A 57,671-nucleotide genomic window follows, 5' to 3' on the forward strand; every position below is an offset into this window, starting at 1 on the left:
TATAAATATCACAAAGTTATAAAAGAACTATTTCCCAATTTTGAAATAAGCAAAAAACCAATCACGAGAGAGCTTTTTATATATTAAAAGCTACCTTAATATACTAATTTATATATAGTATAGGGCATAGTTTTTATTGTCTATTGTTAAAAAAGCAATGACATAAAAACACTCTATACCTTAAACAGATAAGTAAAGTTTTAAAACAATAATAAGGGTTTTAATTTTATTAACTTTAATAATAGTAGCATTGATATTTTTATTACATTACTCTTGTCTAAGATTCAGACATTTCTAGATTATATGATGTACAAAATATATTTGATATAAAAGTTTGACCACCGTAGTAAAAAATAAAACTTCAAATACTGACGTTTTATGTGTTAATTTATATAATATGTTTTGTGCAATCAGATTTTTAGCGTAATTTTATTTTGTTATTTTATAATTTATTCTCAACTAAATGGCTTCTTTATTCGTTCTATTAAAAAATTAAAAACCGTTCAGGTTACATTCAGCTTAACGCATGTAAAGTAATGAATAATATAAATTCATAAAGGGAGTATGTTATGAACAAATTGACTAAATTAATAGTATTATCAGCAATATCAACTGCAACCATCTCCACACCATTAACCACAGCATCTGCCCGTAATGATTATGTGTACATTCAGCACAATGTAAACAGCATCCCTCAACACCACACTCAATATCATCGCGAGCAACGGCATATTCATTATAAAAACCCAACACGTTACTCTTATCATTACGAACACACTACACAAAACCATGTTCATCAATATCATGTGAATCGTCCTAATAACACAAATGATGCTTTAGCAGCAGGTGTTTTAGGCCTTGCTACAGGTGCAATTCTTGGCAATGTTTTAACGAAACCTGCGCAGCCACAAATTATCTATCAAGCCCCATACCCTCAAAATCAGGTGATCTATCAAGAAATACCCCAACCTCAAGTAGTTTACCAAGTGCATCCACCAGTAACCTATCACCCCGCCTACCAACAACCATGGACATCACAATGGCTTCAATATTGCACAAAAAAATACCGCTCGTTTAATCCTAGAACAGGTACTTTTCGTGGTTACGACGGTTTAGATCATTTCTGTCATGCTCCATTACAATAACCTTAAGTAATACTGAAAAAACCCCGTTTAAAAGCGGGGTTTTTCATATATTTACCATTAAATTCCTTGAAGAAAAGAATTGAAACGGCGTTCATAACCTATTGTGCTTCCTGGTCCATGACCAGAAATAAAGCTGACATCATCACCTAAGGGTAAAACTTTTTCTTTAATGGATGTCATCAATGCCTCGTGAGAAGATAATGGGAAATCAGTACGTCCAATAGAACCACGAAAGAGAACATCACCCACTAAAGCCACGCGCTCTTTTTTATTGAAATAAATAACATGTCCAGGGGTGTGACCAGGGATATGCAAAACATCAAATACATGTCCAGCACAATCAAGGCTATCACCATCTTCCAACCATTGATCAGGCACACAAATACGCACATCAGCCATGCGATAGACTTTTGCCCTTTCAATTACGTCTTCCATAATTGGTTTATCACCACGATGTGAACCAATGATTTTAACATTAAGTTCCTCTTTAGCTTGCATCGCTGCTCCTACATGATCAACATGACCATGTGTTATCCAAATAGCTTCAACGCTAACACCTATCTCTTGAATTTCTGCTTGGATTTTAGGCCAGTCACCACCTGGATCAACTAAAACCCCTTTTTTACTTTTACTATCAAAAAGTAAAGTACAATTTTGTTGGAAAGATGTAACTGGAATAATATGTGCGCTCAGATTACTCATAGTACCCCTTTTAAAGAAATATTTATCAATTAAATAACAGTTTCATACATTTATAAAATCAAAAATTGCGAGCTCGACAGCTTGATGCAACTTATGTAGACTGGATCTTATTGGAAACTGGATTTTCGTCAAGGTTTTAAATAATGACCGACCATGTTCACGTTTTATGTGATGATGCACCTCATCTCCTGGTTATTGATGATGACACGCGTATTCGTAGCCTTTTATCTCAATTTCTTATTAAAAACGGATTTCGTGTTTCAGTTTCCGCTAATGCTGATGAAGCCCGTCGTCAACTCGCAAGTCTAGATTTTGATCTTCTCATTGTTGATGTCATGATGCCTGGTGAAAATGGCATTGATCTTACCCTTTCATTACGCCAAACAAAAAATGTCCCCATCTTAATGTTAACGGCTTTATCAGAAACAGATAATCGTATCCATGGGTTAGAAGCAGGAGCAGATGATTATCTATCCAAGCCATTTAATCCTCGTGAACTTTTACTTCGCATTAACGCCATTTTACGGCGCGGTTTCTCACCTAACCAGTCCAAAATCGAACAAATTGTTTTTGGGCCCTATATGTTTTCAATTTCACGACGTGAACTGAAAAAAGGGGGAGAAGTCATCAAACTAACAGATAAAGAACAAGAAATGATGGTTATTTTTGCAGAACATGCAGGTAATACAATTCCACGTCATAAATTCGCAACAGGTGATAGCGAGATAAGTGAACGTGCCATTGACGTACAAATTAATCGTTTACGTCGCAAAATCGAAAAAGACCCGGCAACCCCTATATGGCTTCAAACTGTGCGAGGGGTCGGTTATAAACTCTCAATTGAATAGACGTAAGTAATGATTAAACTCGCAAGACAATTTGCTCAGTGGTTAACGAGGCAAATGCCTAAACGTCTTTATGCCCGTTCTTTGATTATTATTATCGCTCCCATGGTGCTCTTGCAAACAGTAATTGCCTATGTCTTTATGGAACGCCACTGGCAAATGGTAACTGAGCGCCTTTCAACTGCTATTGTCCACGATATCTCTGCCATTATTGATATAATTGAAACATATCCGCAACAACATAACTATGAAGATATCAAACGCATTGCACAGCAGCGTATGGGATTAAATATTTCTATCTTACCCCCTGACCCCCTGCCCCCTCCTGGCCCTAAACCATTTTTTGCAATTCTTGACTATTTTCTTAGTGAAGAAATTACCCATCAAATTAACCGCCCCTTCTGGATTGATACAGTAGGCGATTCTAATCTTGTCGAAATCCGTATCCGTCTTGATAACAGTATTTTGCGCGTTTTTGCTGTGCGTAGTCAAGCTTATGCTTCCAATACCGGTATCTTCTTAAGCTGGATGGTAGGAACGGCTCTTGTTTTATTACTGATAGCCATTTACTTCTTACGCAATCAAATCAAACCGATCCAACAACTTGCTGAAGCAGCTGAAAGTTTTGGACGGGGACGTCCCCTACCAAAAGATTTTCAACCACAAGGAGCTGATGAAGTGCGCCGTGCTGGTATCGCCTTTCTACGCATGCGTGAACGTATTGAGCGCCAAATTGAACAACGCACCATGATGCTTTCAGGTGTAAGCCATGATTTAAGAACCATTCTTACACGTTTTAAGCTCCAACTAGCTTTAGCAAGTACAGACTTTGATATTAGCCCGCTCGAGCAAGACGTTAGCGACATGCAAAATATGTTAGAAGATTATCTTGCTTTTGCACGTGGAGAAAGCGGTGAAAATGTTAGTTCTCTTGATTTAAACGCCCTGATGCAAAAATTCTCTACCGAAGCTCATCTTCATAAATGTCAATTCTCTTACACAATTGAAGGCCCTAAACAGATACAAGTACGCCCTCATGCCTTTACGCGTTTGATTAGCAACCTTGTGTCAAATGCATTTCATTATGCAAACACCATCAAATTAACAGCTACATCCCAACAAGAATCGCTTATTATTATTATTGATGATAATGGACCGGGCATTCATAAAAACATGCGTACAGAAGTATTTAAACCATTTTTTAGACTTGATAAAGCGCGTAATCAAGATGCAAGTGGAACAGGTCTTGGTCTTGCCATTGCCCAAGATATTGCGCGTAGCCACGGGGGGAATATTCAATTAGACGACAGCCCATTAGGAGGCTTGCGCGCTATTATTGACATTCCCCTATAAAATATACCAAAAAAACTTTGATCAAGAATTAATCAGAAAATAAATTTATTGAATGATTTTAAGCGTTTCCTACAGTTTCAAATAAAGCATATTGTAATGCTTTATAAGCACTTTCACCCATCCAAGCTACCATTTGAAAAGCAGTATAATGACTTTCACAAACTTTAAGCGCATGGACCAACAATGTTTCAACTTGTACATGGGATGGATGCACCCCACCAGCTAAAAGAAGACCTTGCCGATAAATAACTGAATTGTCTCCTTGCCAATAATCAAAATGCCCTAGTAACAACTTTTCATTAATTGCTAATAATAAGCGGTGCATTTCCTCCGTTCGAGTATTTTCAATAGAAAGATCAAATGCACAAGCTAAATGAAGAGCTTCTTGTTCTTCCATCCATGAAAAAGCAAGACGATAATTAGCCCGTTTTCCTTCTACGCAAACATTAATTTCATCTTCTGCATTCCGCTCAAAAGACCAGTCGTACCTATAGGCAATCTGTTCAATAAAATCGACTGGATGCTCTTCTCTTTGTGCGGCGCTAAAGGCAAGCCTCATCATTAACCCTCAAAACAATCAAGAATGTTATCAATACAGCGCAAAATGCTTACAATTGTAATAACATTTGTTACAATTAAGCCCTTACACCAAACAAAATACACAGTAAAACGTAGACAATATACGATACCTAGAAATACAACAGGTGATATTTCCCATGGTATATAATAGCCTGATAAAGATAAAACGAATCATCAAGCTATTTCAGTGTATTGATACAATCTCATAGTGCTAGCCCCCTGATTCAAAAAAATGCTTTTTTATAAAAAACGAATCCAACAATAAATTAACGATTTTCCTTAACAGATTCAGAATTAAGCATTTTTTAGCTTCGTGCATAATGTTGAAAAATTGGGGATTATTTTTTTGAGAATACAATTTTTATACTAAAACTAATTTTAGTTTCCGTCACGGACTCTATTTTTCTAAATCATCAAGACGTTTTGCTAAATCAGCGTTTTCTGCACGCGCTTTAAGCACCATTTCCTTAACCACTTCAAATTCCTCACGTGAAACAAGATTAAGCTTATTGACTATCTTCTCAGCTTGCGAACGAAAAATTGTTTCAGCTTCATGCCGTACACCTTGCGCAGCACCAGCTGCATCTGTCATTAATTTTGCTAATTCATCAAGAATACGGTTGGATCCATCATGCATGAAATTTTTCCTTAATTTTAGTCAATTATGTGTGCATTATAGTGCATTTTATAACATATAGATATTGTATTTGTTTCTTTTATAAAATCCATCGTAATTTTTCTATCCTCCTCTTACATCTATAAACAATAGCAATCTATTCTCTTCTTGCCTTGACCATCGTGTGTTCATCTGTCATGTTTTAACAACCTATAATTTCATAAATGTAAAAAACGCTTCCTGATGAACGACTTTCCTTTTTGTCCTGCTATTAATTTCCCTACCTTTCTTGATCCTGTTATTATCCATTTAGGTCCCATAGCGCTACACTGGTATGGGCTTGGTTATGTTGTAGGCATTCTTTTTTCTTGGTGGTATGCGCAAAAATTATTGGCAAAAAAATTCTTGTGGCACGCAAACCAACCTCCCATGGATCAGCATAAAATAGGTGATTTTGTTATTTGGGCTACCATAGGTATTGTTGTTGGTGGTCGTTTAGGACAAGTACTTGTGTGGGATCCTGCTTATTATTTTAACCATCCAAGCACCATTATTGCAGTGTGGACTGGAGGAATGTCTTTTCATGGCGGCCTTATTGGTACCACCATTGCAATGATGTGGTTTGCTCGTAAAAATGGCATTAACATTTGGGCAATGTTTGATACAATTGCCGCAGGTGCCCCCGTTGGTATCGGCATTGTGCGGGTGTGCAACTTCATTAACCAAGAATTATGGGGTAATGTTACTACCGTTCCTTGGGCTATTTGCTTTAACTATGATCCCCAATATCTACCACGCCACCCAAGCCAACTTTATGAAGCGTTGATGGAAGGACTTCTTCTTTTCATCATATTGGCTATTGCTGTTTTTGCTTTTAAAGCATTAAAACGCCCTGGAACAGCAACTGGAATATTTATTTTAGGTTATGGAATAGCACGTAGCATTTCAGAAATTTTTCGTGTTCCTCAAGAAGACCCAGAATGGTTTTCTGCCCTCTTTTATTCCACTGGATTTACCTATGGAATGGCACTATCTCTTCCTATGATTCTCTTTGGCTTTTATGCACTTCTTCAAGCTTTCAGGAATCATTCTACAAAATAATGACCACTCTAAAAGAAAAAATTAAAGAAATCATTGCTGTCAATGGGCCAATAACTGTTAGCCAATATATGACATTAGCCCTCACAGACCCAAAATTTGGCTATTACCAAACACAAGAACCTTTTGGATCTACGGGTGATTTCATTACCGCACCTGAAATAAGTCAATTATTTGGAGAGATGATTGGTATTTGGGTTTTTGCAAGCTGGAAAGCTCAAGGCAGCCCCAATCCTTTCATTCTAGCTGAAATAGGTCCAGGACGTGGAACACTTATGGATGATGTTTTACGTACTATTCAAAAATTATGTAAAACAGCCTTCAATGCTACTGAAATTTTTCTTGTTGAAATAAGCCAACGTCTTGCAACAGAACAAAAAAAGCGTCTTTCCTCTTATCAAAAACATATTCATACTATTGAACATTTTAATCAAATACCTTCAGGACCTCTCTTTCTCATTGCTAATGAGCTCTTTGATGCGCTTCCTATCCACCAATATATCAAATTCAACGGAGAATGGAGAGAGCGTTGCATTACACTTGATCAAGATGGTCATTTTACCTTTACAGCTGGAGCGCATAAAATTTCTTCTGATGACTTACCAGCCTATTGTGCTCAAATGCCTAACGGAACAATTTGGGAACACGCTCCCTTACGTAACCAACTGATGCAACAAATTAGTAATCGCTTAATACAAGATAAAGGATCTGCTTTGCTCATTGATTATGGTGCTTCTGATTGTGCATTTGGGGATACATTGCAAGCTATTTCAAAACATAAATTCCGTGATGTTTTTGCCAACCCAGGTGAACATGATTTAACATCACATGTTGATTTTTTCACTTTAAAAACAATAGCCCTTCAAGAAGGTTGTTTTGCTGAAATTCTAGAACAAGGAGATTTTCTTGTAAAAATGGGAATTCTTGAACGTGCAAAACAGCTTAGCATTAACAAAGATACCTTGATCCAAAACAAAATCCGTCAAGATATCGAACGGCTTGTCGGCTCTGATCAAATGGGTAAACTTTTCAAAGTTCTCCATGTTAGTGATCAATCTACTACTATCTCTAACTTTTTTGACTTCCAATAATGACAAAGAATTGACAAGTACTGCTGTCTTGAACACCATTGCCTGTTCAAACAATTATGTGGAGCTTTCATGAAGCCTGTCCTTAAGCCTATCCTTGCAAAAGATCTTCTTGCTTTACATAAACACGGGATAAAACATGGTTTTTTTACGCGTCAAGGTGGAGTTTCACAAAACCTTTATCATAGCCTTAATGTCGGCCAAGGTTCAAATGATTACCCTAAACATATTATGCAAAATCGCACATTAATCGCGAATTATTTTGATGTTGAGATAAAAAATTTGATCACTGTCAATCAAGTACATTCTTGTGACGTAGCCGTAATTGATCAAGCTTTTATCGGTGAATGTCCTAAAGCTGACGCTCTTGTTACAACTACAAAAGGTTTAGCAATCGGCATCCTTACAGCCGATTGTGGACCAGTTCTTTTTGCTGATCCGCACGCAGGTGTTATCGGTGCTGCGCACGCTGGTTGGCGAGGAAGCTTGAATGGAATTTTGGAAAAAACAATTTTAGCTATGGAAGAACAAGGTGCCAAACGAAAATCAATAACAGCAGTGTTAGGACCTTGTATTGGTCCCAGTCATTATGAGGTAACAAATGAATTTTATAACCAATTTATGAATCGTAGTAATCAATTTCAAAAATATTTTTTAAAAACAGATAAAAAAAACCATTTTCATTTTAATCTATGGACATTCATTATCGACCAATTAGAACAAGCAGGCCTCAATGCTTCTTGTCTAAAACTTTGCACTTATCAAGATGAGCAACGCTTTTTTTCCTACCGTCGTGCAACACATCGTAATGAATCTGATTACGGGCGACAGATTTCTGCTATCATGCTAGAAAATGAAAAATAAGTTTTTTACCTTAAAAACATATCATAACTACAAAATAAAATTTCTTATCCAAATGAAAAAAGGTACGCTCGATCATGTTTTGTTTGTTTAATGAAATAACTTATAAATTCATAAATTATGATAATTTAAAATCTTGTTTATGAATACTTGATTTGTCATAACTAATAGCAAAATAATTCTTTTAACCCATGCTAGATAAAATTATAATGTTTTTGTAATTGTTCCTTTGCAATCTGATAATAAAAAGTTAAAAGTTGTATCAGATTCTATCATGATTATTCAGGGGTTCTATCATGAAACTTTTCTGTGGCAATTCTAACCCACATCTTGCGAAAAATATTGCAAATTATTTAAACATCTCCCTAGGTGAAGCAACCGTCAAGCGTTTTGCTGATCAAGAGATTTTTGTAGAATTGCATGAAAATGTGCGCGGAGAAGATGTATTTGTTCTGCAATCAACCTCTTATCCGGCCAATGATCATTTGATGGAATTACTCATCATGATTGATGCCCTGCATCGTTCTTCAGCACGTCGTATTACAGCTGTTATACCCTATTTTGGATATGCTCGCCAAGACCGTAAACCTGGACCACGCACCCCTATTTCTGCAAAACTTGTTGCCAACCTGATTACTCAAGCAGGTGCTCATCGCGTTTTAACATTAGATCTTCATGCAGGACAGATCCAAGGTTTTTTTGATATTCCTACTGACAATCTCTATGCCGTTCCCGTTATTTCTCGTGATGTCAAAACGCGTTATTCTCTTGAAAATGTTATTGTTGTTTCACCCGATGTCGGTGGTGTGGTACGTGCACGCTCTTTAGCCAAGCGCTTAAACAGTTTACTTGCTATTGTTGACAAACGCCGTGAACGGCCAGGTGAATCAGAAGTAATGAACATTATCGGAAATGTAGCAGGAAAAGATTGCCTTCTACTAGATGATATTGTTGATTCAGGTGGCACTTTATGCAATGCAGCAAGCGCTCTTCTTAAGCATGGAGCAAATAGTGTTACTGCTTATATTACACATGGTGTTCTTTCTGGAAACGCTATTGAACGCATTACCAACTCAGAAATGAAAGAATTGGTCATTACTGATTCGATTATGCCAACAACAAAAATTGAACAAGCACATAATATACGCGTTTTGGCTATTGCCGACTTAATAGGAGAAGCGATTGCAAGAACAGCAGCAGAACAGTCTGTTTCAAGCTTATTTGATTAAAATAGTGCTTAGTTTTAAATTTTCTGACAGTTTTTTAAAATTGAAACCGGGAAATATCTGAAGTGTTTGCTATTAAATAAATACGGATAATGCAAAATTCACGCTTTTCCAAATAAAGCCAAAATTAGATAAATGGGTTTTCCTACAACTCTTGCATCTCTAAAGGGTTTGAATTATAGAATAAGCTTCTGCGTAGACACCCTTGGAGGCAACGCAGAATGGAGCTAATTGCTGCTTTGCAGTACATATCTTCATATTCATGCAAAAACTGCTAGTTGTTTTTGATGAATCTCCAATCATGTAAGAAGGATTTAACTATGAGCAAGAGTTATACTCTTAAGGCTGAAATACGCGAGCGGGTTGGTAAGGGGTCCTCCCGTGAACTTCGCCGCAACGGTCTTATTCCAGCAGTCATCTACGGTGACAAACAGCCCCCTTTGGCAATTGCAGTTTCTTATAAGGAAATTTTCTACAAAATTCATGCAGGTGGTTTTCGTACTACTGTTGCTACCATTGAAGTTGATAAAAAAAGAATTCAAGTTCTACCAAAGGATTATCAACTTGATCCTGTCCGTGATTTTCCTCTGCACGTAGATTTTTTACGTGTTTCAGAGAAATCAGTTGTGCATGTGAACATTCCTGTACATTTCCTCAATGAAGATACAGCACCAGGTATTAAACGAGGTGGTGTTTTAAATATTGTTCGCCATGAAATTGAATGTACTGCACCAGCAAATGCTATTCCTGAAGCAATTAACATTGATCTTTCTAGTTATTCTATTGGTGACTCTATCCATATCTCAGCCGTGCAATTACCAAAAGGTGTAACTCCGGTTATTCAGGATCGAGACTTTACCATTGCAACCATCGCAGCTCCTGCTGGTACAAATGTGAACGATAACTCAGAACAAGAGAGTGATGAAAACAATTAAAACCTTATAAATTTCAGTAGGTGGGGAGTTTTCCCACCTATACCTATTTTGAAATGTTTTGCTAATCATTTATACTTTATTGAAAGCGTATATGTTGCTCATTGCTGGTCTTGGCAACCCTGGTTTGTCCTACCAAAATAATCGCCATAATATTGGTTTTATGGCTGTTGATGCCATTCATAAGTCCTTTTCTTTTTCTCCATGGTCAAAAAAATTTCAAGCTGAAATTTCTAATGGTCTTATAAATGGTGAAAAAATTCTTCTTATTAAACCTCAAACTTTTATGAATTTATCTGGTCAAGCCATCAGCCAAACCTTGCGATTTTATAAACTAGAATTAAATAATTTTATTGTTTTTTATGATGAACTAGATTTACCTCCTGGGAAAGTACGCGTAAAAATTGGAGGAGGAAGTGGAGGACACAACGGCATAAAATCTATCGATAGCCATTGCGGTAATAACTACTGCCGTGTACGTTTGGGGATTGGACATCCCGGTTCCAAAGAATTGGTTCATCAGCATGTTTTAGGCAACTTTACAAAATCTGATCAAGAATGGTTACCTACTTTATTAGACACAATCGCGGATAATATTGCTATTTTAATAAAGGGAGATGCTAATCAATTCATGAACAAAATTTCATTGGTAATGGAGGAAAAAACTCGCGATAAAACATAATCTCTTTTAAGTAGATGCAATAACGAATAATTTTTTAAAACCTTTACATATGATACACTCTCTCTAAGGAGAGTGTTAATATCAAATATTTATCAGATAAAACTGCCCAAACCTATATGGCCATTTGAATTTGCAAGAAGCCATGTGACGAAAATTTATACTATATTTTATTATGGTTACAAAACCACCACACGTGAACCATTAGGAACACGGTCATAAAGATCAATAATATCTTGATTGAGCAAACGGATACACCCACTTGAAATAGCCTGGCCAATTGACCATTCTTCATATGAACCATGAATCCGGAAAAGCGTATCCTGACCATTTTTAAAAAGATATAATGCCCGTGCGCCTAATGGATTATCAGGCCCTGGCGGCATCCCTTTTCCCAAATGACCGTATCGTTCTGGTTCACGAGCCATCATTGCCGCAGTTGGAGCCCAAGACGGCCAGCGACGTTTATATTGTACAACTGCTTCACCTTTAAATTCTAAACCTTCTTTACCAACGCCAATGCCATAGCGCATAGCTTTTCCATTTTCACCAACAAGATAAAGAAAGCACTCTTGAATATCTACAACCAACGTACCAGCCGGATAAGAAGTATCGTAATCTACTTGTTTACGCAAAAATTTTGGATCAATTTCCGCAAGATCAATTGCAGGTAATGAATAAGGCTCATTCGTTATAGGCCCATATAAAGCCCGTAATTCTTCTGGAATGAAGCGAACTTGTTGAGAAGAAACAAAAGACTCACTTGGTTGATGTGTAGCACAGCCAACCAATACCAGAGCAACAGCCATTAAAAAAGCACGACGAGACAACAATTCCATATTTCCGCAATCATTTGATTTAATATAATTATTTGATTCTATAGTTTTCTATACTATAAAAAACTTAGCACACTGTTAACGTTAATCTATAATTTTATGATTATTAAAATAGGGAATGTTTAGGATTTGTCGATTAAAAAATGACAATTACTTGCTAAAATCATCATAATTATTTCAGTTTATCTTTTTTATCACCACAAAAAGCTGAAGACTAGAACTCTTCTTCAAACATGCTATAAAAACGCCAATAAAGTATATCTTAGTCATTATAAATAAATCAAAAGTCTAATTAAGAGAGAGAACCTATGGGTTTTAAATGTGGTATCGTCGGGCTGCCTAATGTCGGTAAATCAACCCTTTTTAACGCGTTAACAAAAACAGCTACAGCGCAAGCAGCTAACTATCCCTTTTGTACAATCGAGCCTAATACCGGTGAAGTTGCTGTGCCGGATCCACGAATGGAAAAAATCGCCTCTATTGCTGGTTCAAAAGAAATCATTCCTACACGTATTAATTTTGTCGATATTGCAGGACTCGTCCGTGGAGCTTCAAAAGGTGAAGGTTTAGGCAATAAATTTTTAGCCAATATTCGTGAAGTCGATGCCATTATCCATGTGTTACGGTGTTTTAAAAATGAAGACATTACCCATGTAGAAGGAAGGATTGATCCCGTTTCTGATGCTATAACTGTTGATACAGAGCTCATGCTTTCAGACCTTGAAAGTCTTGAACGGCGAATTATACAAGTCCGTAAACGTGCAATCGGAAAAGACAAAGAAGCTTTGGCAATCCTCCCTACAATGGAAGCAGCGTTAGAATTATTACAAAAAGGAGATCCTGTACGGTTATTACTTAAAAATATTTCCTCTGATGAACGACGTATTCTCCATGGTTTGAATCTTTTAACCTCAAAGCCTGTCCTTTATGTTTGCAATGTCAGCGAAAATGAAATTGCTCATGGCAATGATTTTACTAAAGCGGTAGAGAAAATAGCTGCAGAGCAAAACGCGCAAAGTATTATTATTTCTGTTTCCATTGAAGCTGAGATCGCTCAACTTTCTGATGAAGAAGCTATAGAATATCTCCAAGTCTTAGGATTATCTGAGCCTAGTTTGAATCGACTCATTCACGCTGGTTATCACCTGCTTGATTTAATTACTTATTTTACTTGTGGACCTAAGGAAACACGAGCCTGGACAATCACCCGGGGTACCAAAGCACCTCAAGCAGCGGGTGTCATTCATTCAGACTTTGAACGCGGCTTTATTCGTGCACAAACTATTAGCTATGAAGATTATATTACCTTAGGTGGAGAAAACGCAGCAAAAGAAGCAGGAAAAGCCCGTGATGAAGGTAAAGAATATATCGTACAAGATGGTGATGTTATGTTGTTTAAACACAATACTTAAATATCATTACCTCTTTAATAACTTAAAACACTTTTTACATAAAACTGTTTCCATATTCTCAACGAGTACTATTTGACAAAAACAGCCGCACTATAAGAGCGACTGTTTTATTCATCAAAGACAGAAATACAAAAACTAGCGTATCAAATAGTCTTTATATTTAAATTCAGGCATTTCTTTCAAAGCATTCTTTGTTACATTGACCATAAGCTTCCACTTACCATCATCACCTTTCATCCGGACTTTTTCTGGAGAAACAATAACATAATGCTCACCCATACCTAAAAAACCGCCAACGCTAATAACAATCCCATCGATATTATTCTGACGTAAAATAATATCTTTTACCTCACCAATTTCTTCATCTTCTATATCGTGTACATCCACACCAATAAAGTTTGAAGCAACAAAATTAGCTGTTGAAGGCGTAACATAACCTGTAACCATATCCGCCTTAACTCGTACAATACCTTCTGCCAAAATCTTTCCATTTTCAGAAGACGATGAAAATTGGGCATAAGCACTAGAAACCATTAAAATTGACGCAAGAGCAGTGATAGCAATTTTTTTCATTTTACATTCTCCATTTTTATTTTACATGCTCTCAATGCACGATAATTTGATTTGTTCCCTATGGGCTTTAAGATTGGCTTGTTCTATTTTTATGTGTTCCTTCAATTATGCGGTTTCTTTTTGAAAATTTTTATCTCAATCATGCTAAACTTAGCTTTTATAAGATAAACAGCACCTAAAATATTGAAAAGTAAAATAATATGAGAACTTGTTATCTTAAGAAGATCTTACGTATGGATTATCAGCTCAAATTTTAAAATAGAGATATTATGTATGATAATGTTTCATTGTTTCTAAAATTCTACTTTAAAAAGAAATACCCAAACATTTATCAAGGAAATGTATTTTCAATCAGTTGGATATACGTAATACCTTATATTCTTTGGAACATAAATTTTATTGAATATACTAAGAATATACACACACTCTCTCTATTTATTGTATATAGATAAAAGCCCGTGTAAATAACCCTCTCTAAAATTTAGAACAAACAGTTATTAAATATAAAAAACAACGCTTCTATGAATATATTTCTATGAAGAGTTGTATAGATCTTCTACAGAGAAATATGTAAAACCATATGGAACAGCGTATGCCACTTCACATCGCTCTTTTTCAACCGGATATTGCTGGTAATACTGGAACAATTTTACGCCTTAGTGCTTGTCTTGGCGTACACGTACATATTATTGAACCAGCAGGCTTTAATTTATCAGATCGTAACCTTAAACGAGCAGGTATGGATTATCTTGAACATGCCTTGTTAGAACGTCACATTGATTGGCAACATTTTATTGAAACTATGAGACATTTTAACCGCCGTCTTTTGCTTTTGAGCACAAAATCAAAAACATGTTATACAGATATACGCTACCAAAAAAACGATGTTTTACTTTTTGGCCGTGAATCAGCAGGTGTTCCTAACTACGTCTATGAAGCAGTTGATCATACATTAACAATTCCTATGCAACCACACGCACGCTCTTTAAATCTCGCAATGAGTGTAGCCATAACAACCGGTGAAGCTCTTCGCCAAATTGGTTACAATGAGATAGAAAATGTCTCATAAAAAAGCAGAGATTTGCTCATAAAAAACTTAGTTATTCCTGCTCAATTTTTTCTAATAACTCATTACGGTTCATTAAAAATCTGCTTTTAACCCAGATTTTTTCTAGCTCTTTAAGCTTTTGACCTAAAAGTGCTCCCTGAATTAAACCTTTTTTCATCAAATCTCTGCCACTTATAGGAAAAGTTGGAATCTGCCATTGTTGAGCCAAGTGATAAAGTTGAAGATAATATTCTGCTTTTTCTAAAATTTCGTCTTCATCTAAAATACCAGTACAGACAGATGCTAAGGATAAGGATAATTGATCTAAAACGGGCTGTCGACCATGAAAATAAATCAATTCTTTCACATAAACATCTGAACAGCTTAGATTGATACCCCCCAACTTTGCCCATTCTTTCAATCGCTTTTTCTCTTCATTAGACAAACGCAAACGATGAGCCATATCGTGAAGGCGTACAGGATCAGGAGGTAGTAAACTTTCTAACCGCAGCAATGGATCTGCTTTCCAACCAAGGATACGCTCTATTTTTACAAGTGGGTGGATTGCATCAATACCCCATTTTTCTGTTTCAGGTAAAATGAGTGTTAAAATACCGCTTTGACGCATCCATAAAAGAGCACGTGTTGGATCTGAAGCAGTAAGAAGTTTTTTCATCTCTCCCCAAACACGTTCAGGTGAAAGTTTGTGCAGACCTTGTTTTAAATAAATGCATGCTTTCAACCCTTGCGCATCAGGCCGCCCTCCCCCATACCAAGCAAAAAAACGAAAAAAACGTAAAATACGTAAATAATCTTCACAAATACGATCCTTCGCGACACCTATAAAACGTATCGTTTTGCTTTCAATATCGTTCAAACCTCCCACTTCATCATAAAGCTGACCAGATGCATCACAATAAAGTGCATTGATAGTGAAATCCCGTCGCTGAGCGTCCTTTTTCCAATCTCGACAAAAAGCAACTTTTGCATAGCGACCATCTGTTTCAATGTCAGAGCGAAGAGTTGTAACCTCATAGCAACATGACTCTATAACAACTGTCACTGTACCAAAGTCAACACCTGTAGGAATAGCTTTAAATCCTTCCTTTTCTACGCGCTTTATAACCTGCTGTGGCAAACAGGTCGTAGCAATATCAATATCGCTAATGGGTTGATTTAAAAGCTGATTACGTACTGCACCACCAACAATACGTGCTTCTTCACCATTCAACGATAAAATACGAAGAAGTGTTTGAATATGGCTGTGTTGCAACCAGTCAACTTTTTTGAAATTTTGTGGTATGCTCATCCATTCAACCTTTTGAACAAATTCTTAATGTTTCCCTCCACTTAGGTAGTCTTATTGCAATGATAATTTGTAATACATTTCTCATAAGTTATAATTCCTGCCTCATTAATGCACTTCTCCATCTGTGCACGAATTAAAAAAACAGCTTATCATGCTTCTTTTTTCTTCATTTTCTGCTACAAATTATAAATATTTATTATCGTATAAAAGAAATTATTACTTTGCGACAACTGTTTTAAGGAAACAATATGAGTCAAGATGATACGTTATCTAATACCATCAAAAAGACTAGTATAAATAAAGATAGCCAATCGATCGTTGATGATATTGATGCAGCGTATAAAGAATTAGCTACTCTGCAAAAAGCAATCGACAAAGTTATTTTTGGTCAAAGCCACGTGATTGAATATACCTTAACGGCCATTTTGGCCGGGGGGCACGCCCTTCTTGTTGGTGTTCCAGGGCTTGCTAAAACACGTCTTGTTGAGACATTAAGCCTTGTTTTAGGGCTTGATGGAAAGCGCATCCAATTTACACCAGATCTAATGCCATCAGATATTATCGGTTCTGAAATTATGGACTTGGATAAAAATGGTAAACGCTTCTTCCGTTACATCCAAGGCCCTGTTTTTGCCCAACTTCTTATGGCAGATGAAATTAACCGTGCTTCACCGCGCACTCAATCAGCTCTTTTGCAAGCCATGCAAGAATATCATGTAACTATTGCCGGCACTCGTTATGATTTGCCAAAACCTTTTCATGTATTTGCAACACAAAATCCGCTCGAACAAGAAGGAACCTATCCACTTCCTGAAGCACAACTTGATCGCTTTTTGATGCAAATTGATATTGATTATCCCGATCTTACTACAGAACGGCGTATTATTTTAGAAACAACAGGTCAAAAAAGCCAAACTGTAAAACCAGTTCTCTCGACCAAAAAACTACAAAAAATTCAAACAATCGTCCGCAAAATACCTATTTCTGAAAATGTTGTTGAAGCCATTTTGAAACTAGTGCGTTCGGCTCGTCCAAATGAAGATAATTCCTTTGCAAATACTTATATTGCTTGGGGACCTGGCCCTCGGGCATCACAGGCCCTTTCACTTTGTGCTCGCGCCCGGGCTCTTTATCACGGGCGTCTATCCCCCTCACTTGATGACGTTAAAGCGTTAGCTTATCCCGTATTACAACACCGCATGGCACTTAATTTCTCTGCACGTGCTGATAATATAACCACCAAAGATATTATCGCTAAGCTTGTGAAAGATGCTCTTTAATGGCTATTGGAAAAAAAGTCTCTAAGAAAAATCCACTGTCGTTTATTGCAAAACTGCATAAAGACGTAGGAAATATGCCCCATCTTCTTTTACAAGCACGCCTCATTGCTAATACACTAATGGCTGGCTGCCATAATCAACGTAAACGTGGCAATGGAGATAATTTTTGGCAATTTCGCCTATATGTCGAAGGGGAATCTACAACACATATTGATTGGCGTCGTTCTGCACGTGATGAACACACTTACTTACGTGAACGCGAATGGGAAACGGCCCAAACATTTTGGATCTGGCCCGATCAAAGTGCTTCCATGCACTATTGCTCACGCTTTTCCAAAATCTCTAAAGGTAATCATGCCATTATTCTTTCCCTTGCACTGGCGACACTTCTTGCACGAGATGGTCAATATATTGCTATTCCTAATTTAATGACTCCCACTATGACATCTAATATAGCAGAACGCATGGCAATAGCTTTAACAAATCACCAAACTGAAAATTCATTTCCAGATTTCTCGGCTATTACCCGCTTTTCACAAGTCATAATAATTAGTGATTTTCTTGATCAGCCTGAACAAATCATTCAACATTTAAAAATTTTGGTAGCAAAACAGGTCAATGCACATCTAATTGAAATTGCCGACCCTGCAGAAGAGAGCTTTCCTTATAAAGGACGTACAGAGTTTTTTGATCCTGAAACCAAACAAAAGCTTCTCTTAGGAAAAGCAGAAAACCTCCGCAAACATTATTGCAAACTCTACCAAGAAAGACGGGAAGAATTAATAAATTTCTGTTCACACCAAGGATGGAGTTACCATGTGAGCACAACTGACCGACCTTTAAAAGAAACCATCTTGCAACTTACAAAGAGAATGAATGCCTCTTCACCTCATACAGGGAGGGCAATTTGAGTTTTGAAGCTCCCCTAGTTTTGCTCGGACTTTTGGCACTACCAGTTATTTGGTGGTTGTTGCGCACAACACCTTCCACGCCTCATAAAGAGCCTTTTCCTCCCTTACGCTTCTTGCTTAAACGAATTAATCAGCAAGAAACAGCCAACCATACACCTTGGTGGTTGTTATTGCTACGGCTCTTTATGATAGCATTAATTACTATCGCCTTAGCGCGCCCTATATGGAACCAAAATCCTGTTATTTTTTCCGGATCTCAACCGCTAGCACTTATTATTGATAATGGATGGGCTTCCGCTGAAGAATGGAAAAAACGTATTATTGTTGCAAAATCCTTACTTGTACAAGCAGAAAAACATAAAAAAGACATTTATTTACTTGCAACAGCTGAAAACAACACCCAAGAAATTGGCCCCTTTTCTGCAGAAGTTGTAAGACAACATTTAATACATCTGCAACCTCAACCCTGGCCTGTCAATCGCTTGCAAGCATTTAAAAAACTTATTGAAAAAACTGGCGAAAAACCTCTTGATATTGCCTACTTAAGTGATGGCTTACAAACAAACGAAGATAAAGAAGTTTTCACTTTCATTGAACAATTAAAGCCTAAAACACTCTTATGGTATTCAGCTGATATTTCTCACTTGATCGGCATAACAGGTATAGTCAATAATGATGGAAATATCGCAGCACGTGTTATTCGCGCAGCCACTCATGATAAGTCTACGACGACATTAAGCCTTTATGATTTAAAAAGTCAGCTTCTTGGGCGTTTTACAGCACACTTTCATGAAGGAGAAACAACAGCTCTTGTCCCCCTTAATTTACCGCTTGAATTACGCAATGATATTGCATGGATAAAAATTGATAACCATGCTCAAGCTGCCGCAACTTTTTTAATTGATAGCCGTAACCAAATAAGTCGCGTTGCTCTTTTATCACCAAGCGTTAATGAAATGGTGCAGCCTTTATTGTCTCCACTTTACTATGTCATCAAAGCATTGCAGGAACATGCACAGATTATAACAGCTGGCGGAGGAGAGCTTTCAGTTGATATTGATCACTTACTCAAACAAAACCCGTCTGTTTTCATTATGGGTGACATTGCTCATATGTCAAAAGCAGCAGAAAAAAAACTATCTAATTTTGTCAATAAAGGGGGAGTGCTTATTCGTTTTGCTGGGGAGAATTTGAGTTCTACAGAACAATATGACAGTTTACTACCTGTACCACTGCGTTCTGGTGAACGTTATCTTGGAAGCACTATGTCATGGGCTAAACCACAAAAATTAGCACCTTTTGCAAAAAATAGCTTTTTCTTTGACCTTCCTTTTCCAGAAGAAGTTACTGTTTCACGTCAAATCTTAGCAGAACCAAGCTCAGATCTTTTTGAAAAAACGTGGCTTAGTCTTGCTGATGGCACCCCCCTTCTCACAGCTACTAACTATGGAAAAGGCATACTCATTTTTGTCCACATTGCGCCTGATCCTACATGGTCAAATCTTCCGCTTTCTGGATTTTTTGCGCAAATGTTACAAAAGCTTACCACGCTTCGTGTACATGACCAGGAAACCCCTATACAAACACAGACAACAACGACACAAAGCCCTTGGCGAACATTAAATGCTGATGGTCAATTACAGATACCCTCCCTTCATATTGCACCACTTGTTATTAATGTACAAAAACCACCTCTTCCATCCTATGATACCCCACCTGGATTTTACGGTTCTAAAAATAATCTTTATGCATTGAATTTATTAAATCATTCATCACGTTTAATAAAACAATCGCCATTACCTGCCTCCTCAGGCAATGATCCATTATCTTATGATACACAAGAAAAACATTTTGCTGGACCACTTTTAGGGCTGGCTAGCCTATTTTTAGCCCTAGATAGTTTTTTAGTTTTATGGATGGGAGAAGCTTTTCTTTTTAATCGACGAAGTAATATGTTCCTCTTACTTCCCTTGATAACAAGTTTTATCGTCTTATTGTCTTATCCACCAACCACTCATGCACAAACCCTAGAAAAGCATGACGAAATCATGGTGCAAGCAGCTGGTGCCACCCACCTTGCTTATGTTGTGACTCATAATCATGAAATTGATACAACAAGTAAAAGTGGCTTGGAAGCACTCAGTCAATTTATCTCAGAGCGCACAATGCTTTCACCCGGTTCTGTTATAGCGCTTGATCTTGATAAAGATGAACTTTCTTTCTATCCTCTCATTTACTGGCCTATTGACGCTGATGGCCCCATGCCAACGCAAAAAAGCCTTGAAAAAATAAATGCTTTTATGAAACATGGTGGTACAGTTTTATTTGACACCCGTGATCAAATAAGCGCCAATCTGAACCTTGAAGAAACTGCTACCCCAGCCACACAAAGATTGCGTGCCATTTTAAGCGGATTGAATATCCCAGCCATTGAACCAGCATCAGCTGATCATGTTATTACTCGTTCTTTTTATATTATGCCTGATTTTCCTGGACGCTATCGTGGCTCACCTTTATGGGTTGAAGCATCATCAATAAATAAAAAAAATAAAAACTCTATTGCTACTGGCGATAATGTTAGTTCTCTTCTTATCACTGCCAATAACTTCGCTGGTGCTTGGGCGCTAGATGAGAAAGGTACATGGAAATACCCACTTGTCCCCAATGACCCTATGCAACGCCTATGGGCATTTCGTGCAGGACTGAATATTGTCATCTACATGCTCACAGGTAATTATAAAGCCGATCAGGTTCATGTTCCTGCATTGTTAGAGAGCTTTAACAGAAAAAAAAGTCAATGATACCATCGATCACTTTTCAGTCTCTTCTACCCATCTCTTGGCTTCTTTTTTTAGGAGGACTTCCCACCTTTTTTATTATTATTGGCCTCATTACGAAGCGCCCCGGAGCTTTGTTGCGTCTTATAGCATTGAGCTCAATTATTCTTGCTTTGCTTAATCCAATGATAATAAAAGAAGAGCGCCAACCTGTTAAAAGCACTGTGGGTATTGTAATTGATCAAAGCGAAAGTCAAACATTTGGTACACGTGCAGACGATAGTCACAAAGCACGCATACAATTAACAAATGAACTATCCCGCTATCCACAATTTGAGCTGCGTTTTATTGAAGCTGGAAAACTTTCTGAAAACCATTATGCACCATCAACAAATTTATTTAATGCTCTAACACAAGCTATAGCTGATATACCCCCATCTCGCTATGCAGGAACAATTTTGATCACAGATGGACAAGTGCATGATATTCCAAAATTATCAGAACTTCATGATAGTGCACCAATTAATGCTCTTATAACAGGGAGAGCCAATGAATTTGACCGTCAAATTAAATTTATTTCTCCTCCCCGCTTTGCTCTTATCAATAAACCACAAGTACTTTCCATTTTGGTAGAAGATAAAGGCCAACCTCAAGAAGCTATACCAGCGCAAGCAAATATTTCTATAAGCGTTAACGGTCAAGAAGTTGGCCATTATTCTGTAACCCCTGGTATTATTTTTCAAACTGAAATCACTCTTCCTCATGCTGAAAAAAATATCATTCAAGCTACAACTGATACTTATGAAGGTGAATTAAGCTTCGATAATAATCGCGCCATTGCTGTTATTGAAGGAATTAGAGAAAATTTGCGTGTTCTTCTCATCTCAGGTGCACCTTACAATGGTGAACGTACATGGCGTGATCTTTTAAAAAGTGATTCCAATATTGATCTTGTTCATTTTACTATTTTGCGTCCACCTGAAAAAGCAGACAATACACCTTTGAGCCAATTGTCACTTGTTGTTTTTCCTACAACCCAGTTATTTGTTGAAGAAATCAATAATTTTGATCTTATCATTCTTGACGGCTTCCAACATTCCAATGTGTTGCCATTGATTTATTATGATTATATTGCTCAATATGTACAAAAAGGTGGTGCATTACTCATAGTAACAGGGCCTGAATTTGCTAATGAACAGTCACTTGCTAAAACACCTTTAATAAGTGTTCTACCAGCATTACCAAATGGTGCTATTATTCAAAAACCTTTCCGCCCTACATTAACCAAAGAAGGTGAACGTCACCCTGTTACGCGAGATCTTGCTACCCCTACCCACCCAGCTTCTCAATGGGGGCGATGGCTACGACAAATTGCAATTCAAAACACAAACAAAAGTATTCCTATTATGAAAGGAGCTGATGAACAACCGCTTTTGCTTCTTTCACATACTGGTAAAGGTCGAGTAGGTATGTTGCTTTCTGATGAAAGTTGGCTGTGGGCACGAGGTTTTGAAGGGGGTGGGCCTTACGCTGCTCTTTATCGCCGCATTGCTCATTGGCTCATGAAAGAACCAGAACTTGAAGAAGAAAGATTAAGTGCTGTAAATGATCATCATCATTTAACAATTCGTCGACAAACACTTAAAGAGCAGCCAGAGCCAGCCGAAGTAATCTTCCCTTCTGGCAAAAAACAAAAGATCATTCTCACAAAAGAACAAGAAGGTGTTTTTACAGGAACTGTAAATACTGATGAAACAGGAATCTTTACCATCCACAATGGTGATCAAACAGTACTTTCTTCTATAGGTGTACTCGATAGTCTTGAATTTTCTGATTTAATTTCAACAGAAGAAAAACTAGCCCCTATCAGCCAACATACTGGTGGTCATGTAGTACGTTTGCATCATGAGAAAAAAGATGGCATTCACCTTCCCCCCATTAAATTGATTCAAACGAAAACAAAATCAATATCTCCTCGTGCTCAATCAATTGTTCTGAAAGAAGCAACAGAAACCCGTTTGGTTAATGCCTCATATTTTCCAATCTTTTCTGGATTTTTAGCTCTAATTACCTGCTTTTTACTACTCAGCAGCATGTGGTATCGTGAAAATCACTAAAAATTCTAAGCGATTTTTTTATCGCTTTAAGATAACTTAAATCTATTTTACAGGAAAAATGTATATTAGCTACATGAACGATAACGTACTTTACCATGTGCTATTTTTAATGCATCTTCTTTTAATTCTAAGACTAATAATCGTTTGGGGTCCACTGGCGCAGGCATTTGTATTTGCCTATGTTGTACATTTTTAAAATTGAAACGGCCATAGTAATCCTTATCCCCAATTAAAATAACTAAAGGAACATTACAATTTTCTGCCGCTTGTAATGCCATACGTACTAATTTGCTTCCTACACCAATATTTTTATGGTCAGGCAGAACAACAAGAGGACCTAGCAGATAAGCAGTTTGTACACCAATGTATATAGGAGTCATCCTCACAGAACCAATAACATGGTCTTCCAAACAAGCAACAAAAGAAAGCTGACGATCATGCTTACCATCTTCTCGCAGTAAATAACTTGCACGCACAAAACGACCCGGACCAAAAACTGTTTGATTAATTTGATTAATTTGAGCATCATGATTAATTGTTTCAGGCCAATAACTTATCGTATTATCAGTTGCAGAAAAAGGAGCGCAAGATTGAGAAGTAGACGATGAGTTTATCATAGATCGTTCCTAAAAAATTAATATGCAAACAAAAAGTCAATTATTTCAGTTTAAAAAATTTTGTTTCATTATCACTATTTTTCACACATTACCCACCCCATTTGAAAAACCTTGCTTTTAGCACTCTTTTCTAAAACCGTAAATGCTTGCAAAGTTTTCTTAAAACTTTCTAGCAAACTGTTCTTACCTTATACCCCTCTACCGCTCCTAACAATAAACCGGCTTATTTTTCTATTGCCTAAATTGTTTTCAGTACTATGCTAATATTTATGTTTTATCTTGCCCATATATCGGATGTGCACCTTTCACCTCTCCCACAACCTTCTTTATCTGAGCTTTTTGGGAAGCGTCTTACTGGCTATTTTAATTGGCAAAAAAAACGCAAAAGCCAAATGACAACAAGTGTTTTAGACACTTTAATGCACGCATTGAAAAAGGAAAAACCTGATCATCTTGTAATTTCTGGTGATCTCGTCAATCTTTCTCTAGATAAAGAATTTGAACAAGCATGCCGTTGGTTGCGTGCACAAGGCCATCCTGAAAATATTTCTTTAACACTCGGTAATCATGATGCTTATGTTCGTGGAGCATTTCAAAAAGCCTGTATAGCCTTTCAACCTTGGATCACAGGTGATATTCTTCAAAATAATGTTTTTCCTTATATGCGCGTTCGCGATAATGTGGCCATTATCAGTGCTTCTTCAGCCATCGCTACACCATTTTTCCAAGCTGCTGGCTATTTTGACAAAATGCAAGCACAAACTTTATCCCAACTTTTAAATGAAGCTGCAGCACGCGATCTCTTTCGTATTGTGATAATACATCACCCTCCTTTTCATAATGCTACTTCTTGGTATAAAAAATTATGGGGTATAGAAAAATTTCTAGACGTTATAAAACACCATGATTGTGAGCTTATTCTCCATGGCCATACTCACCTACCTACATTAAACTTCATTGAAGGAAAAATGAAAAAAGTTCCTATTGTTGGTGTTTCTTCTGCATCACAAGCCTTTGGAAGTAAGAAGCCACCTGCCAATTTCAACTTATTTGCTATTGAGCGCTCTCATCAGCAATGGCACTGTCAATTACAACGTCATAGTATTATTAATCAAAACAATGAAATAATGTGTACTGAAAAAATTGATCTTTAGTATTTTAAACTATTAATCCAAAAATATCCTGTGGCTCAGACTTCTTAAAACAATATTATAATCAACTACAAAACTCAGAGTTACCGATATAATAGCCGTAATATTATCAAGTATAATACCGCATATTTTACCGACGCATTACTTTCATATAACATCTCACTATTATGACCCCCCTTGCTAAAATAAATATCTACAATAATCCATGATTGCTATTTCTATAGCTATACAAAATTCGATTATGCATTGCGCATAGAAAAAACAAATAAAAAGGAAATTTCTCACAAAGAAGGAATAGTCATCGTACCAGGAGGAAACTTGGCTTCATTTTCAGGTTCTATATGAATAGTAATACGTGCATTTTTAAATTCAACTCTAATTGCTTCCTCAACTTTATTACAAATTTGATGTGCTTCTCCCACCAGCATCGCAGTTGGTACAACTAAATGAAACTCTATAAAAGTAACCCTACCAGCAATACGCGTGCGTAAATCATGTATTTCAATAGCCCCACATGCATTTGCTAAAATAAGATCATTAATCCGCATGGTTTCATTTAATTCAACTCCAACATCCATTAATCCTTGAACAGAATTATGAATCACTTTCCAACCTTGCACAAGAATATGAATAGCAACCATTATTGCCAAAATTGGATCTAAAATAGTCCATCCACTTATGAAAGCAGCAATAAGTCCTACTAAAATGCCAAAAGAAGTTAAAACATCCATCATTACATGTGCTCCATCAGCCTTAAGAGCTGGTGAATGATGAATTTTTCCTTGTCGAATAAGAATCAAACCCCAAAAATAATTTATGATACAAACTGCAATATTAATACCAACCCATATTCCAGGCTGCTGCGGTAATTCAGCAGTCGAAAGAGCTAGCCATGCTTTTCTTAAAATCATAATTGCTGCAATAATGATCAATACACCTTCAAAAATAGCAGAAAAATATTCCGCCTTATGATGCCCAAAAGGATGCTTTTGATCAGCTGGCTTTAGACTTATTTTAACAGCCCACCAGGTCGCTAATGCAGCAATTATATTAACAATTGATTCCAAAGCATCAGAATAAAGTGCAACCGAACCGGTAATCTGATAAGCCCAATATTTCAAAGCAAAAACGATACAAGCCACTAAAATAGACCATAGTGTTAATCTTTGTATCTTTATCTTTGTACTCATAACCACACACCGTTCTCTATTAAATGAGGCACAATATTTTGAGCAGCATACCTATAAACATTATTGATATGCCTTTACACCATTCCTCAATATCAGATAGCTTTAAAATAAAATAAAACAATTACCGTGGGCCTCTTCTGTTCGTGCAAAAATTGCCACACCACAAACCATACTAAATCAACTGTAACGATTTGAATTTCTCCCATAAAAAGAAGAGACAATTGTTAAAACAATACCAGATATATCAACCCAACTGTTATAATCGCTTATTGAATAGACTGAACACTCTTGTTGCCTTATAATTGAGAAACAATTTTCTTAAACACACTTTATACTTACGTAATACTTACATATTTCTTATGACCATTTTCATTCAGCATAGCTGTTACTTCATAAAGTACAAAAAAGCCAGTTAATATTATTGTTGTGATTTCATTCCCAAATGCATCAAAACTTATGGTTGTTATAAATAATTCTACTTAAAGAAAAACCATAAAGTAGACAGAATATTCATCACAAAATTTTTATTTTGTGGTCTATAGCGTGTAATTCAAAAAATTATTTTTAGCCATAGAAAAAAGCATTTTTATAAATACCATTCCCATAAAAAAGAATCTGGGCATTGGGGACCCAGATTCTTTTCCCCTAGAAAGGGACTACAGTCTTAGGAAATAGCGGGGACCTAAGACACTGTACCCGAATAAAACACTGTTGTGTGTTGCACTCGGTAGTTGTGTTTTATACCTATAGTTGTATTATGTCAATATATATTCTACTTTAAATTTAAAAATAATACATCTTTTTTGTCTCCCCATTCAATCAAGAAGACACAGCATTCACTACGCTGGTGATTTAGAAAAAATAATGTTAGAAGCTCTATATGACTTTAAATATCACAACAATCCACGAAACTGATGACCCACGCTTGGAAGCTTATCGTAATATTCGTGAAAAAGATCTCGTTGGACGACAACATCAATTTATTGCTGAAGGCAAAGTAGTATTGTCAGCATTGCTGCATTCAAAAGATTTTTCTGCCTTGTCATTGCTTATTGTAGCAGCACGCCTTCTTGGAATTATGCCTATTTTAAAAGCAACAAAACCAACCTGTCCTATTTATTGTGTTCCACAAAAAGTCATGGATGATATTGCTGGTTTTCATGTTCATCGTGGTATGCTTGGTATTGGTGAACGTAAAACTTTACCATCATTACAAGATTTTTTACAAAATCTTCCAGAAAAAACCTTGGTGCCAGTTTTATGTGGTATTTCTAATCATGATAATATGGGTGCTATTTTTCGCAATGCAGCCGCTTTTGCCAGCCATGGTATTATTGTTGATAAAACTTCATGTGATCCGCTATATCGAAAAGCAATTAGAGTTTCTGTTGGTGCTGCTCTAAAAATACCTTACACACAAGGCGCTGATATTGATAGCATTATTGAAGCTTTAAATGATGCAGACTTTCATCTTTATGCCCTTTCCCCTTCTGCCCCACGCTATCTCAAAGAAGCAAAATCAACAAAACGCACTGCAATTATTTTAGGAGCGGAAGGTGATGGTTTGCCCGCTCATATTCTACAAAAATCAGAGACCCTACGCATTCCTATGGCTTATGGTTTTGATAGCCTCAATGTTGCTACCGCATCAGGTATTGCATTAGCACATTTTGCTGATTTTGATAAACTCAACTAAAAATGAGAATATTTTAAACCGTAAATACCCATTTTATTAGCTTACTATTTTATTTGCACGCAATAGCTTCTTTAGTCTGAGGAAAAGTAATAGTTTTTGTTTCTAAATTATGCAAAACTTGTTTCAGCATTGCCTCAGCACCTGCAGAACGTTCTGAATGTGTAATAAACCCACCCCCAAGAACACGCGCCTCATTACTATTTTCATTATAAAAAACACAGGCTTGCCCAGGAGCAACCCCACTTTCGCTTTCTAATAAATCAACAGAAAAAACACCATTTTGATAATGTAAACGAGCTGGACGTGGAGGGCGCGTTGAACGAATTTTGACTACTATATCAATACCATTAGGAGGAAAATTGTCTAATTGCTCATCACCAAGCCAATTTACATCACGCAAAAAAAGTTTATGCGTTTCTAACATCTCCCGCGGACCAACAATAACGCGCGCATTTTCCGCGTCGAGATAAACTACATAAAGTGCCTCACCAGTTGCAATCCCAATGCCGCGACGTTGACCAACAGTATAATTGATAATTCCTGAATGTTCACCCAAAATTTGCCCATTGATATGCATAATAATTCCAGGATTTGTAGATTCTGGGCGCAATTTCGTGATAACATCAGAATATTTTCCTTGTGGAACAAAGCAAATATCTTGGCTATCATGCTTATCGGCAACAACAAAACCCATTTCTGCTGCTATTTCACGAACACGTGCTTTTGGAAGATCTCCAAGTGGAAAACGCAAATAATCAATTTGCTCTTGTGTCGTTGCAAAAAGGAAATAACTCTGATCACGGTCAGCATCAAGAGGGCGAAACAATGCTCGATGCGCACCACAAGAACGACTGCGAATATAATGACCTGTTGCCAAAGCATCTGCACCTAATTCACGTGCAGTTGCTAATAAATCAGAAAATTTAACAGTTTGATTGCAAGCCACACATGGAACAGGGGTTTCTCCATGTGTATAACTTTCTGTAAAAGGATCAATTACAGCTTCACGAAATCGCTCTTCGTAATCAAGAACATAATGAGGTATCTTTAATGTTTCTGCTATACGACGGGCATCTTCAATATCTTGTCCTGCACAACACGACCCCACACGATGCGTTGCAACACCATGATCATAAAGTTGCAAAGTAATTCCAACCACATCATAACCTTCTTTTTTTAAAAGGCCTGCCACAACAGACGAATCAACGCCTCCAGACATTGCAACAACAATACGAGAGTTTTCGGGCTGTCCTGGCAAATCAAGGCTATTTAAAGACATATGCTCATTCTCTACTTAAAATATGCTCTAGTAAGTGGATTGTTTTCATATATATACACACTATCCATTATCTCTTTATATTGTTTTTTTATCCTTCCTACAACTAATAGTATTGGATTTTTAAAGAAGCGACGCAAAATGCAAAGGGACAGATAAAAAACAAAGAAAACAGCTTTTTTCATTTTTTTAAAATAAAAAACCTTATTGAAAATATTATAATATACTGTTTTATTTATCTTTTATCTGCCCCTTTGCATTTGAATCGATTTTATTAATTTTTTTTCAACGTGTTTAGTTCTTTTTTAAAGCTCACGCTTTACAAGCATCTCAGGTCCTTGAACAAAAGTAGAGAATACAATGACCGATTTGATAAAAACACAAATAAAATATGTGATTGGCCCGGATGGTAGTCCACTGACAATTACCGACCTGCCACCACCAACAACAAGGCGTTGGGTTATCCGCCGTAAAGCTGAAGTTGTTGCTGCTGTCAGAGGTGGATTGTTAAGTCTTGATGAGGCGTGTCAACGCTATACTTTGACTGTAGAAGAGTTTCTCTCATGGCAAAGTTCGATTGATGAACACGGCTTAGCTGGATTACGGACAACAAGAATCCAACAATACAGGCATTAATTGCCATTGATAGTGATGGATTTTCAGGCCTTATACTTAAAAAATAGCCAGATTTTTTAAATCTGGCTATTTTCTATTATAATCTACAAACTAAAAATTTATATCTAATCTACAGTTTGTATCATTCAATCATAAAGTGCGAGATTTTACCAAAACATAGTCATTACTCACCCACGGCCCTCTTATTTTCTCGCACTTCAAGAACTTGCATACGTTGCAATTCCGTTTCAACTTCATGTAAAGTAATCTCAGCATTTGTTTTTTGAAGCTGTAAATCACGAATTGAATCTGTTAAATTATCGTGCCGCTTCCGCGCTGCACGAGCAACAGTCGAATAAGCAAAATGATGAATGTTATCATTTCCAGATTTACGTTCTTCACTGGCAATTTGTGCTTCTAACTCTAGCACCATTTGTTCAAATTCTTTGATCATTATTTCAAGCTGTGCAATTTCACGACGCTTCTCACGTGCTTGAAACATTTTTAATCTTACCATATTCTGCTGTGGCTTCATACTCATTACTCCTTGATTGCGCTAACAAAGAACGCACATTTCCCCTCTGACAACAGACTTTTAGTACCATCTTTTCAACAAAAAAAGTAAACCATTCTTTTTAAGTCGAAAAATAACTCTTTTCTGCCTTCTTTAAAATACTTAATAAACACAATGTGTTTACAAAGCATCAACTACTTATTCATTTTTCATTTCTATTATAGAATCAAAGAAACTTAAAACACAATAAATAAACCTCATAATTTTGAACAAAAAATAATTGTAAATAATATATTATAAGATTTTTTTTAAGTAAAAAATTAATAAAATAGGTAACTAATTTTTCTACTTAATTAAGAAAAGTAAGATTCTTTCTAAAATATTTTATTAACCTCTTCCAAAAATGAAAATATTTTGTTAACCACTATCTCAGATAGTGGGGAGAAAATAGTGGTGATTGTTACGCGTACCACTACATTATTTACAAACACTTTTAATAGTTAAGTGTTTGATTTTGTTATTTTTTATCAATGGTAGTTCTACCAATTGTATACATAAAGAGCTCCTCTTGATTCGCAAGGAGCAAAGCGAGGAATTTTTAAAATGCGCGTATTATTAATTGAAGACGATAAAACAACCTCTCAAAGCATCGAATTGATGCTAAAATCAGGAAACTTTAATGTATACATTACTGATTTAGGTGAAGAGGGCGTCGATTTAGGTAAGCTTTATGATTATGATATCATTTTGCTTGATTTAAATTTACCTGATATGTCAGGTTACGATGTTTTGCGGACTTTACGATTAGCAAAAATAAAAACCCCCGTTCTTATTCTTTCAGGTATGAGTAGCATTGAAGATAAGGTGCGTGGTTTTGGTTTTGGGGCTGACGATTATATGACTAAGCCCTTTCATAAAGAAGAGCTAATTGCACGTATTCACGCTGTCGTGCGTCGTTCTAAAGGTCATGCACAATCAGTTATTGTCACAGGTGATCTTACTGTCAATCTCGACAATAAAACAGTTGAGATTGCGGGTCGTCCCGTTCATTTGACTGGTAAAGAATATCAGATGCTAGAGCTTCTTTCACTTCGTAAAGGAACCACACTCACCAAAGAAATGTTTCTTAATCATCTTTACGGTGGGATGGATGAACCAGAGCTTAAAATTATTGATGTCTTCATCTGCAAATTGCGTAAAAAATTGGATGCTGTATCATCGGGAGTTAATTATATTGATACAGTTTGGGGACGCGGTTATGTATTACGTGATCCATCTGAAGAAAATATACGCAAAACTGCTTAAATGATAAAACGCATAAGTATGGTCTTGGAATGTTAAGTGTGAAGTTTTATTTCTTAAATAAAGGTTTTACACAGTGGTTTCTTTTATACAAAAATGCTTGTGGGTTAGTTAAGAAAGGCTAAAGTCATTCTATTAACCCACAGGATTAGGGTATTTTCAGTATAGTATAAACAATTTCATTTAAAGCTTCTTTGTGCTTTCAAAAATAATATGACTATCAGTTTCATGTATGTTTAGTGTCATAGCTGTTAGCTCAGCCAGTAATATTGTATAGTAAAATTGAATTGCGTGAGCATCAATTGTTTCTTCCAATGCTTTTTTGTTGTATAATTCAACAAAACGAGGGGGAATACGTAAAATTTGACCGCAAATTTCAAATCGGAAAGAGCGTGTATTTATATCTTGTACAATCGTCACAACTATTTCACCACCACGGGAAATGGTTGTATTTGCAATTAATAATAAATTCAGTAAAAGCTTAACTTCATTTTTTGGTAAAAGCAAAGTGGGAGCTTGCCATTTCAAAATTGCCTTTTCTTCTGCCATATATTGCTGAGCAACCTGTTCAGCAAAACGAGTGTCTATCTGACTATCCACTGATCCTGAAGCACCAAAAGCTAATCGGAAAAATTGCAAGCATGCAGAAGCTTTTGAAACAGACGAACGCACCAATTGCAAAGCATCTTCTTCAACTCCTCCTTCATCATAAAGTTCCATCGCATTTTGAATGGCACCAATAGGTGAAATTAAATCGTGGCAAATACGGCTACAAAGCAGCGCAGTAAGATCGGCAAACTTCAAAGAAACAGCTGACGTCATAATTTATTGATAACTCCTGAACTTAGAAATTTAAAACTCATTTTACGCTAAAACTTTTAACATTCATTGCATATATGAAAATTAATAACTACATTAAAGAAATTTTGTGAGATAATTTTAAGGATTTAAACAGTTTTATGCCTTATTTTCTATTTAAATTGAATAAGAATTTTAACATCCTTTTATATGACAACTAAAAAGAAAATCCCATGACTCTCTCTTTTTTATCACGCTGGACTACAAATATTGTACTTTTAATAGCTCTTTTATTTGTAACGGTAGGTTCTGCAAACGCTGAACTTCAACCAATGGACAAGAATAAATATTATTCAATGCAAGAAATTATCGGTTCTGGCCATAATTTTTTTGGACAAACCACAAATAATCTAGCAACTGCAATTGAAAATATCTTTTCGCGATATGGTCTTCCAAATGCTTATATTTTAGGAGAAGAAGCTTCCGGTGCTTTTTTTGCTGGATTAACTTATGGTGAAGGGCAAATCTTTACCAAAAATTACGGTCAGCATAAAGTCTTTTGGCAAGGGCCATCTGTAGGGTGGGATTTTGGCGGTCAAGGCTCTCGTTTAATGATTCTAATTTATGATCTCAATGATATAAACAATTTATGGGGACGTTATGGTGGTATTTCAGGTTCAGCCTATTTAGTTGCGGGAGTCGGTTTTCACGCTCTTAAACGTAATAATACTTTATTGATTCCAGTACGTACAGGGGTTGGTGCACGTCTTGGCATTAATATGGGATATTTAAAGTTAACCCCCATGCCAACATGGAATCCATTTTAAACAATTGTATTAAAGAAATTATGCGAATTAATCGACTCTTCTTTTATTCTTAGCGTTTCCATTTTCTGGATTTAAGAAGACGTGTCGTTCTTTTTATTTGGCAAAATACTTTTTGCCTCATACATCAATTTATTTTCATAACAGTTCCGTTATCACTCAATGCAATACAAGAAAGCTATGATTTTTATGCTCAAGTATGCTATAAAACTGATATACAATGACAAAAATACAATTTTTTCAAAGATAAAATTCAATTCAATCAAGCAAAAAGCAATTTTATCCGATTGTCTCTACCCATATAATGGGCTTCATATCCCTTTAAACAGGAGCTAAATCACATAAAAACAAGCAACATATTCTTGTGATAAATCTCTTATAACGGAAACTAACGCCATGCGTAAAAAAATAGAAGATTTTCAACAACGCTTATTAAAAATTCAAATCGATGACCTTAACAGTGATTCTAGCAATCAACTACTCAATGAGCTGCGTAAAGAAACAAAAGAATTAGCAGCTACATTAGCTGCCCAAATAGCCTTAAAAGAAGGTGAAAATTCACCCATCAATACATTGATCAAAAACTCTAAAAGTAAAAGTGACCTTGCATCCTATATTCGCCAAAAAACAATTCGTACTACATAAATATTTTCGATATAAACTGTCTTAAAAACAATATTAGCTAACGTTTATACATTAAGAAGTTACTGAAGCCGTTAATGGTGGTTGCAATTTTCCTCTTATGTTTAAAATTATACACCTTTTAACGATAAAAATTTCTTATGTGTTGAATAATTACATCCTGATCACTTTGCGATAAATAAGGATGCATAGGCAAACTTAAAACACAATCTGCTAAAGATTCAGAAACAGAAAGAGAACCCTTCACGTAGGGAAAATGTTTATAAGCTGGTTGTAAATGCAATGGAGTATTATAATAAACCATTGTAGGAATGTTGTTTTTTTGTAAATACATCTTTAATTGATCGCGATTTTTCACCTTAATAGTATATTGTGCATAAGCACAACGAATATCCTCTCCCACTTCTGGAACTGTTACAATATCTTTTAAACCATTAGAATAACGCTGAGCAATTGCCATACGCCTTTCCATCTCATCTTCAATGATTGCAAGTTTTTCTAATAAAATTGCAGCTTGAATTGTATCCAACCGTGAATTTAAACCAATACGAACATTATCATATTGTGTTTTCCCTTTACCATGAAACAAAATTGAACGTAAAAGCGTTGCCAGATCACCATCATTGGTCATCATAGCGCCTCCATCACCGTAACATCCTAATGGTTTTGCTGGATAAAAGCTTGTTGCTGCAACATCACCAAAAGCCCCGCACATAACATTACTTATTTTACCACCTATCGCTTGAGCAGTATCTTCAATAACAAAAAGATTTTCTTTCGCAGCTATTGCAGAAATTGTTTTATAATCAGCAGGTAGCCCAAACAAATCAACCGAAATAATTGCTTTTGGCTTGAGCTGCCCCTCTTTCTTTATCATTTCGATTGCTTCACCAAGTTTATCAACGTCAATATTGAACGTATCTGGCAAAACATCCACAAAAACAGGTTTTGCTCCTACCAAAGCAACAACCTCAGCTGTTGCAGAAAACGTAAAGCTTGGGCAAAAAACAGCATCACCTGGACCAATATTTTTAGCCATAAGGGGCATCATCAATGCATCAGTTCCATTGGCACATGCAACCACATGTTTAACGCCAAGATAATCCGCCAATTTTTCTTCAAATTCCGTTACTTGCGGCCCTAAAACATATTGACCACTGGCCACCACATGCGCAATTGCGGCATTAATTTTCTCTTCAATGCGTGCGCGCTGCGCCCCAAGGTCGATAAATTGCATATTAACTCCATTGATAATTACAAGAATATGAAAATACTATCTATTTTTCATCTCCGATGATTGATATTAGCAGCGATTAAAGTTCGTAAAACAGCAAGAGCATCATCGCCATTTGTACGAGGTGTCTGACGCGTTTCAATACAATGAAGAAAATGCTGCAATTCACAAGTAAGTGGTAAACCCTCACAAATATCAATATAATTTAATTCATCAGAATGAAAAGCCCACTCTTTATTTTCTTGCCAAACAGAAAAGCGGCAAAATGCTAATTTACGATTCCACGGTTCCATATCATCAAATACAAGCATAGCTTTTGTACCAACGACTATTAAACGTCTTTCACGATAAGGACTAAGGCGTGAAGTAAAAAGGTGGCTGCGTATACCATTTGGAAACGCCATATGAATATGTGCAAAATCAGAAAGTTGATCAATCACTGCAGAACCCTCTCCCCGAATTTCAGAAGGTTCACACCCTGTCAACGCAAAAATCATTGAAAGATCATGAGGAGCAAGATCCCATAGGGCATCACTTTGCATATGAAATTTTCCAAAACCTAATCGGTGAGAATAAATATAACGCACATCTCCCAATTCTTGATTCATCACTAATTCACATATTTTTTCAAAAGCAGGATGAAAACGTAAAACATGGCCTACCATAAAAATCCGCCCATGTTCATTAGCCACATGAACTTGGCGCTCAGCATCAGCCATATTTAAAGCAATTGGTTTTTCAACCAAAATATCTTTACCATTTTTTAGAGCACGTAGTGCATTGTCTGTATGAAATTGTGGAGGGAGTGCTAATACAATCGCATCAATATCCCCATGAGTAAAAAGATCATCAGGCTCTATAGCTGCAACGTTATGCGCGTTTGCAAAACTCATAGCCCGATTAGAATCAATATCAGAAACTGCTGCTAAAGCTCCAAGACTTTGGAGTGTTCGTATATGATTCCCACCCCAATACCCGCATCCTAAAACCGCTACACGTGGTGTCATTTTTACACCTTATCTGCCTAACTCTATGAAAATTATATTTCCATTCATTCCATATCGGGGATGAAATAGAATGACAAGAGAAAAGCTTAAAAACGATGCTTGACATCTCACTATTCTACCTCTTATATCCGCCAAAGATAAAATTGTTTTGTAATATCTTTCTGTTTTGGCGGAGTAGCTCAGTAGGTTAGAGCAGAGGAATCATAATCCTTGTGTCGGGGGTTCGAATCCCTCCTCCGCTACCAGCACTTTTTATAGCACTTTTAAAAGGAATTTTGTACCATTGGTTTTTGACGAATTCTATTAGATAATTATAAACAACTTTTTAGAGAAGAATAATAGTAAAACTTCTAAATCAACAAACAATTATATTGCTAAAATTTTAGGCACCAAGCCCATATTTATAAAATGTTTTTATAATAAAGAGGCAAAAAAATCGAAAGATAGAGAGAATTTTTTATTTTAGCACAAGAGATCCAAAATAAAGAAAACCTCTCCCATTTTTGTAAAACCAATTATGCTCTCTCTTCTTCACAAGAAATTGGCTTAGTACTCGCTTTAAGAAACATTTTTGTATAATCATGTTGTGCACGCAAATGACGCAAATTACTATTACTTAACTCTTCCAAAATAACGCCTTGATGCATAATTCCAATACGCTCACATATATGCGCAACAACAGGAAGATCATGAGATACCATTAAATAGGTTAATTGTTTTTCTTCTCGTAATGATTTCAACAAATTCAAAATTTCAGCCTGCACAGATACATCCAGTGCAGATGTTGGCTCATCTAGTAATAAAACTTCTGGCTCAATAATCAAAGCACGTGCAAGAGCAATACGCTGACGCTGCCCTCCTGACAACTCATGTGGATAACGGTAAAGAAATGAAGAATCTAACCCAACAGAATGCAAAACATCGTGCACCCTTTCCTTTTGATTATCCATGCCATGAATCGTAAGAGATTCCGAAAGAACCGTATGCACCATTTTCCTTGGATGAAGCGAAGCATAAGGATCTTGAAAGACCATTTGAATACGGCGTAAAAAAGTTTTACTTTTTTTCTTTAATACTTCCTGTCCATCAAAGGTAAAATACCCCCTATAATCGGGAATAAGCCCAACTAATGCATTCAAAATGGTTGATTTTCCGCATCCTGATTCACCAATCAGACCATAAGATTCACCACGCTTAATATGAAAATTGACTTTCTTAACAACCTCTACCGCCTTGTGCCCACGCCCAAAGGTTACAGACAAATCAAAAACCTCAATAATATTTTTACAATTGGTCATGGTAAGTTCCTTCAATGCCATTAACAATTGTTGGGCCATGTAGCCAATCAGGGTTCCGCTCAGGAACAGACAAAACGCCAACTGGTTTATCAAGCTGTGGTAAACTTTGTAAAAGAGCCTTAGTATAGGGATGACATGCACGAGATAAATCACGTGCAGGCAGCTCTTCCAATATACGACCGGCATACATCACTAAAACACGATCACAAAAATCAGCAATCAGATTTAAATCATGACTAATGAAAATAAGTCCCGCTCCAGACTTTGTTACAAGTTCATCCAATATTGCTAAAACCTGACATCTCACAGTGACATCAAGTGCAGATGTTGGCTCATCTGCAATAATCAAATCAGGCTTAGGGATAAGCATCATAGCGATCATAACACGCTGCCCCATTCCACCTGATATTTCATGAGGAAATAACCGCATAATACGTTCAGGATCGCGAATATGCACAGATTCCAACACAGAAATTGTTCTTTCCCATGCCTCCATTTTTGAAACACGATAATGAATACGGTAAGCCTCCATAATCTGCTTCCCAATTCGCATCAATGGATTAAGTGAATATTTGGGATCTTGTAAAATCATCGAAATACGTTTTCCCCGAATAGAGCGCATCTGATGCTCACTGGCAGCCAATAAATCTATATCATTGAAGCACATTTTTTGAGCTTTGATAATTGCTGATCTTGGATTTAATTTTAAAATCGCACGCCCAGTTGTTGATTTTCCAGACCCAGATTCTCCAACAATTCCAATTTTCTCTTTTCCTACAGCAAAACTAACGCCACGTACAACCTCTAAAATACCACGCGTTGTAGGAAATGAAATGCGTAAATCTTTTATTTCTAATAATTTTTTATCCATTGCGCGGATCCAATATATCACGAAGTCCATCACCTAAAAGATTGAAGGCAAGACTTGTAAGCAATATTGCACAACCTGGTACTGCTGCCAACCACCAACTTGTCATCATAAATTCACGACCAGTCGAAAGCATAACGCCCCATTCAGGAGTTGGTGGCTGAGCACCCAATCCCAAAAAACCAAGACCAGCAGCCGTTAAAATAATTGCAGACATATTTAATGTTAACCGTACAATCACTGAAGGAATACACATTGGTGCTATATGAAACAAAATAATTCGCCACATTGATGCACCTTGTAGAAAAACCGCTGCAACATAATCAGATGAACGTATGGTCAAAGTTTCTGCACGCGCCAAACGTGCTATTGGTGGCCACGCTGCCATTGAAATTGCAATTGCTGCATTTTCAATACCTGGCCCTAAAGCTGCTGAAAAAGCAAGTGCTAAAATCAAACTTGGGAACGCAAGAAAAATATCTACAATACGCATTAAAACCGTATCAACCCACCCCCCCATATAACCAGATATAGTGCCTACAATCAGTCCTATTGGACCTACAATAATTGTCGTTAAAAAAACAATATAAAGAGTAATACGTGCACCAAAAATTAATCGACTAAAAATATCACGGCCCAACTCATCAGTCCCAAAATAATGTAGCATAGACGGTGGTTGCAATCGATGAGTAAGATCATTGCTGGCAATATCATAGGTAGCAATCCAAGGCGCAAAAATCGCGCACAAAAGAATAACAAGGATAATAGCTAATCCCAATACAGCTGAAAAATTACGAAAAAAAATGGTCAATGAATAATAAAATCTTTGTATATTTGCCTGGATTGTTGACTGTGGAACAGATTCATTCAACCAACGACTCAAAGAAAATGACGATCGCGGATTATTATGATTACTTATTGTCATATCAACGTGTCCTTGGATCAAAAAGCTGATAAAGCAAATCAGAAAATAAATTAATAGCGACAGAAAAACACCCTATAAGCAGCGTACAACCTACAACCGCGTTCATATCTCCTGCAAAAAGCGCATTAGTCAAATAACGCCCGAAACCAGGCCAAGCAAAAACTGTTTCTGTCAACACAGCACCTTCTAACAAAAACGCATAAGAAAGGCCAACCACAGTAATAATCTGAACAGCAGAATTACGAAAAGCATGGCCCCAAACTGTTCGAGCCCATGACAACCCTTTAACACGTGCTGTAAGAATATATTCCTGATTAAGCTGTTCAATCATAAACCCACGAGTCATACGGCTAATATAAGCCATAGCACCAAAAGCTAGAATTAAGGCAGGCATAATAATGTGACTAAAAACGTTGCCAAAAACTTCCCATTGACCCTGCATAGCAGAATCCCAAAGAAATAAACCTGTTTTGGGTTCGAAAGAATATTCATAAAGAAAATCAATACGCCCTGGCCCACCAATCCAGCCAAGTTTAGCGTAAAATACTAATAACGCCATCAATCCAAGCCAAAAAGCTGGTGTTGAATAACTTATCAACGTAAAAATACGAACGAAATAATCAACAAATGAATTACGATACATTGCTGCAAAGACCCCTAACGGAATACCCAAACTCGTGCCAATAATAACAGCAACCGTTGCAAGTTCCAGCGTTGCAGGAAACACACGTAAAATATCTTCCAAAACAGGACGCCCAGAAGTCAAAGCATCCCCCAAATCAAATAGAAAAATATTTTGAAGATAACTCCAATATTGTACAATCAATGGCTGATCGAGACCTAATTTATAAAACATTGTGTCATAAGCTTCCTGACTAATGTTATCACCCAGGATAGCAATAACAGGGTCTAAAGGTAAAAGACGACCAATAAAAAAAGTGATTGTCACTAAACCAAACAATGTAATTAATATCGAAATTAACAGCTTAAATGACCTAAAGAAAAAAGGCCATACATGCAGATTTCTCTGCTTTTGTGTTAATGCCACATCAGCTTTTGAATCCGATAAAACCATTATGGTAATTCCCCACACACTTATAAAACCTATGCTTTGCGATCTTTCCTAGCCATATAAAAAACACATTGCACTCGCACACTCATATGACCCTTATTCGTAACAGAATTGCAACTTATTTTTCTGCTTCACTATAGCGAATTTCAAAACTATTCCAAAACCATTTTTTGATTTTAGGCCCCATACCAATGATATAATAGGTCTGAAATAAATAAGCCATAGGACCATGATAAAGAATATAATGCTGCAAATTGCGATATTGTTCAAAGCGTTTATTTTGATCTTTCTCAGATAAAGCATCCATCACCATTTTATTAACCTTTACATCATAATAGCCAGCCCGCCAAGCTAAATACATGTTGTGCTTTTGAGTAAATGTTGGATCAGGATTAAAAACATGACGTGTTGAAGACAAATGTCCATCGGGAATTGTTGTATGCCACCCCATTATAGCAATGTCATAATTTCCTCCACGAACGCGGCTTAACAATTGAGTTTGTGTCATTTTTTCAATTGTAAGATCAACCCCGATTTTGCGCGCATTTTCTTGGATAGATTGTGCAACAGATGACATATAGGAAAGACTACCAATTAAAAGATTTGCTTTAAATCCATCTGGATAACCTGCTTCACTTATTAATTGTTTTGCCTTTTTTAAATCCAACTCAAATGGCATTCCTTCTTTTTCATCCAAAGCGCCTGGTATGCCTAATGGCATATAGCTTGCACGAGGAATTGCAATACCTTTCAAAACTGTTTTACCAAGATTGTCATAATCAACAAGATAACGCAACGCCAACCTTACTTTTTCATGAGCCAAAATTTCTCTTTTATTATTCAACGATAGATAAACAGATTGTGGCCGCAAAATACGATTAATCTTGATAGGCCCTCCTTGTTTTTCAATATCTAAAACATCTTCTGAAGAAAGATCACGTGCTATATCCACATCACCCTTTTCTAAAAGTAATCTCTGACTTGTTGATTCAGCCACATGAAGCACCAAGATTTGTTGAATTTTGGGTTTCTCTCCCCAATAATGTTGGGTGGCTTGTAAAACAACCCGTTCCCCAGGGAGCCAGCGGACCAACTTATAAGGACCAACACAAGCTGAATGAGTAGCTAAGTACTTATTCCCCATATCACCGTTAACACTATTTGTTTCAAGTGTTTTCCGGTCAAGCAAAGCAGCAGTATAAGTTTGCCCAATTGTAGCCAATATAAAATGAATAGGATAAGGTTTATCAAAGTCTAACTGTAAAGTTGTATCATCAAGAGCTTGAATGCTGGTTTCAACATTTTCTTTGGTAAACCCAAGATCTCCCAAAGATTGAGAAAAACCCAGATTTAATTTAATGATTCGTTGCATTGACCAAGCAAGATCTTTTGCAGTCGCCACCCTTCCATCATCAAATTTTAAATCATCACGAAGATGGAAAACAATTCTTTTTCCATTATCTAAAACATCCCAAGACCGAGCCATAGCAGGACGGATTTTTGTAGAATCATGTTTATCAAACTGTACCAAAGAACTACAAATATTACTCAATAATTCACTTGTTACAATTTCAACAGATTGGGCAGGGTCAAAATTACTGATTGAATCAATGTTCCATGCCATTACTAATGTATTTTTAGGCGGCATACTTAGCGCTACTGGCATTAAACTACTAAAAAAAACGATTAATCCTAATAAAGCACCAAAACTCTTAAGCATTACCTTTTTATTCCCTTTCACTCCCCTTTTTTACGGTGTTTTACTATTTCCAAATAAAGTGATTACGATTTCTTTATTGGCTTTTTTCTTACAAAACATTTGTGCGTACGTACTCACTCTACTTATCCAACTTAAACTCAAAAATGCTTTTAGTCTCTTTTCCCATACTTAAAGTTATAAATTACCCATAATATATGAGCAAGTGCACTAAGCAATATTACCTACCACGTGTTGTCAATATTGATCAAATACACATAAATCGGACTTTTATGAATGAGTCACCCCTTACCGTTTAATGTTATAAATCACTAAAAGTTATTTTTATGTAAGGGACTGTTGCGCATTATGAACCTTATAACTATTCACCCTTTGTATTTTTATTGTCTAAAATACGCTTATTTTTCAATTGAACTATAGAAAACACGTGGCGCACTATTCCAAACCCATTTTTTAATAACAGGTGAAACGGCTACAGTATTATATTTTTGAAACAGAAAAGCATAAGGCCCTTTTTGCATAAGTTGACGCTGCAAATCAGCATATCGTTGTGCTCGTTTTTCTAAATCCTTTTCAAATAGAGCGTCTTCAACTTGCTGATTCATATTTGTATCAAAATATCCTTGTTGCCAACTAGGATATGCTGTATTTTTAGCCTCAAAACGATTGTCGGGGTTATAAATAATGCGCAAAGCCATTGTGTGAGGATCTGCAGACTCATTAACCCATCCTAAAAAAGCTGTATCAAAAGCACGTGCAGAAACTTTTGAAAACAATTGTGCTCCCGCCACACGTTCAATTTTAAGGTGCACACCCACCTTTTCTGCATTATCTTGGATAGACTGAGCAACCGGTAAAGCATAAGGAGCCCCTCCTACAATGACATGCGCCTCAAATCCATTTGGATAACCTGCATCGATTAAAAGCTGTTTAGCTTTTTGAAGATCAAGTTTGAAAGGTAGTCCTTCTTTTTCATCCAAAGCACCAAAAACGCCGATAGGTACAAAACTAGAACGTGGAATGCCAATACCTTTCAAAACTGTTTTACCAAGATTATCATAGTCAATAAGATAGCGCATGGCCAAACGTACTTTTTCATTAGCAAAAATAGGGTTTGTCATATTAAAACCCCAATACATCATAGCTGGCTGTAATATTCTTTCAATTCTGACATCTGTTGTTTTCTCAAGATCCTCCAAAGCCTCAGGTGTTAAGTCACGTGCTACATCAATATCGTTTTTTTGCAATAATAAGCGTTGCGTACCAGATTCAGAAACATGACGAATTAGAACTTGTTTAAGTTTAGGTGCTTCCCCCCAATAATTGGAATGAGAACGTAGTAAAATAGCTTCTCCAGGACGCCAACTGATCAACTGATAAGGCCCAACACAAGCAGCATGAGTTGCTAAATAGCGGTTTCCCATATCATTATCTTTTTCGTGTTTCATAATCGTTTCACGATCAAGCAACATAGCAACACGATTAGCAGCAACATTATTAAGAATAAGCTCCGCTGGATAAGGTTTATCAAATTTCATTACTACAGTTTTCTCATCCGGCGCGTAAATAGCAGAATCAACTGTTTGCGCTGTAATGCCATATTCATTAAGTGTTGCCGCATTAGCCATATTCAACTGAATAACACGCTTCATACTCCAAACAAGATCACCAGCACTCGCAGGCCGGACATCAGCAAACTTTAAATTATCACGCAAATGAAAAGTAATCACCGTATTATGATCACTTGTAACATCCCAACTTTTTGCTAAATGTGGAATCATTTTGGTTGCATCATTTGGATCAGTATCAACCAAACTATCACATATGTTGTGAATAACTTCACTGCTGTAAGAATCATTGACTTGAGCAGGATCAAATGCACTAATCGCATCAAGATTCCAAGCCATTACGAGTGTATCAGCAGGTGTTTTTGCTGACACTTGTTGCAACAGCATGCCTACAGCCATAAGAGCAGAAACAAAAGAACAGCTCGCCTTTAATATCTTCTTTTTCATATTCATAGATCTTTCCCTTAAACTCTTATTTTAAAATTAGTCATTTTAGCTGAGTAAGTTTATATCAGTAAAAACTGAATAAATATAATGCAAGCATTCTTTTAGATGGTCATTTCCTTCTTTATGCACTGAATTTATTTCTCAATTACATTTGAAAACATACAGCCATATTACTTTTACTCATTTTTTAACAATAGATACAACGGTTGCGACATTGTGATTTTAAAATGGGCTATAAAAGTCTGCTCTATAAATTCACACTTAAAAATAAATATCTCGTTTTTTCTATTCTTGTAAATTCTTCTCAAACAATACTTTTTTAACATAGTGGTTTATATTTGCACCAAAATACCATTTTCTCACAACCGATATAAGCCATAATTTCAACTTAAACTAGTTATCATAGTTATCGACAATGCGTGAAATTATTATATAAAATCTGCAAAGCAACTTCTCCCACATCATGAACCTTTATCAAAAGCATATGCGCAAGCCTCTAAAAATAATCATATTATTAAAATACATTTAATTTTAAAAGTGCAGGTCTACTTCTGTTGTGTTATCTTGGAATAAAATTGGGTAATCAGTAAAATCAAAAGAATATTCCCGCATACTATTTACCTTTAAATATACCCAAATAATTTGCTCCAATATTTCAATTTTCTTTATATTTTAGCAGTTAAACGCTGGATTTTGATTTAAAATAGAGAAGATGAAATCTGTTAAATTAAAGTATTTTCCACTTAATAAGCATACAATAAAACCTCTATTTAAAGCGTCAATATATTATATAATCAATCTCTATATAACTCACGTTATCTTTAATACCTTCCTCCCAGATATGTATTTTAGTTTGTCATGATCGTTTATAATCAAAAAACAAATAGGTTATAAAATAAATCTTCGCAGTTTCACCGACAAAAACACCCTTCAAGATGATCATTAACTATGCCTACTGCCTGCATAAAAGCATAACAAGTAGTGGGACCAACAAATGTCCAACCACGTTTTTTCAAATCTGTAGAAAGACGAATAGAAGCAGCTGTTACAGGATTGTCCTGCCACATTTGAAAATCTATCTTTTCAGGACGCTCAGATGGTGGTGGTTGAAAAGACCAAAAATAGTGGGATAAACTGCCCTGCTCTGCTATAATTTTTTGTGCCCTAAAAGCATTATTAACCACCGATCGGATTTTCCCACGATGGCGAACAATGCCTTTATTTTGCATTAATATTTCAATTTTGGCTTCATTATAATGAACGATCTTTTCAAAATCAAAGTTATCAAAAGCACTGCGAAAATGGGCGATTTTTTTCAAAATTGTTAACCAAGAAAGCCCTGCCTGAAAACCTTCAAGACAAATTTTTTCAAATAAACGCAGATCATCAAAAACGGGTTTTCCCCATTCATGATCATGATAAGCGCAATAAAGTGGATCAGTTCCTGCCCAAAAACAACGAACTTTTCCATCCACCCCCATCAAAAGTCCTTCATTGAGTACAGAATCTACCGTATCAGAAGAGTGTTCCTTGATCATCTTTTTGCTGCTTTATCCGTTTGTTTTTTGAAGCACAATTAAGTGTTGAAACGTTAATTTCACCATCAAAAAAACGTAAACTCATCTGACCTGTTTTAGGCAACTGCACTAATCGTTTAACCGGCTTATTATCTTGACCCAATGCCAAAACAAAACCCCGTTCTAAAATATTTTGATAAGAAGTGCTTTTTAAAAGCCTAAATGCCATCTCTACCTGAGCACGTTGTTTTTCAACATTGCGTAAAAAAGCACGACGAAGATGTACCGTATATCCTTTTACATTGTATCGTGCTTTTTCACTATTTAACAAACGCGGAGAAAACCGAACACTAAGAGCACGAAAGTAAAAAAGTTTTTTCTCGTAGCTTATACAAAGAGCTCGTTGTAACCGGCTTGAAATTTCATCAAAACCACGACGTGGTAAAGCGAGTAATTGGTCAGCAGTAAGCAAACCTCGTGAAATAGCACGCAATTTTTGTTGATGAAAACTAAAATAACGCGTCAATCCCGCACGAAGACGTGCACCAAGTGACGCTAATTGTACTTCAAGATCAATTTTAACAGGAACAGCTCTTTCTGCTGCTCCCGTAGGAGTTGGTGCCCGCCAATCAGCAGCATAATCAATTAAAGTCCAGTCTGTCTCATGCCCAACTGCAGAAATAACAGGAATAGTCGATGCATGAACAGCACGAACGACCGCCTCATCATTAAACCCCCATAAATCTTCTAAACTCCCTCCCCCGCGTGCTACAATAATAAGATCAGGCTTCAACAAAACACCACCTAAAGGTAAGGCGTTAAACCCCTCAATAGCACAAGCTACTTCTCGACCACTCGTTTCTCCCTGAACTCTTACAGGCCAAACCAAAATATGCAAAGGAAAACGATCTGATATACGGTGAATAATATCGTGAATAACGGCTCCTGTCGGTGATGTCACAACCCCTATAATTTGAGGCATATAAGGCAGTGGCTTCTTTTTTGCTTCATCAAACAAGCCTTCATCTGCAAGCTTTTTCTTACGATTTTCCAAAAGTGTCATTAAAGCACCAACCCCTGTTGGCTCAAGAGCATCAATGACTATTTGATATTTTGATGAACCTGGATAAGTAGTAAGTTTGCCTACAGCGATCACTTCCATTCCTTCTTCAGGAGGGAATTTAAGCTTTTCCATTAAGCTTCGCCAAATAACAGCCTCTAACCGAGCTTTATCATCTTTTAAGGCAAAATATGCGTGACCTGAAGCATGAACACCACGATAACCAGATATCTCACCCCGTACCCGTATATAAGCAAATTTGTCCTCAATAATGCGTTTTAAAGCACTTGATATTTCAGAAACACTAAATTCTGCTACATTTGTTGCCATCGGTTGTGGACTAAATAAATCCATTGTATTTTTCAACTCTCTTAACCTTAAAAACACTCAACTCAAACTGTAACATAAATACATCTTTATGAAGATGAATAGTATCTCTATAAAGCGGAATCTCTTGAAACATATTCTATGCACAACATATTAACGCTTCCACAATAATATTATTGAGAAATGCTCACCATTATCCAAGAGGTGAAAATTACTGGTAAAAATTGTCAATTAAACATGAAAACAGTTCAAAAAAACAGCTCAAATATTACACTAATATTTAAGGATGTAAAATTTGAGAGCAAAACCTAAAAAACAAAGAGCAAACAAATAACGATAAAATCCGTCTTCCTCCCCCGTTATGTGTATATCATTTGCACTACATACATAGTTTAGTATATTTGAAGTCACGTCAAAATGAAAAATAGAAAAAAATCACACAATTCTCTTCATTCATTTCTTGGTGGTACACCAGGGCGTATTGCTGTAAAACTGCTTATCCTTTCATTTTTCACTGGAATCGCGATAAACATCCTAGGGTGGACACCTATTGACCTTATTTGGGAAATAATAGACTTCCTTCAATCTCTATGGGAAACAGGATTTATGACTTTTGTAAACCTCTTCCATGTGACCTTAGCTGGTGCAGTAATTGTTATGCCTGTTTTTCTTTTTTTACGCATCTTCCGTAGAAAATAAAGCGCTTTAAGACTCTCTCTTAAAAACAAATTTTCATAAAAGCTCTGTAGTGACAAGAAAAAAGATCTTAGAGTTTTTTTAAAAAAAGCGCACATCAAGAAGCTTTAACTAAACGACTAGGTAATTGAGTATTAAAAAGGCTTTCCTTTTTGAAAAGCCTTACAGAATTTTATTATTAAGAAATGTCTCACAGCTTTTATTGGTAAAGAGCTAAAACCACTTTGTTAAGGTGAGTTCAATTGACTACTTTCTAGAAAATTGCGTTCTCTTAATGCACCAAATGTTTAATTTTCTTCACATGTCATATGAGCAAGATGATGCACAACAGAACTAATTGATTGTGCACGAGGAACACATTGCTTCATGACAGTTTCTTGTGAATTTTTCTTTTCATGAAGAAGCTTTTGAACAAGTTTTTCTATCTGCTCCAAACGTTCAAAAAGCTTTTTTTGCGCTTGATCACGTGCAGAATGCTCAGCTAAAATTGCCCGACTAATCGTATCTAAATAAGATTTAATATTATTATCTACAAAGCCCTGCATAATTAATTGATTGGGCACTTTTTTTATCTGCATTTGTGTGTAAACGTAGCGCAACTTAGTAGCAATATCGGACATAGTTATCTCGGCATGCTTTTTTGTTTTCTGCTTTTGTTCAACAACAAAAGTAGAAAATTGATTATGTGCAACCGGGTTTATAACATGACGTTTCATATTCACAGATGCATCCCTTTTCATCTTTTTCAAGAAATCATACTTATAATAGAGAGTGTGGCTCATTTTAGTAAATAGAGCTTTAAAACGGTAAGAGAAATTGAAAATAATAATATAAGAACAAAGTTAACTAACAAAAATTAATGGAAATGTTACTAATTTTCACCCTATTCAATTTCAACACAACACCTAACTGACCTGTTCTTACCATTGACCAAAGGCTTATATCTTTATAGCAATATAGAAATGGTTTTTTAAAACCAACTGTTGGCATCAATCTTAAATGATTTGGTTTCTTGTGGTTATTATTATAAAATAGTGACTATATAAATTAAAGAGGATCATTATGAAAGTAATTGTCGCTGTCAAACGTGTTGTTGATTATAATATCAAAATACGTGTTAAACCCGATGGCACAGGTGTTGATCTATCCCATGTAAAAATGTCTATGAACCCTTTTGATGAAATCGCTGTAGAAGAAGCTATCCGGCAAAAAGAAGCCGGTAAAATTTCAGAAGTTGTTCTTGTTTCAATTGGGCCAGAAGCAGCACAAGAGACCTTACGAGCAGGACTTGCAATGGGTGCTGACCGCGCCATTCTTGTCAAAACTGAAGAAGTGCTTGAGCCTTTAGCAATCGCTAAAACTCTTAAAACAATTATTCTTGAAGAAAAACCAACTATGGTTTTTTTAGGCAAACAAGCAATTGATGACGAAAGTAATCAAACTGGTCAAATGTTAGCAGCTCTGCTTGGTTGGGGGCAAGCAACATTTGCCTCACATCTAAACATAGAAAACCATCAAGCTATTATTACTCGCGAAGTAGATGGTGGTACGCAAACCATTTGCTTACCTCTTCCCGTTGTTATGACTACTGATCTACGATTAAATGAGCCGCGTTATATTTCTCTTCCTAATATTATAAAAGCTAAAAAGAAACCTATTGAACAAAAGGCGCTTGCTGATTTATGCGTAGATACGCGAGCACGTTTAACAGTGCTTAACATTGAAGAGCCTCAATCCCGTCAAGCAGGAATTAAAGTAGAAAATGTAGCAGAGCTTGTTAGTGCGCTCAAAAAAACAAATTGTATTTAAAATACGATAATAGATATATCAAAAGTAACAATGCATAAAAAGGCAATAACTTATGGCAATTCTCTTATTGGCCGAACATAATAATCATTCTTTATCAGAAGAAACTGCAAAAGCACTCACCGCTGCTCATTTAATTGGTGATGATGTTGATATTTTAGTCTGTGGAACAAAGGTTCAAGCGATTGCAGAAAATAGTGCCCAACTGGCTGGTGTTCGGCAAGTACTTGTTGCTGAAGCTGATTATCTAGCGCATCAATTAGCTGAACCTGTAGCAGCAACGATTATCGAGCTTGCTAATAACTATGATGTAATCATGGCAGCTTCCACAAGTATTGGTAAAAGTGTAATGCCGCGCGTAGCTGCTTTTCTTGACCTTATGCAAATTTCAGACATTATTGGTGTTGTCTCACCTGATACCTTTAAACGACCAATTTACGCAGGCAATGCCATTGAAACTGTGCGTGCAAATGACCGCCAAAAGGTTATAACGGTGCGTACAGCCTCTTTCACTCCAACTCTTCAAGGAAATTTAGCTCCCATTAAAACAATAACACCAGCTCCTAACCCAAACCTTTCTTCTTTCGTAACAGAAGAAGCTAACAAAAGTGATCGCCCCAACCTTACATCAGCACAAATTATTGTAGCAGGTGGACGTGGATTTGGCTCACAAGAGAAATTTATGGAATTACTTCTACCGCTCGCAAACAAACTAGGAGCTGCGGTGGGTGCTAGCCGTGCAGCAGTTGATGCAGGTTATGCCCCAAATGATTGGCAAATTGGACAAACAGGAAAAATCGTTGCTCCTCAACTCTATATTGCTATAGGCATCTCTGGTGCCATTCAGCATCTAGCAGGAATAATGGATGCACAAATCATTGTGGCTATTAATAAAGACGAAGAAGCCCCTATCATGCATATTGCTGATTATGCCCTGGTAGGTGATCTTCACCATATCATTCCTGAGTTAGAGAAAGCTTTATTATGAATGTACCTACACATCACCAACGTGAAAGTATGGAATTTGATGTAGTAATTGTAGGAGCAGGACCTGCAGGCCTTTCTGCCGCAATTCGTTTAAAACAAAACAACCCCAAGCTTTCTATTGTAATTCTCGAAAAAAGCTCAGAAATCGGTGCTCACATTCTATCAGGTGCAGTGGTTGATCCTATCGGCATAAATACACTTTTACCAGAATGGCAAAATGAACAAAATCATCCTTTCAAAACACCTGTCACTAGCGATCAATTTTTTCTACTGAAGCAAACAAGCACTAAAGTATTACCTAATATTTTTCTCCCAAAAATCTTATCAAATGATGGTTGTTATATCGTTTCACTGGGGAATGTTTGCCGTTGGTTAAGTAAAAAAGCCGAAGCGCTTGGCGTTGAAATTTATCCCGGATTTGCCATATCTCAGGTTCTTTATAATGATAAAGGAGCTGTTATTGGTGTTCTCACAGGTGATATGGGCATTGAAAAAGAAGGAACACCTGGAAAAAATTATATTCCTGGCATGGCTTTACTAGCAAAATATACCCTCATTGCTGAAGGAGCGCGTGGCTCAATTGCTAAACAACTTATACAAAAATTCGATCTTAGCAAGAACCGTGAACCACAAAAATTTGGTCTGGGTCTTAAAGAACTTTGGAAAATTGACTCCTCAAAACATAAGCCTGGTTTAGTTCAGCATTTCATCGGCTGGCCATTGGATAACAACACTGGGGGTGGAGGTTTTCTTTATCATCAAGAAGACAATTTGATTTCTGTTGGCCTTGTTGTACACTTGGATTATAAAAATCCTTATCTCTCTCCTTTTGAAGAATTTCAACGTTTCAAAACACACCCCAAACTGTATGAACTTTTAAAGGGTGCAAAGCGCCTTGCTTATGGTGCACGTGTCATCAGCGAAGGTGGCTGGCAATCTGTACCAAAACTCACCTTTCCTGGTGGTGCACTCATTGGATGTTCTGCTGGTTTTGTTAATGTACCTCGTATAAAAGGCTCACATAATGCCATATTATCCGGTATACTAGCGGCTGACAAAATAGCTGATGCCCTTGCTCAAGACCGTGCCCATGATGAAGTCAAAGAGATCGAAGATCATTGGCGCAAAGGTCCTATCGGAAAAGATCTTTATATAGCACGTAACACCAAGCCTCTCTGGGCAAAATATGGTACAAAATACGGAATTAAGCTTGCTGTATTTGATATATGGTGGCAACAGATTTTTGGCTTTTCTTTATTTAGAACACTCTCTCATGGAAAACCAGACTATGCATATTTGGAACCAGCAGAAAAATTTCAACCTATAGCTTATTCCAAGCCAGATGGTATTGTGACTTTTGATTGCCTTTCCAGTGTAGCACTTTCCAATACGCATCATACGGAAAATCAACCTTGCCATTTAAAAATAGCCTCACTGGAAAAACATAAGAACTCTGAATATGCAATCTATGGGGGGCCTTCTACACGCTATTGCCCTGCTTGTGTCTATGAATGGCTAGACCATAATGATCATAAAATTTATATCATTAACGCCTCAAACTGCATCCATTGTAAAACATGTGATATTAAAGACCCTAACCAAAATATCAATTGGACTTGTCCGCAAGGAAGTGAAGGACCTTTTTACCCAAATATGTAATGAGTGCCTTATTATCTTTTTCCGAAAAAAAATTAAAACCCCCATATTCTAATAAAAATACAATTTATTCAGGTAAAAATCTTGATCTATACCACTGATACATACGCTTATAAAAGCACATCTGACCTTACCCCTTAACCCACCTTCCAACCAACAGGACTTTTCTCTTATTAGAAAATGAAGCATAGTCCTATTGATGGTCACGTTAAAAAATATAGCGCAATAGGATAATTCGTAATTATTTTATTATGCTGCAAATGAATGATCAAAAAATTGAAAATAGAGTAGAAAACGGCGCATTATTTTATAATATTGACAGATTTTTTAAATTTTTGGTTATTTGCAGAAGTGTATAGAAAAATTCGTACAATGACTAAAAATAAATATTTGTAATAAAATTTTGCAATGCATTTTCTATTCTAGCATTGTTGTATGGAATTGATTTTGTATCTTAAATTGGCATTTTGAAAGAGACACAATATATTAATATTACACTGAAATTTTGTAACTTTTAACGAAGGAAATACTAAGGTGATTGACGTGAATATTTTTTCTCTTTATTGCTGCATTATCTAACATCTGTATAGAGAGGAAAGAGTGTGGTCCCTGTCACACGCGAAGCTATTCGTGAAGAACTGCGTAAAGTTAAAGGACCAAATTTTGAAAGCGATATTGTATCGCTTGGGTTGCTTTCAGAAATATTCATTACAGGTGGTAAGGTTTTCTTTTCCATTACGGTTCCCCGTGAACACGCACAAGAATTAGAACCATTACGCCGCGCTGCTGAAAAAGTAGTGTGTGCTATGGATGGAGTTGAAGCAGTTGTTGTCACGCTTACGGAAGAAAAACAATCGCCAACACTTTCTCAAACAGACAAAAATGCAGCTTTTTCTATGCAGAAGCGCAAAGCAAATACATTGCCTATAAAAATGCCGATAGAAAATGTACGGCATATCATTGCTGTTGCTTCTGGAAAGGGAGGAGTTGGTAAATCCACAATGGCAATAAATATTGCTTTGGCTTTACAGGATGCTGGTTTTAAAACGGGGTTGATGGATGCAGATATCTATGGCCCGTCTTTGCCACGTTTGACAGGGCTTGTAAATCAAAAACCACAATTGGTTGATGGCAAAAAAATTCAACCTCTTGAAAAATTTGGCCTGAAATTAATGTCAATGGGCTTTTTAGTTGAAGAGGAAAAACCAATCGTGTGGCGTGGTCCTATGGTGATGGCAGCTGTAACTCAATTATTAAGAGATGTTTTATGGGGGCCTCTCGATGTTTTGGTAGTTGATATGCCACCTGGAACAGGGGATGCACAATTAACACTAGCTCAACAAGTGCCGTTAACGGGTGCGCTGATTGTTTCTACTCCGCAAGATCTTGCGTTAGTTGATGCACGCAAAGCTGTAGAAATGTTTACAAAAGTCAAAGTCAGCATTCTGGGGCTTATTGAAAATATGAGCTACTTTATTGCGCCTGATACAGGAAAACGCTATGATATTTTTGGCCATGGTACTGTGCGTGCAGAAGCAGAAAGCCGAGATATTCCTTTTTTGGCAGAAGTGCCACTCGATGCAACTTTCCGATTTTCTTCAGATGGTGGAGTGCCAATTTTTGTTACTGAACCAGAAGGTAGGCATGCCAATCTTTACCGTGCAATTGTTCATCAGATAAAGGGAAGATTTTCTTAATTTCATTGTTTTCTTGAGTAAAGTCTCACCTAAGGTAAAGTAATCTTAAAATATAAGGGAGTGTTTTAATGGTAACTATGATGCGTGAACGCCTGATTGTGGGGTTAGACGTTCCGGATATTAAACAAGCAGAAAAATTGATCATGCAATTGGATGATTGTGTCAGCTGGTATAAAATCGGTTATCAGTTGTTTTTTTCTGGTGGAATGGAATTAGCTAAAGATCTTATTCAAGCGCAAAAAAAAGTGTTTTTCGATATGAAATTGTTAGATATCGATCATACCGTTGCTAGAGCTGTGGAAAATATTGCAAAATTAGGTGTTTCAATGCTGACGATTCATGCATATCCAACAGCAATGAAAGCAGCTGTTGCAGCGGCTAAAGGAAGTGATTTATGTTTGCTGGGGGTAACAGTCTTAACATCAATGGATGAGGCCGATTTAAAAAATGCTGGTTATAAAGACACTCCCCCAAAATTAGTGCTTAAAAGAGCTGAGCAAGCACGAAAAGCAGGGATGGGTGGTATTGTTGCTTCAGCACTTGAAGCACAAGCTTTGCGAGGAGTTATTGGAACTGATATGGCATTAGTAACGCCGGGGATTCGCCCTCAGGGAAGCGATAAGAATGACCAAAAACGGGTTATGACACCAAGAAAAGCTTTAGATTCTGGCGCAAGCCATCTTGTTGTGGCGCGGCCTATTATTCAAGCTGTTGATCCTTTGGCTGCAACAAAGAAAATTTTGGCAGAAATGTCTGACGATTGTTCATAAGATTACTGCTAAAGTTTTGTAGAGAAAGTATTGGATATGCAAAAGAGTGTGAGTGAAAAAGTATATTTTATAGGTTCTCATGCCTTTTGTGCACCAGTTATAGAACCAGCGCTTTATTTAGTGGCAACACCTATCGGAAATCTTGCAGATATAACTATTCGTGCTTTACAAGTTCTTGCACAAGTCGACATTTTAGCTTGTGAGGATACGCGGGTAACACGTGTTTTGTTAGAACACTACGGTATTCAGAAAAAAACATTTCTTTATCATGAGCATAACGCACAAAAAGCAGGAGTAAAATTATTAGAAGCTTTGGCAGAAAATAAAACAGTGGCCCTTGTATCAGACGCTGGAACACCGCTTATTTCTGATCCAGGATTCAAATTAGTAAAAGAGGCGCGTAAAGCTGGTTACAAAATCATTCCAATTCCCGGTGCATCAGCTCTTTTAGCTTCTATTGTAACAACGGGGTTTCCTACAGATAGTTTTTTCTTTGCAGGTTTTTTGAGTGCGAAGAAAACGCAGCGCCAAAAGCGGCTGGAACAATTAAAATCGATACCTACGACCTTAGTGTTTTATGAATCACCTCATCGTCTTATAGAGACTTTGCAAGATATGGTTACTATTTTCACAGCTGACCGGTCAGCTGCAATATGCCGTGAATTAACAAAAAAATTTGAAACTATAGATGTCTCCAATTTAGGAAACTTAGTTGAAAAGTATGGAAAACAAGCTCGTATTCGTGGAGAAATTGTTATACTCGTTGGAGAAGCAACTGCATCTTTAGAGAAAATGAGTACTCAAGAAATTGATGCGATGTTACTAGAATTGCTTAAGATATATCCTGCAGCAAAGGCAGCTGCTTTAGTTGCAAAAAAAACAGGCTTGAAAAAACAAGAACTCTTCCAACGATCAACCCTTTTAAAAGGAGGGTGAGATTTATGCAAAAAAAGCATAAAAAAAAATTCTTTTATAAAGGTATTCGAGCGGAAAAATGGGCAGCTTGGTGGTTGCGTTTGAAAGGATTTCATATTGCTGAAATGCGTTTTAAAACAAAATGTGGGGAAATTGATTTAATTGCGCGGCGTGGAAATCTTGTTTTAATTGTTGAGGTGAAAGCACGTTCAACATTAACTGAAGCAATGACTGCAGTTTGTCAGGTAAATGAAAAACGCATCGTATCGGCAGCTAATGTTTGGTTAGCACGACAAAAAGATTACTCTCTTTTATGTGTACGTTTTGACTTTATCGCAATTCTACCGTGGCGTTGGCCATGTCATATTCCAGCATTTATTGAGTCTCATAGCTAAAATCTTCTATGCTGTTTTTCATATCAATCAAAAATATTTCTTTTTCGTATGCCTCTGTATTATATGAATGCTTCATAGTTTCATTGCTATAAAGAGCGAATAGATTAAGCTTAAAATATTTTAGATTGATTATTCTCATATATTCTATGTGTTGCTTCTTTTTAACAGACTATTCTTTTATTAACCAAATGGTGCAATGGAGCTAAAATAACTTTACTTACATTGCGGGTAGCCTGCTGAAGTCTTTAAGAATATTTATTACTAACTATTCGTGAATCAATAACAGTAAAGTATGTTAAGAATCCACTTTAAATTGTGAAAATGAGGAACGGAATGAAAATTGGCTTTTTGGGAACGGGTACAATTAGCGCTGCAATGATTGATGGCTTAATAGCTAGCGCTTTTGAAGTGCATTCAATTATTGTTTCACCACGCAATACACAAATAGCAAAACGCCTTTCTCATGACTATGATAAGGTCATGATTGCTGAAAATAATCAAGCATTGCTAGACAGTAGCAATTGTGTTTTCCTTTGTCTGCGCAGCCAAGTTGCTGAAGAGATATTACGCCCTCTTCGTTTTTATCCAGAACAACTTGTTGTTTCTGTACTTGCAATGGCTAGAGCAGCAGATGTTGAGAAATGGATAAATCATAAAGTTTATCGCGCTATGCCTCTTCCTTTTGTAGCAGAATGCAAAAATTTAACACCAATCTATCCCGACCATCCATTTTTACGTGGCATGTTTGACAAATTAGGTGGCACATTGGCGCTTAAAAGCGAAGATCAGTTTAACCTTTTCATGACAGCTGGATCACTTATGGGGGTGTATTTTAATTTTATAGAAACAGCACATCAATGGTTGGTAACACAAGGAATAGAAAAATCTCAGTCAGCAGATTTTCTTAGCATGATGTTTGGGAATCTTGCTAATGAAATGCGCAAAATGACAAAGACTCACTATTCAACACCTGTTGACTTTGGTCTCCTTGAGAGGGAATTTTCAACCAAGGGAGGGACAAATGAACTTTTATCAAATTGTTTTTCTAACCAAGGCGGGCGAGCTGCTTTAATAACAGCCCTCGAAACTACTTTGCAAAAAATTGATGCTTTATCCACAGGTCAAAAAAATGCTTGAATAATATTTTTTAGTCTGATAGCGTACAAAAAGTGATAGGTCATATTACATATCTGACAGACATGATGTCGTTCTATCATTAGCTATAAAATAGCATGTCCCTTTTTTATTTTTTTCGTTATAGGGACGAGATTATGGGTTCAAGTTTACTTACTAATAGATCTGCGATGACTGCATTGCAGACACTTCGTGCTATTGATTCTAACTTAGATAAATCAAGAGATCGTATTTCAACAGGTTTGCGTATTAACAATGCTGGTGATAACACAGCTTATTGGTCCATTTCATCAATGATGAAGCATGACCATAATACAATGGGCGCTGTTGTTGATGCCATTAATTTGGGTAAAGAACAGATAAGCATTGCTGCTACAGCTGTTGACCTAACCAAAGAAGCGCTTGATGATATCCAAAAGTCAATGATTACTGTTAATGAAAAAGGCGAAGTTGATATTGCTAAGCTTCAAGATTCAATGAAAGGAAATATGACGAATATTTCGAATGCGGTTCAGTCTGCTTCGTTTGCTGGCAAAAACATCCTTTCCAATGGCGGTCAAGCT

The 57,671-nt window shown here is 36.6% G+C and carries 53 protein-coding genes and 1 tRNA gene (1 of these 54 only partly in view); 32 read left to right on the plus strand and 22 right to left on the minus strand.

What is annotated here, in order from left to right:
- The first annotated feature begins 569 nt into the window (after positions 1-569).
- On the plus strand, positions 570-1,145 hold the full coding sequence (locus GGR10_RS04805) for a BA14K family protein (protein ID WP_182480167.1): 576 nt from the start codon (positions 570-572) through the stop codon (positions 1,143-1,145).
- Between the two features lie 57 nt (positions 1,146-1,202).
- On the opposite strand, the gene GGR10_RS04810 is transcribed toward GGR10_RS04805, so the two are convergent.
- The gene (locus GGR10_RS04810) at positions 1,203-1,847 is read right to left on the minus strand and encodes an MBL fold metallo-hydrolase (RefSeq protein WP_182480168.1); all 645 of its coding nucleotides are present in this window, start codon (positions 1,845-1,847) and stop codon (positions 1,203-1,205) included.
- Positions 1,848-1,990: 143 nt separating this feature from the next.
- On the opposite strand from GGR10_RS04810, the gene GGR10_RS04815 reads away from it, so the two are divergent.
- Positions 1,991-2,695, plus strand: coding sequence for a response regulator (locus GGR10_RS04815; protein WP_182480169.1), 705 nt, complete (start codon positions 1,991-1,993; stop codon positions 2,693-2,695).
- 9 nt (positions 2,696-2,704) lie between these two features.
- Positions 2,705-4,045: an ATP-binding protein gene (locus tag GGR10_RS04820; protein ID WP_182480170.1), complete on the plus strand. Its 1,341-nt coding sequence runs from the start codon at positions 2,705-2,707 to the stop codon at positions 4,043-4,045.
- 58 nt (positions 4,046-4,103) lie between these two features.
- On the opposite strand, the gene GGR10_RS04825 is transcribed toward GGR10_RS04820, so the two are convergent.
- Both GGR10_RS04825 and GGR10_RS04830 read right to left on the minus strand, forming a co-directional pair.
- Positions 4,104-4,604, minus strand: a complete 501-nt coding sequence (locus GGR10_RS04825; protein WP_182480222.1) for a type III secretion system chaperone family protein — start codon at positions 4,602-4,604, stop codon at positions 4,104-4,106.
- A gap of 417 nt (positions 4,605-5,021) precedes the next feature.
- Positions 5,022-5,261, minus strand: coding sequence for an accessory factor UbiK family protein (locus tag GGR10_RS04830; RefSeq protein ID WP_182480171.1), 240 nt, complete (start codon positions 5,259-5,261; stop codon positions 5,022-5,024).
- 222 nt (positions 5,262-5,483) lie between these two features.
- Here GGR10_RS04830 and lgt point away from each other — a divergent pair, with 222 nt between their 5' ends.
- The 6 genes from lgt to pth all read left to right on the plus strand — a co-directional run bounded on the left by lgt (position 5,484) and on the right by pth (position 11,127).
- Positions 5,484-6,341, plus strand: a complete 858-nt coding sequence (gene lgt, locus GGR10_RS04835) for a prolipoprotein diacylglyceryl transferase (protein ID WP_182480172.1) — start codon at positions 5,484-5,486, stop codon at positions 6,339-6,341.
- Entirely contained in the window at positions 6,341-7,429 is a 1,089-nt protein-coding gene (locus GGR10_RS04840) for a class I SAM-dependent methyltransferase (protein WP_182480173.1), read from the plus strand. The genes lgt and GGR10_RS04840 overlap by 1 nt, the downstream gene beginning before the upstream one ends.
- A 69-nt stretch (positions 7,430-7,498) precedes the next feature.
- Positions 7,499-8,290 (plus strand): peptidoglycan editing factor PgeF, encoded by a 792-nt coding sequence (pgeF, locus tag GGR10_RS04845; protein ID WP_182480174.1) that lies wholly within the window; start codon positions 7,499-7,501, stop codon positions 8,288-8,290.
- Positions 8,291-8,583: 293 nt separating this feature from the next.
- Positions 8,584-9,516, plus strand: coding sequence for a ribose-phosphate pyrophosphokinase (locus GGR10_RS04850; RefSeq protein ID WP_007476780.1), 933 nt, complete (start codon positions 8,584-8,586; stop codon positions 9,514-9,516).
- Positions 9,517-9,833: 317 nt separating this feature from the next.
- Complete coding sequence (locus GGR10_RS04855; protein ID WP_078689986.1) at positions 9,834-10,448, plus strand: 50S ribosomal protein L25/general stress protein Ctc; 615 nt, start codon at positions 9,834-9,836, stop codon at positions 10,446-10,448.
- Positions 10,449-10,539: 91 nt separating this feature from the next.
- Complete coding sequence (gene pth / locus GGR10_RS04860; protein ID WP_182480175.1) at positions 10,540-11,127, plus strand: aminoacyl-tRNA hydrolase; 588 nt, start codon at positions 10,540-10,542, stop codon at positions 11,125-11,127.
- Positions 11,128-11,303: 176 nt separating this feature from the next.
- Here pth and GGR10_RS04865 read toward each other — a convergent pair whose 3' ends face one another.
- Complete coding sequence (locus GGR10_RS04865) at positions 11,304-11,957, minus strand: L,D-transpeptidase (protein WP_246316846.1); 654 nt, start codon at positions 11,955-11,957, stop codon at positions 11,304-11,306.
- A 311-nt stretch (positions 11,958-12,268) separates the two neighbouring features.
- On the opposite strand from GGR10_RS04865, the gene ychF reads away from it, so the two are divergent.
- Positions 12,269-13,372: a redox-regulated ATPase YchF gene (ychF, locus tag GGR10_RS04870; protein ID WP_182480177.1), complete on the plus strand. Its 1,104-nt coding sequence runs from the start codon at positions 12,269-12,271 to the stop codon at positions 13,370-13,372.
- A gap of 135 nt (positions 13,373-13,507) precedes the next feature.
- On the opposite strand, the gene GGR10_RS04875 is transcribed toward ychF, so the two are convergent.
- The gene (locus GGR10_RS04875; protein ID WP_182480178.1) at positions 13,508-13,945 is read right to left on the minus strand and encodes a PRC-barrel domain-containing protein; all 438 of its coding nucleotides are present in this window, start codon (positions 13,943-13,945) and stop codon (positions 13,508-13,510) included.
- 592 nt (positions 13,946-14,537) lie between these two features.
- On the opposite strand from GGR10_RS04875, the gene GGR10_RS04880 reads away from it, so the two are divergent.
- Positions 14,538-15,014 carry a tRNA (cytidine(34)-2'-O)-methyltransferase gene (locus GGR10_RS04880; protein WP_182480179.1) on the plus strand — a complete coding sequence of 159 codons (477 nt, stop codon included), beginning with the start codon at positions 14,538-14,540 and terminating at the stop codon, positions 15,012-15,014.
- A gap of 31 nt (positions 15,015-15,045) precedes the next feature.
- Here the strand turns inward: GGR10_RS04880 and GGR10_RS04885 are convergent, their stop codons facing one another.
- Positions 15,046-16,302 carry a CCA tRNA nucleotidyltransferase gene (locus GGR10_RS04885; RefSeq protein ID WP_182480180.1) on the minus strand — a complete coding sequence of 419 codons (1,257 nt, stop codon included), beginning with the start codon at positions 16,300-16,302 and terminating at the stop codon, positions 15,046-15,048.
- 248 nt (positions 16,303-16,550) lie between these two features.
- Here GGR10_RS04885 and GGR10_RS04890 point away from each other — a divergent pair, with 248 nt between their 5' ends.
- Genes GGR10_RS04890 through GGR10_RS04905 form a run of 4 tightly spaced genes read left to right on the plus strand, consistent with a single transcriptional unit; the run spans position 16,551 to position 23,387 of the window.
- Positions 16,551-17,582 carry an AAA family ATPase gene (locus GGR10_RS04890; RefSeq protein WP_078689993.1) on the plus strand — a complete coding sequence of 344 codons (1,032 nt, stop codon included), beginning with the start codon at positions 16,551-16,553 and terminating at the stop codon, positions 17,580-17,582.
- Entirely contained in the window at positions 17,582-18,493 is a 912-nt protein-coding gene (locus GGR10_RS04895; RefSeq protein ID WP_182480181.1) for a DUF58 domain-containing protein, read from the plus strand. The genes GGR10_RS04890 and GGR10_RS04895 overlap by 1 nt, the downstream gene beginning before the upstream one ends.
- A complete protein-coding gene (locus tag GGR10_RS04900) occupies positions 18,490-21,294 on the plus strand; it encodes a DUF4159 domain-containing protein (protein ID WP_182480182.1) in 2,805 nt (934 codons plus the stop codon). Before GGR10_RS04895 ends, GGR10_RS04900 begins: the two co-directional genes overlap by 4 nt.
- A complete protein-coding gene (locus GGR10_RS04905) occupies positions 21,291-23,387 on the plus strand; it encodes a hypothetical protein (RefSeq protein ID WP_182480183.1) in 2,097 nt (698 codons plus the stop codon). Before GGR10_RS04900 ends, GGR10_RS04905 begins: the two co-directional genes overlap by 4 nt.
- A 65-nt stretch (positions 23,388-23,452) precedes the next feature.
- Here GGR10_RS04905 and GGR10_RS04910 read toward each other — a convergent pair whose 3' ends face one another.
- Complete coding sequence (locus GGR10_RS04910; protein WP_210268795.1) at positions 23,453-24,004, minus strand: GNAT family N-acetyltransferase; 552 nt, start codon at positions 24,002-24,004, stop codon at positions 23,453-23,455.
- Positions 24,005-24,261: 257 nt separating this feature from the next.
- Between GGR10_RS04910 and GGR10_RS04915 the strand changes: the two genes are divergently transcribed.
- Positions 24,262-25,158: a metallophosphoesterase family protein gene (locus GGR10_RS04915; RefSeq protein WP_182480184.1), complete on the plus strand. Its 897-nt coding sequence runs from the start codon at positions 24,262-24,264 to the stop codon at positions 25,156-25,158.
- A 278-nt stretch (positions 25,159-25,436) separates the two neighbouring features.
- Here the strand turns inward: GGR10_RS04915 and GGR10_RS04920 are convergent, their stop codons facing one another.
- Positions 25,437-26,345: a cation diffusion facilitator family transporter gene (locus GGR10_RS04920; protein WP_182480185.1), complete on the minus strand. Its 909-nt coding sequence runs from the start codon at positions 26,343-26,345 to the stop codon at positions 25,437-25,439.
- 880 nt (positions 26,346-27,225) lie between these two features.
- On the opposite strand from GGR10_RS04920, the gene GGR10_RS04925 reads away from it, so the two are divergent.
- A complete protein-coding gene (locus GGR10_RS04925) occupies positions 27,226-28,041 on the plus strand; it encodes a TrmH family RNA methyltransferase (RefSeq protein ID WP_010704074.1) in 816 nt (271 codons plus the stop codon).
- Positions 28,042-28,090: 49 nt separating this feature from the next.
- On the opposite strand, the gene mnmA is transcribed toward GGR10_RS04925, so the two are convergent.
- On the minus strand, positions 28,091-29,320 hold the full coding sequence (mnmA, locus tag GGR10_RS04930) for a tRNA 2-thiouridine(34) synthase MnmA (RefSeq protein ID WP_182480186.1): 1,230 nt from the start codon (positions 29,318-29,320) through the stop codon (positions 28,091-28,093).
- 357 nt (positions 29,321-29,677) lie between these two features.
- Here mnmA and sciP point away from each other — a divergent pair, with 357 nt between their 5' ends.
- Positions 29,678-29,953, plus strand: a complete 276-nt coding sequence (gene sciP, locus GGR10_RS04935; RefSeq protein WP_007476752.1) for a CtrA inhibitor SciP — start codon at positions 29,678-29,680, stop codon at positions 29,951-29,953.
- 163 nt (positions 29,954-30,116) lie between these two features.
- Here the strand turns inward: sciP and GGR10_RS04940 are convergent, their stop codons facing one another.
- The gene (locus GGR10_RS04940) at positions 30,117-30,467 is read right to left on the minus strand and encodes a flagellar export protein FliJ (protein WP_182480187.1); all 351 of its coding nucleotides are present in this window, start codon (positions 30,465-30,467) and stop codon (positions 30,117-30,119) included.
- A gap of 582 nt (positions 30,468-31,049) precedes the next feature.
- On the opposite strand from GGR10_RS04940, the gene ctrA reads away from it, so the two are divergent.
- Entirely contained in the window at positions 31,050-31,751 is a 702-nt protein-coding gene (gene ctrA, locus GGR10_RS04945) for a response regulator transcription factor CtrA (RefSeq protein WP_010704078.1), read from the plus strand.
- A gap of 180 nt (positions 31,752-31,931) precedes the next feature.
- On the opposite strand, the gene chpT is transcribed toward ctrA, so the two are convergent.
- Positions 31,932-32,570 carry a histidine phosphotransferase ChpT gene (gene chpT / locus GGR10_RS04950; protein ID WP_182480188.1) on the minus strand — a complete coding sequence of 213 codons (639 nt, stop codon included), beginning with the start codon at positions 32,568-32,570 and terminating at the stop codon, positions 31,932-31,934.
- 209 nt (positions 32,571-32,779) lie between these two features.
- On the opposite strand from chpT, the gene GGR10_RS04955 reads away from it, so the two are divergent.
- Positions 32,780-33,373 (plus strand): DUF1134 domain-containing protein, encoded by a 594-nt coding sequence (locus GGR10_RS04955; RefSeq protein ID WP_182480189.1) that lies wholly within the window; start codon positions 32,780-32,782, stop codon positions 33,371-33,373.
- 393 nt (positions 33,374-33,766) lie between these two features.
- Positions 33,767-34,015: a hypothetical protein gene (locus tag GGR10_RS04960; RefSeq protein WP_182480190.1), complete on the plus strand. Its 249-nt coding sequence runs from the start codon at positions 33,767-33,769 to the stop codon at positions 34,013-34,015.
- 118 nt (positions 34,016-34,133) lie between these two features.
- Here the strand turns inward: GGR10_RS04960 and GGR10_RS04965 are convergent, their stop codons facing one another.
- Both GGR10_RS04965 and GGR10_RS04970 read right to left on the minus strand, forming a co-directional pair.
- A complete protein-coding gene (locus tag GGR10_RS04965; RefSeq protein WP_182480191.1) occupies positions 34,134-35,249 on the minus strand; it encodes a DegT/DnrJ/EryC1/StrS family aminotransferase in 1,116 nt (371 codons plus the stop codon).
- 47 nt (positions 35,250-35,296) lie between these two features.
- The gene (locus GGR10_RS04970) at positions 35,297-36,253 is read right to left on the minus strand and encodes a Gfo/Idh/MocA family protein (RefSeq protein ID WP_182480192.1); all 957 of its coding nucleotides are present in this window, start codon (positions 36,251-36,253) and stop codon (positions 35,297-35,299) included.
- A 168-nt stretch (positions 36,254-36,421) separates the two neighbouring features.
- On the opposite strand from GGR10_RS04970, the gene GGR10_RS04975 reads away from it, so the two are divergent.
- A tRNA-Met gene (locus tag GGR10_RS04975) sits at positions 36,422-36,498 on the plus strand.
- Between the two features lie 270 nt (positions 36,499-36,768).
- Here the strand turns inward: GGR10_RS04975 and GGR10_RS04980 are convergent.
- The 8 genes from GGR10_RS04980 to xseA all read right to left on the minus strand — a co-directional run bounded on the left by GGR10_RS04980 (position 36,769) and on the right by xseA (position 47,079).
- Complete coding sequence (locus GGR10_RS04980) at positions 36,769-37,551, minus strand: ABC transporter ATP-binding protein (protein WP_182480193.1); 783 nt, start codon at positions 37,549-37,551, stop codon at positions 36,769-36,771.
- Positions 37,538-38,422 (minus strand): ABC transporter ATP-binding protein, encoded by an 885-nt coding sequence (locus GGR10_RS04985; RefSeq protein ID WP_182480194.1) that lies wholly within the window; start codon positions 38,420-38,422, stop codon positions 37,538-37,540. The genes GGR10_RS04980 and GGR10_RS04985 overlap by 14 nt, the downstream gene beginning before the upstream one ends.
- Positions 38,415-39,344: an ABC transporter permease gene (locus GGR10_RS04990; protein WP_182480195.1), complete on the minus strand. Its 930-nt coding sequence runs from the start codon at positions 39,342-39,344 to the stop codon at positions 38,415-38,417. The genes GGR10_RS04985 and GGR10_RS04990 overlap by 8 nt, the downstream gene beginning before the upstream one ends.
- Before the next feature lies 1 nt (position 39,345).
- Complete coding sequence (locus GGR10_RS04995) at positions 39,346-40,419, minus strand: ABC transporter permease (RefSeq protein ID WP_182480196.1); 1,074 nt, start codon at positions 40,417-40,419, stop codon at positions 39,346-39,348.
- A 115-nt stretch (positions 40,420-40,534) separates the two neighbouring features.
- Entirely contained in the window at positions 40,535-42,136 is a 1,602-nt protein-coding gene (locus tag GGR10_RS05000) for an ABC transporter substrate-binding protein (RefSeq protein ID WP_182480197.1), read from the minus strand.
- A gap of 395 nt (positions 42,137-42,531) precedes the next feature.
- Positions 42,532-44,154, minus strand: a complete 1,623-nt coding sequence (locus GGR10_RS05005; RefSeq protein ID WP_182480198.1) for an ABC transporter substrate-binding protein — start codon at positions 44,152-44,154, stop codon at positions 42,532-42,534.
- Positions 44,155-45,059: 905 nt separating this feature from the next.
- Positions 45,060-45,686 carry a DNA-3-methyladenine glycosylase I gene (locus GGR10_RS05010; RefSeq protein ID WP_182480199.1) on the minus strand — a complete coding sequence of 209 codons (627 nt, stop codon included), beginning with the start codon at positions 45,684-45,686 and terminating at the stop codon, positions 45,060-45,062.
- The gene (xseA, locus tag GGR10_RS05015; RefSeq protein WP_182480224.1) at positions 45,664-47,079 is read right to left on the minus strand and encodes an exodeoxyribonuclease VII large subunit; all 1,416 of its coding nucleotides are present in this window, start codon (positions 47,077-47,079) and stop codon (positions 45,664-45,666) included. The genes GGR10_RS05010 and xseA overlap by 23 nt, the downstream gene beginning before the upstream one ends.
- 390 nt (positions 47,080-47,469) lie before the next feature.
- Here xseA and GGR10_RS05020 point away from each other — a divergent pair, with 390 nt between their 5' ends.
- A complete protein-coding gene (locus GGR10_RS05020; RefSeq protein ID WP_010704092.1) occupies positions 47,470-47,751 on the plus strand; it encodes a DUF6460 domain-containing protein in 282 nt (93 codons plus the stop codon).
- A 284-nt stretch (positions 47,752-48,035) separates the two neighbouring features.
- On the opposite strand, the gene GGR10_RS05025 is transcribed toward GGR10_RS05020, so the two are convergent.
- Positions 48,036-48,464, minus strand: a complete 429-nt coding sequence (locus tag GGR10_RS05025) for a hypothetical protein (RefSeq protein WP_182480200.1) — start codon at positions 48,462-48,464, stop codon at positions 48,036-48,038.
- 346 nt (positions 48,465-48,810) lie between these two features.
- Between GGR10_RS05025 and GGR10_RS05030 the strand changes: the two genes are divergently transcribed.
- The 9 genes from GGR10_RS05030 to GGR10_RS06960 all read left to right on the plus strand — a co-directional run.
- Entirely contained in the window at positions 48,811-49,557 is a 747-nt protein-coding gene (locus GGR10_RS05030; protein WP_182480201.1) for an electron transfer flavoprotein subunit beta/FixA family protein, read from the plus strand.
- Between the two features lie 52 nt (positions 49,558-49,609).
- Positions 49,610-50,542: an electron transfer flavoprotein subunit alpha/FixB family protein gene (locus GGR10_RS05035; protein WP_182480202.1), complete on the plus strand. Its 933-nt coding sequence runs from the start codon at positions 49,610-49,612 to the stop codon at positions 50,540-50,542.
- Entirely contained in the window at positions 50,539-52,200 is a 1,662-nt protein-coding gene (locus GGR10_RS05040; protein ID WP_182480203.1) for an electron transfer flavoprotein-ubiquinone oxidoreductase, read from the plus strand. Before GGR10_RS05035 ends, GGR10_RS05040 begins: the two co-directional genes overlap by 4 nt.
- Before the next feature lie 599 nt (positions 52,201-52,799).
- Complete coding sequence (locus tag GGR10_RS05045; RefSeq protein ID WP_182480204.1) at positions 52,800-53,894, plus strand: Mrp/NBP35 family ATP-binding protein; 1,095 nt, start codon at positions 52,800-52,802, stop codon at positions 53,892-53,894.
- 68 nt (positions 53,895-53,962) lie between these two features.
- Complete coding sequence (gene pyrF / locus GGR10_RS05050; RefSeq protein WP_182480205.1) at positions 53,963-54,664, plus strand: orotidine-5'-phosphate decarboxylase; 702 nt, start codon at positions 53,963-53,965, stop codon at positions 54,662-54,664.
- Positions 54,665-54,712: 48 nt separating this feature from the next.
- A complete protein-coding gene (gene rsmI / locus GGR10_RS05055; RefSeq protein ID WP_182480206.1) occupies positions 54,713-55,600 on the plus strand; it encodes a 16S rRNA (cytidine(1402)-2'-O)-methyltransferase in 888 nt (295 codons plus the stop codon).
- Between the two features lie 5 nt (positions 55,601-55,605).
- Positions 55,606-55,974, plus strand: coding sequence for a YraN family protein (locus GGR10_RS05060; RefSeq protein ID WP_182480207.1), 369 nt, complete (start codon positions 55,606-55,608; stop codon positions 55,972-55,974).
- Between the two features lie 333 nt (positions 55,975-56,307).
- Positions 56,308-57,111, plus strand: coding sequence for a pyrroline-5-carboxylate reductase (locus GGR10_RS05065; protein ID WP_182480208.1), 804 nt, complete (start codon positions 56,308-56,310; stop codon positions 57,109-57,111).
- A 134-nt stretch (positions 57,112-57,245) separates the two neighbouring features.
- Positions 57,246-57,671, plus strand: the 5' portion of a protein-coding gene (locus GGR10_RS06960) for a flagellin N-terminal helical domain-containing protein (protein ID WP_182480209.1). 747 nt of this gene lie beyond the right edge of the window; only the first 426 of its 1,173 coding nucleotides appear in the window; its start codon is at positions 57,246-57,248; its stop codon lies off the right edge, out of view.

Origin of the sequence: Bartonella chomelii (assembly GCF_014138465.1) — a bacterium.
In the GTDB taxonomy this organism is placed as follows: Bacteria; Pseudomonadota; Alphaproteobacteria; order Rhizobiales; family Rhizobiaceae; genus Bartonella; species Bartonella schoenbuchensis.

What these genes read in the sequence shown, in the direction of transcription:
- xseA (WP_182480224.1), bottom strand. Translation starts at nt 47,079, where the DNA reads ATGGATTTATTTAGTCCACAACCGATGGCAACAAATGTAGCAGAATTT.
- GGR10_RS04875 (WP_182480178.1), bottom strand. Translation starts at nt 13,945, where the DNA reads ATGAAAAAAATTGCTATCACTGCTCTTGCGTCAATTTTAATGGTTTCT.
- GGR10_RS04925 (WP_010704074.1), top strand. Translation starts at nt 27,226, where the DNA reads ATGACTTTAAATATCACAACAATCCACGAAACTGATGACCCACGCTTG.
- GGR10_RS04970 (WP_182480192.1), bottom strand. Translation starts at nt 36,253, where the DNA reads ATGACACCACGTGTAGCGGTTTTAGGATGCGGGTATTGGGGTGGGAAT.
- GGR10_RS04815 (WP_182480169.1), top strand. Translation starts at nt 1,991, where the DNA reads ATGACCGACCATGTTCACGTTTTATGTGATGATGCACCTCATCTCCTG.
- GGR10_RS04995 (WP_182480196.1), bottom strand. Translation starts at nt 40,419, where the DNA reads ATGGTTTTATCGGATTCAAAAGCTGATGTGGCATTAACACAAAAGCAG.
- GGR10_RS04960 (WP_182480190.1), top strand. Translation starts at nt 33,767, where the DNA reads ATGCGTAAAAAAATAGAAGATTTTCAACAACGCTTATTAAAAATTCAA.
- GGR10_RS04890 (WP_078689993.1), top strand. Translation starts at nt 16,551, where the DNA reads ATGAGTCAAGATGATACGTTATCTAATACCATCAAAAAGACTAGTATA.
- GGR10_RS04840 (WP_182480173.1), top strand. Translation starts at nt 6,341, where the DNA reads ATGACCACTCTAAAAGAAAAAATTAAAGAAATCATTGCTGTCAATGGG.
- GGR10_RS04820 (WP_182480170.1), top strand. Translation starts at nt 2,705, where the DNA reads ATGATTAAACTCGCAAGACAATTTGCTCAGTGGTTAACGAGGCAAATG.
- GGR10_RS04955 (WP_182480189.1), top strand. Translation starts at nt 32,780, where the DNA reads ATGACTCTCTCTTTTTTATCACGCTGGACTACAAATATTGTACTTTTA.
- GGR10_RS04990 (WP_182480195.1), bottom strand. Translation starts at nt 39,344, where the DNA reads ATGACAATAAGTAATCATAATAATCCGCGATCGTCATTTTCTTTGAGT.
- GGR10_RS05025 (WP_182480200.1), bottom strand. Translation starts at nt 48,464, where the DNA reads ATGAAACGTCATGTTATAAACCCGGTTGCACATAATCAATTTTCTACT.
- GGR10_RS04855 (WP_078689986.1), top strand. Translation starts at nt 9,834, where the DNA reads ATGAGCAAGAGTTATACTCTTAAGGCTGAAATACGCGAGCGGGTTGGT.
- GGR10_RS05030 (WP_182480201.1), top strand. Translation starts at nt 48,811, where the DNA reads ATGAAAGTAATTGTCGCTGTCAAACGTGTTGTTGATTATAATATCAAA.
- pth (WP_182480175.1), top strand. Translation starts at nt 10,540, where the DNA reads ATGTTGCTCATTGCTGGTCTTGGCAACCCTGGTTTGTCCTACCAAAAT.
- lgt (WP_182480172.1), top strand. Translation starts at nt 5,484, where the DNA reads ATGAACGACTTTCCTTTTTGTCCTGCTATTAATTTCCCTACCTTTCTT.
- GGR10_RS04895 (WP_182480181.1), top strand. Translation starts at nt 17,582, where the DNA reads ATGGCTATTGGAAAAAAAGTCTCTAAGAAAAATCCACTGTCGTTTATT.
- GGR10_RS05035 (WP_182480202.1), top strand. Translation starts at nt 49,610, where the DNA reads ATGGCAATTCTCTTATTGGCCGAACATAATAATCATTCTTTATCAGAA.
- GGR10_RS05000 (WP_182480197.1), bottom strand. Translation starts at nt 42,136, where the DNA reads ATGCTTAAGAGTTTTGGTGCTTTATTAGGATTAATCGTTTTTTTTAGT.
- GGR10_RS05060 (WP_182480207.1), top strand. Translation starts at nt 55,606, where the DNA reads ATGCAAAAAAAGCATAAAAAAAAATTCTTTTATAAAGGTATTCGAGCG.
- GGR10_RS04830 (WP_182480171.1), bottom strand. Translation starts at nt 5,261, where the DNA reads ATGCATGATGGATCCAACCGTATTCTTGATGAATTAGCAAAATTAATG.
- GGR10_RS04910 (WP_210268795.1), bottom strand. Translation starts at nt 24,004, where the DNA reads ATGATAAACTCATCGTCTACTTCTCAATCTTGCGCTCCTTTTTCTGCA.
- GGR10_RS04915 (WP_182480184.1), top strand. Translation starts at nt 24,262, where the DNA reads ATGCTAATATTTATGTTTTATCTTGCCCATATATCGGATGTGCACCTT.
- GGR10_RS04940 (WP_182480187.1), bottom strand. Translation starts at nt 30,467, where the DNA reads ATGAAGCCACAGCAGAATATGGTAAGATTAAAAATGTTTCAAGCACGT.
- GGR10_RS04905 (WP_182480183.1), top strand. Translation starts at nt 21,291, where the DNA reads ATGATACCATCGATCACTTTTCAGTCTCTTCTACCCATCTCTTGGCTT.
- GGR10_RS04985 (WP_182480194.1), bottom strand. Translation starts at nt 38,422, where the DNA reads ATGGATAAAAAATTATTAGAAATAAAAGATTTACGCATTTCATTTCCT.
- chpT (WP_182480188.1), bottom strand. Translation starts at nt 32,570, where the DNA reads ATGACGTCAGCTGTTTCTTTGAAGTTTGCCGATCTTACTGCGCTGCTT.
- sciP (WP_007476752.1), top strand. Translation starts at nt 29,678, where the DNA reads ATGACCGATTTGATAAAAACACAAATAAAATATGTGATTGGCCCGGAT.
- GGR10_RS04920 (WP_182480185.1), bottom strand. Translation starts at nt 26,345, where the DNA reads ATGAGTACAAAGATAAAGATACAAAGATTAACACTATGGTCTATTTTA.
- GGR10_RS04805 (WP_182480167.1), top strand. Translation starts at nt 570, where the DNA reads ATGAACAAATTGACTAAATTAATAGTATTATCAGCAATATCAACTGCA.
- GGR10_RS04810 (WP_182480168.1), bottom strand. Translation starts at nt 1,847, where the DNA reads ATGAGTAATCTGAGCGCACATATTATTCCAGTTACATCTTTCCAACAA.
- ctrA (WP_010704078.1), top strand. Translation starts at nt 31,050, where the DNA reads ATGCGCGTATTATTAATTGAAGACGATAAAACAACCTCTCAAAGCATC.
- GGR10_RS05065 (WP_182480208.1), top strand. Translation starts at nt 56,308, where the DNA reads ATGAAAATTGGCTTTTTGGGAACGGGTACAATTAGCGCTGCAATGATT.
- GGR10_RS04825 (WP_182480222.1), bottom strand. Translation starts at nt 4,604, where the DNA reads ATGAGGCTTGCCTTTAGCGCCGCACAAAGAGAAGAGCATCCAGTCGAT.
- pgeF (WP_182480174.1), top strand. Translation starts at nt 7,499, where the DNA reads ATGAAGCCTGTCCTTAAGCCTATCCTTGCAAAAGATCTTCTTGCTTTA.
- mnmA (WP_182480186.1), bottom strand. Translation starts at nt 29,320, where the DNA reads ATGTCTTTAAATAGCCTTGATTTGCCAGGACAGCCCGAAAACTCTCGT.
- GGR10_RS05005 (WP_182480198.1), bottom strand. Translation starts at nt 44,154, where the DNA reads ATGAATATGAAAAAGAAGATATTAAAGGCGAGCTGTTCTTTTGTTTCT.
- GGR10_RS05010 (WP_182480199.1), bottom strand. Translation starts at nt 45,686, where the DNA reads ATGATCAAGGAACACTCTTCTGATACGGTAGATTCTGTACTCAATGAA.
- GGR10_RS04850 (WP_007476780.1), top strand. Translation starts at nt 8,584, where the DNA reads ATGAAACTTTTCTGTGGCAATTCTAACCCACATCTTGCGAAAAATATT.
- GGR10_RS04885 (WP_182480180.1), bottom strand. Translation starts at nt 16,302, where the DNA reads ATGAGCATACCACAAAATTTCAAAAAAGTTGACTGGTTGCAACACAGC.
- GGR10_RS04965 (WP_182480191.1), bottom strand. Translation starts at nt 35,249, where the DNA reads ATGCAATTTATCGACCTTGGGGCGCAGCGCGCACGCATTGAAGAGAAA.
- GGR10_RS05020 (WP_010704092.1), top strand. Translation starts at nt 47,470, where the DNA reads ATGAAAAATAGAAAAAAATCACACAATTCTCTTCATTCATTTCTTGGT.
- GGR10_RS04980 (WP_182480193.1), bottom strand. Translation starts at nt 37,551, where the DNA reads ATGACCAATTGTAAAAATATTATTGAGGTTTTTGATTTGTCTGTAACC.
- pyrF (WP_182480205.1), top strand. Translation starts at nt 53,963, where the DNA reads ATGGTAACTATGATGCGTGAACGCCTGATTGTGGGGTTAGACGTTCCG.
- ychF (WP_182480177.1), top strand. Translation starts at nt 12,269, where the DNA reads ATGGGTTTTAAATGTGGTATCGTCGGGCTGCCTAATGTCGGTAAATCA.
- GGR10_RS05040 (WP_182480203.1), top strand. Translation starts at nt 50,539, where the DNA reads ATGAATGTACCTACACATCACCAACGTGAAAGTATGGAATTTGATGTA.
- GGR10_RS04880 (WP_182480179.1), top strand. Translation starts at nt 14,538, where the DNA reads ATGCCACTTCACATCGCTCTTTTTCAACCGGATATTGCTGGTAATACT.